We start from the raw sequence: 56,065 nt of genomic DNA on the forward strand, positions 1-56,065 counted from the left end.
AACTCAGCAGTGAAACGATGCATCGCCGATGGTAGTGTGGGGTTTCCCCATGTGAGAGTAGGTCATCGTCAAGATTCATTTCGCAAAACCCCTATCTGCGCATGCAGGTAGGGGTTTTGTCTTTCTGGCCAATAAGCCCCAGACCTGTGCAACGCTCCCACAGAGGCCCGCGTAGCTCCGAAAGCAATCATGAAATGTGCGTCATTTATGCCTGACGAATCACAGGTCAATGCTACGCTCGCGGAAATACTCAGCACGGATACCCATCATGGAAATGAACTGGCACCAGGCCTTGCAAGAGAGCCTGAGCTGGCTGGCAATCGCCTCGTTCATCACCCTTGTCTGCTTCACAGCAGCCGCCACACTGGCCGTACGTTGTACGCGCTGGGGCAGCCAGTTCTGGCAGCTTGCCGGGCCCTATTTCAGTTTCAGGCGCAGTTGGCGGCCGTTACTGGTATTCGCCCTGCTGCTGGTTCTGACGCTATTCTCGGTGCGTCTGAACGTGCTGTTCTCATTCTGGTACAACGGCTTCTACAGCGCCTTGCAGGGCCTTGACCAAGCCGCTTTCTGGTACCTGCTCGGTGTCTTTGCAGTATTGGCCACCATCCATGTGCTGCGTTCGCTGTTCACCTTCTATGTAAGCCAGGCGTTCAGCATCCAGTGGCGAGTCTGGCTGACCGAGCGCCTGACCCACGACTGGATGCATGGCGATGCCTACTACCGTGGCCAGTTCCTCGCCGAGCCCGTGGACAACCCTGACCAACGTATCGAACTGGACGTCAACGCCTTTGTCAGCAACTCGGTGACCCTCGCCCTGGGCGCAGTCAGTGCGCTGGTTTCGCTGGTGGCGTTCACCGGCATCCTCTGGGGGCTGTCGGCGCCGCTGGCCGTTGCCGGTGTGGAGATTCCCCGGGCTATGGTGTTTGCCGTGTACCTTTACGTCATCGTCGCCACCTGGATCGCCTTCCGTCTCGGGCGACCGCTGATCCGCCTGAACTTCCTCAACGAAAAGCTCACCGCCAACTTCCGTTACGCGCTGATGCGTCTGCGCGAAAATGCCGAGAACATCGCTTTCTACCAGGGCGCGCAGGTCGAGCGGGGCACGTTGCTGGGTCGCTTTGGTGCCTTGATCGTGAATGCCTGGGCGCTGGTGTTCCGGAACCTGAAATTCAGCGGTTTCAACCTGGGCGTGAGCCAGGTCGCAGTGGTGTTCCCCTTCATTCTGCAGGCACCGCGCTTCTTCAGCGGGGCGATCAAGCTGGGCGACGTCATGCAGACCTCCCAGGCCTTTGGCCAGGTGCAGGATTCGTTGTCGTTCTTCCGCGAGTCGTATGATGCGTTTGCCCAGTACCGGGCCACCCTCGACCGTCTGACCGGCTTCCTCGATGCCAACGAGCAGGCGAGCGCTTTGCCGCGCGTCATCACCGAGGACCAGGAGCATGCCTTGGCGATCAGCCGCCTGCAGGTGCTGCGCCCGGACGGGCATGCCCTTATCACCGACCTGGACCTTGACCTGCATGCCGGCCAGGCGCTGTTGATCAAGGGGCCGTCGGGCAGCGGTAAAACCACGCTGCTGCGTGCGCTGGCGGGACTCTGGCCGTACGCCGAGGGTGAGGTCAGGCGGCCGCTGGGCCACCAGGCGCTGTTCCTGTCGCAGCGGCCGTACCTGCCGCTGGGCGATCTGCGCACTGTCATCGCCTACCCGGCGGCCAGCAAGCCTGAGGATGAATCGCGGATGCAGCAGGCCTTGCGCCAGGTCAACCTGGCCCACTTGGCCGAGCGACTGGAAGTCAGCTGTGACTGGTCACACATTCTCTCGGTTGGTGAGCAGCAGCGCCTCGCATTTGCCCGGGTGCTGTTCAACCGGCCGCAAGTGGTGTTCCTTGACGAGTCCACTTCGGCCATGGACGAAGGGCTCGAGCATGCCCTGTATTCACTGTTGCGTACGGAAATGCCGGGGGCATTGCTGGTCAGTGTCGGGCACCGCAGTACACTGGCAGGTTTCCATACCCACCGGCTGGAGGTGGATGGACATGGCGGCTGGTCGCTGCTGGAGCAGCAGCCAGCACTGGCCTAGTTCGGATTGCCGGTGATCGGGCCCGACCTGAGCAATACGACCCCGATCAGTGTGCCGCCAGCACACGCTGCGCCAAGCAGGAATGTCGCCTTGAAGCCGACTCCGTCCCACAACAGTCCGGCCACCACGCTCGCCACGAGCAGCGCCACGCCGGTCAGCAGGTTGAACAGGCCGAAGGCTGTACCGCGCAACTCGGAGGGGGCGCTGTCGGCGATCATGGCGGCAAAGATGCCTTGGCTGAAGCCCAGGTGCAGGCCCCAGGCAGCCACCCCCATGGCCAGCCCGGTCCAGCCCGGCAGCAGGGCCAGCAGCAGGTCTGCGGCGACCAGCAGCCCCAGCCCGATCATCAGCACGCCGCGGCGGCCTACGCGGTCCGACAGCATTCCCGCTGGGTAGGCCGACAGCGAGTACACCATGGCCATGAGCACCAGCACTGCCGGCGCCCACAGCGGCGCCAGGCCCATGTCCTGCGCGCGCAGCAGTAGAAACGCCTCGCTGAAGCGGGCGAGGGTGAACAGTGTGGCCAGGCCGATCAGCCGCCAGTAGGACGGGCCCAGGCGTGCCAATTCGAGCAGGGCCAGCGGTGAGCGCACCGGCCGGGTGGTGGCCGGCGTTTCAGGTTCGCGCACGAAGGCGATGAGGATGTACACCGCCACGAACGCCGGAAGCACCGCCACCCAGAATACCGTCTGGAAATGGCTCGCCGTCAACCACATCAGCACGATCGCCAGCAACGGCCCAAGGAAGGCGCCCACGGTATCCAGCGCCTGGCGCAGGCCGAAGGCTGCACCACGCAGTTCGGCGGGCGTGACATCGGCCACCAGTGCATCGCGCGGCGCCCCACGAATGCCTTTGCCGACCCGGTCGACGAAGCGTGCTGCGGTCAACCACTCCAGCCCGGAGGCCATGGGGAACACCGGCTTGGTCAACGCTCCCAGGCCATAGCCCAGCACCGTAAGCAGCTTGCGCTTGCCCAGCCGGTCGCTGAGGGCGCCGGAAAACACCTTGGTGATCGAGGCGGTCGCTTCGGCAATACCTTCGATAAAGCCCACCGCCACTACCGAGGTGCCAAGCACGGTGACCATGTACAGCGGCAGCAGGGCGTGAATCATTTCCGAGGAAATGTCCATGAACATCGATACGAAGCCCAGCGCCCAGACACTGCGAGGGATCTTCGACAGGGACCTGGTGGCGTTCATGGCGTGGCATTCTTCGTGGCTGCGCATCAGGAGGCTCGGCAGAGGGGGCTACGTTCGAAACTGTAGGAGCCGTCACGCAAGATGCAAATCGGACAGGTATATGCAAGCAACAACGCGAATTGTCGGGCTGCGCGGGCAGCGCTGTCGTGCCAGCAAAGTTCCGTTACAAACATGTAAACTTCGTAAATAAGATTTAAACTCAATTGCGAATCTCTATATTTACCATCCCTGTTGGCCACCAAACTGTGTTTGCGAGGCCGGTGGGCGAGGGCTCCCGGTCTCCGACAGGGATGTGCCGTTTCGCTCATGAATCGCAGGAGATGTTCCCATGCAGTGCAAGACTTCACCCAACAGCCTGGCCCTGGCGTTTGTCGCGCTGGCGTCACCGGCCATGGTGGCCACCGTGGCCCAGGCCGAAGAACAGCGTACGGGTGAGGTGCTGGAGATGCCGGTCGCCGACAACGCGCTGGTGATCCAGGACACCCTGGTCACCGCCGAGCGCGAGGCACGCCAGGCCTTGGGTACGTCGATCATCACCGCCGAAGACATCAAGCGCCACCCGCCGGCCAATGACCTGTCCGACATCATCCGCCGCGAGCCCGGGGTCAACCTGACCGGCAACAGCGCCAGCGGCGCGCGTGGCAACAACCGGCAGATCGACCTGCGCGGCATGGGCCCGGAAAACACCCTGATCCTCATCGACGGCAAGCCATCCAGCGCACGCAATGCCGTGCGCTATGGCTGGAACGGCGACCGTGATACCCGCGGTGAAACCAACTGGGTTCCGGCAGAAGCAGTCGAGCGCATCGAGATCCTGCGTGGCCCGGCGGCCGCACGTTATGGTTCCGGCGCCATGGGCGGGGTGGTCAATATCATCACCAAACGGCCCACCGACGAACTCAAGGGCAGCGTCAGCCTGTACACCCAGCTGCCGGAAGACAGCGCCGAGGGCACCAGCCGCCGGGCCAACTTCAACCTGGGCGGCGGCCTGACCGACAACCTCGGCTTCCGCCTGTACGGCGGTCTGGCCAAGACCGATGCCGACGACCTGGACATCAACGCCGGGCATGCAACCAGTGCGCTGGTGGCGGGCCGCGAAGGCGTGCGCAACAAGGACATCAATGGCCTGCTGAGCTGGAAGCTGAACGACGAGCACCGCCTCGAGGCCAGTGCCGGCTATAGCCGCCAGGGCAATATCTTTGCCGGTGACACCATGAACAGCAACGGCGGTGGTGACGTCGAGTTCGTGTCCAGCCTGTATGGCCATGAAACCAATGTGATGCAGCGCAGTACCTACGACCTGACCCACCTGGGCGATTTCATCTGGGGTACCAGCAAAACCGTGCTGGCCTACGAGTACGTGCGCAACTGGCGTCTAAACGAGGGCCTGGCAGGCCGTACCGAAGGTGCTCCCAATGCTGAAGGCGCCGCCATGTCGCGCCTGCGCAACACGCGCCTGAGCAGCGAAGTGAACCTGCCATTCGCCATGGGCAGCTCCGAGCATGTGCTGACCCTGGGCGGCGAGTACCTGTACGAAACGCTCAATGATCAGGGCTCGCTGCGCCCACAAAGCTCGGACCCCACGGGTAATGACGGGCTCGTCGGTTTCGACCGCAGCAGTTCGAAGACGACTGCCCGCAGCTATGCGCTGTTCGTCGAGGACAACATCATTGTCGGCGATACCACCATTACCCCGGGCCTGCGTTTCGACCACCACGAAACCTTCGGCGACAACTTCAGCCCCAGCCTGAACCTGTCGCACAAGCTGACCGAAGCACTGTCGGTCAAAGGCGGTATCGCGCGCGCCTACAAGACCCCGAACCTGTACCAGTCCAACCCCAACTACTTGCTGTACAGCCGCGGCAACGGTTGCAGCGTGCAGCAGACCAACAATGGTGGTTGCTACCTGCAGGGCAACGCCGACCTCAAGCCAGAGATCAGCGTCAACAAGGAAATCGGCCTGATGTACGACCGGGGTACCTGGCGCACCAGTGCCACATACTTTCGCAACGACTACAAGAACAAGATCGTCGGCGATACCGATGTGTTGTACACCATCGGCACCGGCAGCCGCGTGACCCAGTGGGACAACGCCGGCAAGGCGCGGGTGGAGGGTATCGAAGGCAACCTGTTCATCGAACTGACCCCGGCCCTGGACTGGAACACCAACCTGACCTGGATGCTCGACAACGACAACCGCGAGACCGGCGAGCCGCTGTCGGTGATTCCGGAATACACCGTCAACACCACCCTCGACTGGCGCGCCACCGAGAAGCTGTCGTTCCAGGTGGCGGGTACCTACTTCGGCAAGCAGAAGTCGCCGACCTTCAACGACCGAACCCAGCAAAGCTACGACAAGGCCGCGCAACAGGATGTGGAAGCCTACGGGCTGGTGGACGTGAGCGCCGGGTACAAGTTCAACGCCAACTACGACGTGCGGGTGGGGGTGAACAACGTGTTCGACAAGCAGATCCTGCGTGGTGGCAACGCAAGTACTTCGGGCGCCAATACCTATAACCAGCCAGGCAGGGCGGTGTTCGCTGCGCTGAATATCACCTTCTGACATCGGGGTGCTGTACGGCCCATTCACCGACAAACCGGGGAACACTGGCGCAGGCGGTGCCATATTTGTTGCGGCAAAAAGTGCCGCAGCATGCTAAACCTTGCGCCTCGAGCCGCCATGAGAAAAACCCGGTGAAAGCCGTCCGCCTGACGCTGATCTGCCATGCCCTGACCCAAGCCCAGAAGTCCGGGCGACTGCACCATGCCGAAGACGGCATTCTTCCACTGGGCCAACAGCCTTTCGCCGACCTTTCCGGTGTGCCGGTGCTGACTGCACCAGAGCGGCGAGCCTTCGAGACAGCGGCGTGGTTTTCGGGGCCGGTGCAGGTCGAGCCGGCATTGGCCGATTGCGACCTGGGGCGTTGGCAAGGGCTGACACTGAAGCAACTGCAGACCGAGCAATCGCAGGCGTTGACCGAATGGCTTCAGGACCCGGCCAGTGATGTTCACGGCGGCGAGTCGTTCGCCGTGCTTTGCCAGCGCATCGCCGCCTGGCTGGCGGCCTTCGACAGACCTGGTGAATGGCTGGCAGTTACCCACCCGATGGTGATGCGCGCCGTGCTTGTACAAGTACTTGGCTGCCCGATGAGCGCCAGCCAGCGGGTCGACGTCTTGCCCCTGTCGCGCCTGGAGCTGAGCTTTACCGGGCAATGGCGCCTGCGCCTGGGCTGAAGGTCAGAACGCCAGCTTGTAGCCGATCAGCAACAGCATCGCCGCCAGGCACGGGCGCAGCACGCGGTCGGAAATCCGCCCGGTGAGGTGGCTGCCCAGGTAGATGCCTGGCAGCGAGCCCAGCAGCAAGTAACCCAGCAGCGACCAGTCCATATTGCCCATCCCCGCATGGCCCAGCCCTGCCACCAGGGTCAGCGGCACGGCGTGGGCGATTTCAGTACCGACCAGACGGCGGGTGACCAGGAACGGGTACAGCAGGAACAGCGCCACGGTACCCAGTGCGCCAGCGCCGATGGAAGTAAGGGTGACCATCACCCCCAGCACCACGCCGGTGAGCACGGTAAGGGTGTTCAGGCTGCGGTCGCTGAGGTGATAGTGGTCACCGGCATGGCGGCTGGCGAAGGCCTGCAGACGCGATTTGAACAGGATGGCCAGCGCGGTCAGGATCAGCACCACCGCCAGACCTTGCTTGATGACGGCGTTGAGCGCCGATGTGTCGGTGTGCAGGGTGCTGAGGAACCACAGGGTCAGCGCCGCGGCGGGCACGCTACCCAGGCTGAGCAGGCCGGTGATCTTCCAGTCGACGTTCTTGTTGCGCGCATGCACCCAGACGCCACTGGCCTTGGTGATGGCGGCATAGAGCAGGTCGGTACCGACGGCCGTTGCCGGGCTGATGCCGAACCACAACAGGATCGGGGTCATCAGCGATCCGCCACCGACGCCGGTCATGCCGACGATGAAACCCACGACCAGGCCTGCAATGGTGAAACCGAAAGAACCTACATCCATACGCTACTCGACTGCCCAACTTTGCCCGTTATCGGATGCAGCCAGCATATAGATTTTTTTATAGCCAAATAGACTTGTTCGTTATTAGGTTATAACCAGGTGCTGCCTGCCAGGGCCCTATCAAGCCGGCTCCCACACCGACCGCATCAACCTCAAGGCCTGTGCCGTACCTGTGGGAACTGGCTTGTCGGCGATAGGCCCTGGCAGGCAGCACCGGGTCAGCGATCAGTCATCACCACCATCACATGCGCATCTGCGCCATCGTCACTTTCCGACAGGTAGATATGTCCCACCTGGCTGTCGAAATACGCCGTCTCCTGCGGCCCGATGCTCACCGCTTCCCCGGTTTCGAACTCGATACGAACGCGCCCGCTCAGTACCAGCGCGAATTCTTGGCCCGGGTGGCGGATAAAATCGTCGAACTGGCCACGTTCACGGGCAATGATGCGGGCATAGGCGGGTGTCATGCGCCGTTCAGGGAAGTCGCCGGCAATCGGGTGATAGTCATAGGTGCCGGTCGAGTAGCCAGCCGCCGCTGGCAGTGAATCGACCACCACCGTCACCGGCACTGGTGCGGTTACCGTGCCGCTGGCGCGCAACAGCTGGGCAATGTCGACGTTCAGCGCCCGGGCGGCGGCGGCGAGTTTTTCGTAGCTGACCGAGACCTGCGCCAGCTCCATCTTTGACAAGGTGGACAGCGGGACGCCACTGGCTTCGGACAATTGCTTGAGTGTCATCTGACGCGCCTTGCGCACCTGGCGCAGGCGCTGGCCGACTACGGCACGGTCCAGCAAGGGTAGGGCAGCGGGCATTCGGGGGTCTCGGCATGCGGCGTTGGTCGGGCATCTTACCTTGGACCCTTGCGTATTCGTAAATTCTCATATATTAGAATTCTCATATATGAAAATTCCTTGGCAGGAGCGTGCATGATCCCGATCTACGACACCCTCATCATCGGCGCGGGCATCGCTGGTGCATCCCTCGGTTATCGCTTGGCCGGCCGGCAGAAGGTGCTGCTGCTCGAGCGCGAGGCGCAGCCTGGCTACCATTCCACCGGGCGTTCGGCAGCCATGTTCATGGAGGCCTACGGCACTCCGCAGATACAGGCGCTGACCCGTGCCAGCCGGGCCTTCTACGAAGCACCACCGCAAGGGTTCTGCGAGCACCCGCTGCTGGAACCGCGCGGCTGCCTGTACGTCGCCAGCCTGGAACAGCGCACGCTGCTCGAGCAGACCCACGCACAGAACCTGGCCAACGGCACCAAAGTCAGCCTGCTCGACCGCGACGCAGCCCTGGCCCTGGTACCGAGCCTGTGTGCCGAGAACCTGGCCGGCGCGGTGCTTGAAGCGGGCGCAATGGACCTGGACGTACATGCCCTGCACCAGGGCTTCTTGCGCGGCTATCGCGCCGCTGGCGGTGAACTGCTCTGTAACGCCGAGCTGATCCAGGCCTGGTACCTGGATGACCTGTGGCAGGTGCAGCTGGGCGATGGCAGCCACGTACAGGCGCGCCAGCTGGTAAATGCCGCTGGCGCCTGGGCCGACCGAGTAGCCGAGCAGTGCGGGGTGGCGCGCATCGGCCTGCAACCCTGCCGGCGCAGTGCCTTTACCTTCCCCGGCCCGGCAGACCAGGACTTCGCCCGCTGGCCGGCGGTGATCGGCGTAGACGAAAGCTTCTACTTCAAGCCCGACGCCGGCCAGCTGTTGGGGTCGCCGGCCAATGCCGACCCGGTCGAACCCCAGGACGCCGTGCCCGAGGAGCTCGACGTGGCTTTGGGCATCTACAACATCGAAGCCATGACCACCCTGGAGATCCGCCGGCCGAGCCACACCTGGGCCGGGCTGCGCTCGTTCGTCGCCGACGGCGACCTGGTGATCGGTTTCGATGTGCGCGCGCCAGCGTTCTTCTGGCTGGCGGCACAAGGTGGCTATGGCATCCAGTCGGCTGCGGGCGCCTCGCGCCTGGCTGCCGACCTGCTGCTGGGCCTGCCCCTGTGTCCCGGCCTTGTCAGCCAAGGGGTGGTGCCCGAGCGCTTGTCCCCGGCCCGTTTCCAGCAACCCTGAAAGGAGCATCCCATGAGCAATGATATCCAGCGTTTCCCCAGCAGCCTGCCGTTCCCGTTCTCCCGAGCGGTGAAAGCCGGCGGCTTCCTGTTCCTCTCCGGCCAGGTGCCGATGAGTGCTGGCGGTGAAGTGGTGCGCGGCGACATCCAGACCCAGACCCGCGCCGCCTGCGAGCGTATCTCCGAAAGCCTGGCTGCCTGCGGCGCGCGTTTCGACCAGGTAGTCAAGGCCACGGTCTGGCTCTCGGACATGAGCCACTTCGCCGGCTTCAACGAGGTGTACAAGGAATTCTTCGGCGCAGCGCTACCGGTGCGCTCGACCGTGGCCTCGGCATTGGCGCTGGGGGTGGATGTGGAGATCGAAGTGCAGGCGTTCGTCGGCGACGCCTGAGCGCTTCTGTAGGAGCAGCCTTGCGCTGGGAAGAGGCCAGTAAAACCCATGCATTTGCAACAGTCATACCGGCCTCTTCGCAGCGCAAGGCTGCTCCTACAAAAAGTATGCGGTGGCAGTGAGACAACAACAATAAATCCAGAGGTTCACATGCAAGAGCAGCTGAAGATTGCCGGCGCGTTTGTCGGCGTGATCGTGGGGGCGGGGTTCGCTTCGGGGCGGGAACTGTTGTTGTTCTTTGTCGATTTCGGTGTGTGGGGGCTGGTCGGTGCGCTGGTCAGCGCAGCCTTGTTCACCTTCCTCGGCATGGCCCTGGCGGGGCTGGGCAATCGCCAGCAGGCCACTTCGCACAAGGATGTGATCCAGGCCATCTGCGGCCGTCACCTGGGCCTGTTCGTCGACTGGCTGATCACCTTTTTCATGTTTGCCGTCACCGTGGTCATGCTGGCCGGTGGTGGTGCCTTGCTGGAGCAGCAGTTCGGTATCCCGGCGCTGGCCGGCAGCGTGCTGGTGACGCTGGTTGTGGTGGGCATCGTGTGCCTGGATGTGCGCAGGGTGATCCTCGCCATTGGTGCCATCACGCCGTTGCTGATCCTGGTGGCCTCGGCGATTGCGTTGTACGCCGTGTTCAGCCGGGAACAGAGCTTCGCCCAACTCGACCAGCTGGCCAGCCAGCAACAGGCGGGCGCCCGTCACTGGCTGCTGGGGGCGTTCCTGTACGTGTCTTACAACATCGTTGCCGGCGCGCCGATCCTGGCCATCCTGGGTGGGTCGGCCAAGGGCGAGCGAACCGCTGTATGGGGTGGGCTGCTTGGTGGCGCCGCACTGGGTGGGCTGATGCTGGTGATGAGTGCCGGGCTGTTGTCGCGCCTGGACAGCGTGGCTGACCTGCCGATGCCGATGCTGTCGATTGCCAACGAAGTATCGCCACTGCTGGGGCTGGTGATGTGCCTGATTATTTTCGGCATGATCGTCAACACCGCGGTGGGTACGTTGTTCTCCTTCCTCTCGCGGCTGATGCCGGCGGGTACGGTGAGGTTTCGCTGGGGATCGGTGGTGACTGGCGTGGCGGCGTTCGGATGCAGCCTGGTGGGGTTCATCAGCCTGGTGGGTCAGGTGTACCCGCTGTTCGGCTACCTGGGTTTCGTGCTGATGGCGGCGGTGCTGCTGGCCTGGGTCCGGCGGAGCAGAGTGGTTAAAGCGGCGGTGGCGTAGGGGGCTGCGCAGCAGCCCCCCCCTGGGCCATCAGATTCTGAAGCTGCCTACCAGCTGCTTCAGGCGCCCGGCCTGCTGGGCCAGTTGGTCACAATGGCGCAGGGTCTCGTTGAGGTTCTCCACCCCTTGCTGGTTCAGGGCGTTGATCTGGGTGATGTCCAGGTTGAGGCTCTCGACCACGGCGGTCTGTTCTTCGGTAGCGGTAGCCACCGACTGGTTCATGCCATCGATCTCGCCAATACGCTGGGTCACGCTGGCCAGGCGCTCGCCGGCCTGGTTGGCTACCTGCACGGTCTGCTCGCTGGAAACCTGGCTGGTGTTCATGGTGTGCACCGCTTCGCGCGAGCCTACCTGCAGGCTGGTGATCATGCGGTGGATTTCTTCCGCCGATTCCTGGGTGCGGTGCGCCAGGTTGCGTACCTCGTCGGCCACCACGGCAAAGCCACGGCCGGCCTCACCGGCACGGGCCGCTTCGATGGCGGCGTTCAGCGCCAGCAGGTTGGTCTGCTGCGAGATGCCCTTGATCACGTCGAGAATCTTGCCGATTTCGTCGGTGCTGGCGTTGAGCGTTTCGATTTGCGCGCAGGACTCGCTGATGCGCTGCGACAGGGCGGTCATGGCGCTGATCGCTTCTTCGACCACTTCACGGCCACCGTGGGCCTGCTCGCTGGCACCGCTGGCATGCTGCGAGGCATCGGCGGCGTTGCGGGCGATCTCCTGGGTGGCAGCACCCAGCTCGTTGATCGCTGCGGCCACGCTGTTGGTGCGCATGCTTTGCTCTTCGGAGCCGATGATCGACGCATTGGAGGCATTGACCACTTTCTCCGACAGGTCGTGCACCAGGCGGGTTGCCGAGGACACTTCGCTGATCGAGGCATGAATGCGCTCGACGAAGCGGTTGAACGAAGTGGCCAGTTCGCCGAACTCGTCCTTGTTCTGCACGGTCAGGCGGCGGGTAAGGTCACCTTCGCCCTCGGCGATGTCGCGCATGGCGCGGCCCATGGTGGTCAGCGGGCTCATCAGTATCGGGATCAGCAGGCCGAGCAGGCCGGCGATGGCAGCCACCGCAATCAGCATCGCGATGATCGCCGAGGTGCGAAACTGGCTGAGCGCAGCGTAGGCCTTGTCCTTGTCGATCGACAGGCCGATGTACCACTGTGCCGAAGGCAGGCCGGCCACCGGGGCGAAGGAAATGATGCGGTCCTGGCCATTGAGGGTGACATCCTGCATGCCGGCGGCGACTCGCAGGTTGCTGCCGGGGTAGATGTCCTTGAGGTTCTTCATCACCTGGTCTTTGTCGGGGCTGACGATCACCTGGCCATTGCTGTCGGCCAGGAAGGCGTGGCCGATGCCGCCGAAATCGACCGAGTTGATGATCTCGACCAGGGTGTCGAGGGTGACGTCACCGCCGACCACGCCGATCAGCTCGCCATTGCCCTTGCTTTTCACCGGCGTGGCGATGGTGACCATCAGGCCACCAACAGCACCTTGGTATGGGGCAGTCAGCACGGTCTGCCCGGCGCTGGCCGCGGCGCCGTACCACGGGCGCTGACGTGGGTCGTAACCGGCGGGCATCTGCGCATTGGGGCGTTGGGTGAACGCACCGGTGGCCTGGCCCAGGTAAGTGAACAGGAAATTACGCGTATAGGATGGCTGCTCGATCAGTCCTTCCAGGGTATCGCCAGCGCCTTGCTGGGCGATGTCCTGGGCCAGGTTTTCCAGCACCAGGATGCGCCCGCTCATCCAGTTCTGCACACTACTGGCGGTCAGTGCGCCCGACTGCTGCACCGAAGCTTCGATGTTCTGGCGGATGGTATTGCGTTGCAGGTAGTCGTTGTAGAGCGTGAACAGGGCAAATGCCAGGACCACGACACCGCAGGCGCTGAGCAGGATCTTGTGGCGAAATTTCAGGTTCATGTTTCGAGACCTTGGGCCAATGAGGGGAGGGCGCAGCGCGCTCATGACGCATTGCGGAACCTATCGTTCGGGATATCGGCTCAAGGGGTAAAAGATTGAAGTGCTTACAGAAATTTCTTACGGTCATTTCGACGGACGGTATTCACTGGCTACACAACTGCTCGATCAACAGGCGTGCAGCCTGCTGCAACGGTTGTTGCTTGCGCCAGAAGATGTGTACCGGCAACTGCAGCTCGTTGCGGGTGTTGCGAAAATCCAGGCGCACCAGGCGCCCGCTGGCCAGCAGTGGCGCGACCCTCGACAGCGGCAAGTCGCCCCAGCCCAGGCCGGCCTCGACCATCTGCAGGGCGAGGTCGAAGCTGTCGGTTGACCAGTGCGTGGCGCCTATCAACGGGCGTGGGTCTGTCACCGGAAGGTCATGGCTACGCACCAGGATCTGGCGCACTCGGGTCAGGTCTTCGAGGTAGTGGATACGCCCCTCGCGCAAGGCCGGGTGAGCGGGGGACAGTGTGGCCACCAGCGATTCCATGCCGATGTGCTGGAAGCCGCGACGGGCATCGACCTGCAGCCCGGCAAAAGCCACGCAGAGGTCGGCGCGGCCACTGTCCAGCAGGTGTACGGCCTCTTCCTGCGGGGCGCTGAGCAGGGCGATGTCCAGCAGCGGGTGCCGCTCACCCAGGTGAGCGATGGCCGCCAGCAGCGGGCGGTGGTCGATGTCCGGCACCACGGCCAGGGTCAGGCTGCTCTCCAGCCCCTGGGACAGTTCCAGGGCATGCACCTGCAGCAGCCCCAGTTGTTCGGCGATCAACCGGGCATGAGGTTCCAGCGCCTTGGCCTCGGCGGTGGGGCGGACTTCCCGTGGGCCGCGCTCGAACAGGGTGTAGCCCAGTTCGGCCTCGAGGTTGCCGATGGCCATGCTCACGGCCGAAGGCACCCGCTGCAGAGCCCGCGCAGCGGCGGAAAACGAACCGCGGTCGAGCACGGCGAGAAACAGCTGGATATTGTCGCTGGAAAAGTTCATGGCAGCCTCCTGTCAGATGATCTGACAGCTGCTGACTTTTGCTGTCAAGAGCGATGAAGCATGATCGCGCCCCATCGCTTTGTCATTGGAGGTAATCCCGGGTGCAGGGACTCAAACGCAAACTCGTCTACGTGACTTTCTATGAACTGATCGGGCTGTGCATGTCGACCCTCGGGCTGGCCTACCTGTCGGACACCCAGGCATCGCATACCGGGCCTCTGGCGGTGATGATCACTACCATCGCCATGCTCTGGAACCTGATCTACAACACCCTGTTCGAGTGGTGGGAAAGCCGCCAGGCCAAGCGCGGACGCAGCGTGGCACGGCGGGTGGCGCATGCCATCGGCTTCCAGCTGACCCTGGTGGTGTACCTGATCCCGCTGATTGCCTGGTGGCTGGACATGACATTGCTGGAGGCGCTGCTGGTGGACATGGCGTTCATCGTGCTGGTGCCGTGTTACACCTTTGCCTACAACTGGGCGTTCGACCGGATCTTTGGCTTGCCCAGCTCAGCCTCGGCAGCAGCCTGATTCAACCTGTTCCGGCCTCTTCGCAGCACAAGGCTGCTCCTACAGCGACCGCACAACCTTCAGGCGGGAGCTGCGAAAAGGCCGACACAGTCAACCACTAAGGCGGCAGGCGAATGATCAAAGGCTCCTGCTGCTGCTTCACCTGCTGCTCAACCGGTTGTTCCTCCGTCCTCGGTGCACTGGCCAGCAAGCTGTCCTCGACCTGCCCCGAAAGGTAGTACACCCCCGACATGGCCCCGCTCTGGCGGTTCTCCATCAGCTCCTGCCATTCCTGGTTCAGCGCCACGTTGAGGATCACCCGCAACTGCTCGACCATCTGCGGGTGTTCGCGGTCATGGGTCATGACCCCGTAACCGGCCGCCGCAATCGAAATCATCGCCCCCGCCACTTTGCCCACCGCCGACGCCACGGCACTGGCGATGCCGCGCGGAGCCAGGGTGGCGCCGAGCTTTTCGCTGGCCTGGTTGGCCACCGAGTTCAGCCCGACATCGGTCTTGCCCGGGCCTTTGCTGGCCTGCTGGTGCAGATGCTGGCGCATGGCTTGCCAGGCAGGTTGCTGGGCCAGCGACTTGGCCCGCAGAAGCTGGTACAGGCTGGCATTGCGCGCATCCGGTGGCCCCAGGGCGATGGCGGGAATGCGGTTGAGGCGTTGGCTGAACTGCTCGGGGGGAGCGTTGTAGCGGCTGATGATAGCCGGCAGCTGCTGGCCGAGCAGTTGCAGGTACAGCTCGCTGGCGCGGTCGCGAATGCCTTCGGGGTTGATCTGCTCGGCCACCGGTTCGATCACCCGCTTGTGGTACTGCTCCTGCAGGTACAGCGCCAGGCGCTTTTCCGCCGGCTCCCGGCCTTCACCGCTGTCGATCTTGTACCAGGCTACCTTGAGGGTCAGCCACTGCTGGGTCCAGTAGCCGGTAAACCAAGGGATGAATTCGCTTTCGGTACGCTGCTGTACCTGTTCCTTCCACACCCGCATGGAACGGCGTGCATAGTCGTTGGCCGAGCTGCCGGCGCCGACCGAGGCTTCGATCAGCTCCTGGTCGATGCGTTGCCAGGTGGCGGGGGTGAGCACCACCGGTGGCGGCGGGACAGGTGGGGGCTTGCCTGCGCAGCCGGCCAAGGCCAGCAGCAGGCACAGCAGCAGGAGGGCTCGAGTGCTCACGCAACCGCCTCCCTGGTAGAGGCTGGGGTGGTTCTCGGAGTATAGGGTGGGTAGTGAAGGGCTGCCGTGCAGCCTATCGCCCATCGTCCAGCCAACGCGATCCATGTAGGAGCGGCCTTGTGCCGCGAAAGGGCCGCAAAGCTGCCCCGGCAATTTCTGCTGCACAGCTGAAATCCTGGGGCCGCTTCGCGCCCCATCGCGACACAAGGCCGCTCCTAGAAGGGGGGCGTCAGCTTGAATCGGTCATTCCAGGTCGAGCTTTTCTTCCAGGCGGTCGAGGTGCTTGTGCATCAGGCCCAGCGCCGCCTCGGCATCGCCATGCTCCACGGCATCGATGATCGCCGCATGTTCCTCCCACGCGCAGTGGTCGCAGCAAGGCGACTCGTAACGGGCGATGATCAGCGAGGTCATCGGCACCAGGCCATTGAGAAACCGCGCCAGTGGCGCATTGGCAGCCACCTGCGCCAGTTTCAGGTGAAACTCGCCGCCCAGGCGGATCGCCGCACAACGCTCGCCGTTTTCATGGTGCTGGCGCTCGCGCTCCACCAGTTGCCGCAGCTGGCGAATCTGTACCGGCCGGGCGCGCTGCGCGGCCAGGGTGATCAGCGTGGTTTCGGCCAGGCGCCGGGCGCTGAGCACCTGGCGTGCCTGCTCCGGGTCGGGCACGGCCAGATGCGCAGTGTGGCTGGGGCGCTGCACCACCACCTGCTGGTCGGACAGGCGCCCGAGCACACGGCGGATCACTGTACGGCTGACACCAAAGGCATGGCCCAGCGCCTGTTCGGGCAACAGGCTGCCAGGTGGCAGGCGCTGTTCGAGGATGGCATCGAACAGCCGCGGGTAGATCTGCTCGGCCGACAGGCGGGTTTCGCCGGCCGCGAGCAGGGCCGGCAAGTGAGGGGCGGCGTTCATGGTCGCTCTCCTGGGGTCATGGATGCGGGTGTTCGTCCGGGATGTTCAACGGGATGCCCATGCGCAACCCTTCGGCCAGGATGTGCTGGCGCATCTGGGCACTGGCCTGGGCGCTGCTGCGCTCACGTATGGCGCGCACCACCGCTTCGTTTTCCTTAAGCCGCGCGGCCAGGTGCTCTGGCGAATTGCGCAGCATGTCGGCGCTCTGCTTGAGGGCATTGCCGGTCTGTTGCACCACGCTCTGGAAGATCGGGTTGGTGGTCAGGGCGAACAGCGCTTCATGGAAGGCGATGTAGGCCCTGACTCCGGCTTCGCTGTCATCGGCCTCCAGCGCTTCACGCATGTCCATCAGGGTAAGGCGCAGTTGGCCGATGTCCTGACTGTTGGCCGACTGCGCCACCAGGCCGACGATGAAAGGCTCAAGGGTGTAGCGCAGCTCCAGCACGTCGGCCAGGCTGGCTGCGGCGCTGGTGTCCAGGCCCGGTTCCTGGGTGGCGGCATCGACATCCAGTACCAGCACGCCCTTGCCTGGCAGCGAACGCACCAGGCCCAGGGTTTCCAGCACGGTCACCGCTTCGCGCAGGCTGGGGCGGCTGATGCCCAGTTGTTCGGCCAGTTCGCGCTGGCCTGGCAGCATGTCGCCGGTACGCCATTGGCCTCGGGCCAGGGCCTGGCGCAGTTTTTCCACCACTGAGTTGACGACGGTAGATGAGCTGATCACGGTTCGCTCCTGGAAGGGCCGGCGTCAGTGCCGGCCACGTTCGCTCAGAATTCCTGTTGATGGGGGTTGGGCTGCTTGCGTGGCGTGGGGGCGAAACCGGGCTTGCCGTCGAGCACGTTGTGCGCACGTTCCAGGTCGATGTCCTTCTCCCAGCGTGCGATGGCCACGGTGGCCACGCAGTTGCCGATCAGGTTGGTCAGCGCTCGGCCGATGCCCATGAACCAGTCCACCGCCAGTACCAGTACCAGGCCGACCACCGGTATCGCCGGCACGGCGGTCAGGGTAGCGGCGAGGATGACCAGCGCCGAGCCTGGGATGCCGTGAGCGCCCTTGGAAGTCACCAGCGATACCAGCAGGATGGTCAGCAGGTCGGTCATTGCCAGTGGCGTGCCGGTGGCGTTGGCAATGAACACGATGGCCAGGGTCAGGTAGATGGAGAAACCATCGAGGTTGAACGAATAACCGGTGGGGATCACCAGGCCGACAGTGGAGCTGCCGATGCCCAGGTGCTCGAGCTTGCGCATGATCTGTGGCAGTACGGCGTCGGACGAGGCGGTGCCCAGCACGATGGTCAGTTCTTCACGCAGGTACTTGATCAGCGGCAGCAGCTTCAGCCCCGACAGGCGCATGACCGTGCCCAGCACGATCAGTACAAAGCCGGCACAGGTCAGGTAGAACAGCGCCACCAGCCCGCCCAGGTGCTGCAGCGATTCCAGGCCGTACTTGCTGGTGGTGAAGGCGATGGCGCCGAACACGCCGATCGGTGCCAGGCGCACGATCATGCCCATGATGCGGAAGATCACGTGGCTCAGTTCGTTGATCAGCCGCGAGATGCCGGCTGCCGAGTCACCCACCAGGTTCAGCGCGCTGCCGAACAGTACCGAGAACAGCAGTACCTGGAGGATGTTGTTGTCGGCAAAGGCGCCGATCACCGAGGTGGGGATCAGGTCCATGAAGAACGCCGTGGCACCGTGGATGTGCTGGCCGCGCTCGGCCAGGCTGCTGGCGTCGGCGCTGGACAGTTGGTCCAGGTGGATGTTGGCGCCGCTGCCGATGCCGCTGGTGAAGGCGAACACCAGGCCGATCACCAGCGCCAGGGTGGTCAGTACCTCGAAGTAGATCACCGACTTCAGGCCGATGCGCCCGACCTTTTTCAGGTCACCGGCGCCCGAGATACCGCTGACCACCACGCAGAACACGATCAGGCCGATGAGCATCTTGATCAGCTTGATGAAGCCGTCGCCAAGGGGTTTGAGTTGCAGGGAAAGGTCGGGGAAGCTGAGACCGCAGGCGATGCCGAGGGCAAGGCCGAGCACGACTTGAAGGAAGATCGAACGCGAGCACCATTTGAGCATGGGAGGGATCTCTGATCGGTGTCCTTGCTTCGGTAGCCGCACGGGGCGAAAGAGCGCAGGACTTAATTATTGTGGTCTTACCGGTTTGTTCAGCGCGAAGCCATGAAAGCGCGAAAAATCCGACATTGCAAGGATTTTTGGCCTTACCGGTCTGACCAGTTGTGGGGCAATCCAGCGTCTCTGGCTCTAATTCGGTGCATCTGGTTGGGTCGAGCCGCAGTGCGGCCGTTCACAGGTGAATCGCAGCGGCGAACCGCGTGCGCACATGAATCAGATCAGGCTTCGGCCAGTGCCTAGGGCACCTTTGCAATCAGCTTGCCAATCGCCATGCCGACTTCGATATTTTCGATAACGCCATGATTCGTAAGGTTTATTTGCATTCCTTGGCTGACCTCGTAGAATCCGCGCCCGACCGGGAAGTCACCAAAGGGTCGATTGCAGGGGATTCATCCTGATAATCGCCTCGCAAGCAGGCTCCCGGCGTTTGAATGAATGGAGTCTCATAGTGCGTCTCAACCTTCCGGTTACCCCGGTCGAGCAACGTTTTCCCCCCGATCAGCGATTGATTTCCGCTACCGACACCACCAGCCTGATCACCTACTGCAACCCCGAATTCGCCGCCATCAGCGGTTACAGCGAGGCGGAGCTGATCGGCAGCCCGCACAACCTGGTTCGCCACCCGGACATGCCGCCGGCGGTGTACCAGTTGATGTGGAGTTACCTGAAGGCCGGCAAGAGCTGGATGGGCATCGTCAAGAACCGCTGCCGCAACGGCGATTACTATTGGGTCAACGCCTACGTCACGCCTATTCTCGAAGCCGGGCGGGTGGTGGGCTATGAATCGGTACGGGTGTGCCCGACGCGTGAGCAGGTGGCCCGTGCCGAGGCCTTGTATGCACGCATGCGCAACGGTCAGGCTGTGTTGCCCTGGTCACGGCGCGCGACCATGCTGGCGCGTGACCTGGCCGTACCGCTCGTGGGCGGGGGGCTGGCTTTGGGGGCCAACAATCTGTGGCCCGGCCTGGTCGCGCAGGGGCTGACCCTGGGGCTGTTCCTGGCCTATGGCCTGTTGGCACGCAATGCCGTTGGGCGGCAGATGGAGCGCGTAGTGCAGGGCGCAGGCGGCACCTTTGCCGACCCGATCGCCGCCTTGACCTACAGCGACCTGCCCGGTGCTGGCGGACAACTGCAATTGATGCTGATCAGCGAGGAGGCGCGGCTGAAAACCGCGCTGACCCGGTTGAGTGACCTGGCGGCCCAGATGGCCGTGGCTGCACATGATGCCGGTGCGTTGTCGCGCAGCACCGAGGCGGCATTGCTGGAGCAGCGTGCGGAAACCGACCTGAGCGCCACTGCCATGAACCAGATGGCCGCTTCCATCGGTGAGGTTGCCAACCATGTGCAACTGACTGCTGCCGAAGCCCACACTGCGCACCTGCTGGCCGAGCAGGGCAGCCAGGTGGCCGACGCCAGCGGAGCTGCAATCCGCACCTTGGCTGGTACCGTGGCCCAGATCAACCAGGCGGTCAGCCACCTGGCTGGTCAGACCGGTGCTATTGCCGAAGCTACCGGGATGATCCGCGGTATTGCCGAGCAGACCAACCTGCTGGCGCTAAATGCCGCCATCGAGGCGGCCCGTGCCGGCGAGCAAGGCCGTGGCTTTGCCGTGGTCGCCGATGAAGTGCGGGCACTGGCCGACAAGACCCGGCAGTCGACCCTGCACATCCAGGCTATCATCGATGCTCTGCGCAGTGGCGCAGAAGAGGCCGTGGTGATTGCCAGCCAGGGCATCGACGGTGCCGAGCAGGGCGTTGCCCAGGTACAGGAAGCGCGGCAGGCGTTGCATGGCATTCGTGATGCGGTGCAGCGCATCAGTGACATGAGCCAGCAGATGGCTACGGCTTCGCAGCAGCAGTCAGCCGTCGCCGAAGACGTCTCGAGGCAGATCAATGGTGTGGCCGGCATAGCCCAGCACAGCGCACACAGCGCCAACGCCGCAGCCTCTCGCGGCGCCGAACTGGAAGAGGTGTGCGCCGGATTGCGTGCCCTTGTGGAGCGCTTCAACCGTTAAGGCAAGGATGCTTTATGGATGACAACTATCGTGCAGCCGTTGACGCGGCTGCGATCTTTTCCGAAACCGACCTGCGTGGAACCATCACTTACGTCAACCAGCAGTTCTGCAGCATCTCGGGCTACAGCCGCGAGGAGCTGCTGGGCGCCAACCACCGCATCCTCAACTCCGGCCTGCACGAGCCGGAGTTCTTCGTTGGCATGTGGCGGGCACTGGCCGCCGGCCGGGTATGGAAGGGCGAGATCTGCAACCGCGCCAGGGACGGCTCGCTGTACTGGGTCGACAGCACCATGGTGCCACTGGTCGACCCGCTCACCGGAGAGGTGCGCAAGTACGTGTCGATCCGTTTCGACGTCACCGAGAAGCGCCAGCTGCTGCATACCTTGCAATGGCGTGTGGGCCATGACGTGCTAACCGGCCTGCCCAACCGCGCTTACCTGTCCGACCTGCTGAACCAGGCCCTGGCCTACTCGCGCCGTGAAGACATTCCGCTGGCTGTGTGCATGCTCGACCTGGATGGCTTCAAGGCAGTCAACGACGGCTACGGGCATGCCATGGGCGACCTGCTGTTGGTCGAGGTGGCGCAGCGGCTGAAGCACATCCTGCGCGATGGCGACGCAGTGGCCCGGTTGTCGGGGGACGAATTCGTGCTGATCCTGCGCAACGTCGAAGACCGCCAGTTGCATGCTGCGCTGCGCCGGGTGCTGCGGGCACTGGCGGCGCCTTATGTGGTACGCGAGCAGCGCCTGTCGCTCAGCGCCAGTATCGGCGTGACCCTGTACCCGCAGGACGACGAAGACGCCGACACCTTGGTGCGCCATGCCGACCAGGCCATGTATGTGGCCAAGCAGCGTGGGCGCAACCGCTATCACCTGTTCGACGTGACACAGGAACAGGAACTCAAGGCTACCCACCAGACCGTGGCGCGGGTGCGCCGGGCCCTGCACAACGGCGAGCTGTGCCTGTATTACCAGCCCAAGGTCAACCTGCGCAGCGGCCAGGTGCTGGGCTTCGAGGGCTTGCTGCGCTGGCAGCGGCCAGGCCGCGGGCTGGTGCCGCCTGGTGATTTCCTGCCGGCGGTGGAGCAGACCGACCTGATCGTGGAAATCGGCGAATGGGTGCTCGACCAGGCGCTGAACCAGTTGCAGGCATGGCAACGTCAGGGGCAGCCCTGGTCACTGAGCGTGAACATCGCCGCGCGGCATTTGCAGCGTGGTGACTTTGTCGAGCGCCTGCAGCAGTTGCTGGCGGCGCACCCGGAGGTGGACCCGGCGCGGCTGGACCTGGAAATCGTCGAGTCGGTGGCCATCGATAACCTGCAGCATGTCAGCTGCTGTCTCGATGCCTGCCGCGCACTGGGTGTGCGCTTCTCCCTGGACGACTTTGGCACTGGCTATTCGTCGCTGAGCTACCTGAAGCGCCTGCCGACACAGACGATCAAGATCGATCAGTCATTCGTGCGCGACATCCTGCATGACCAGGACGACCTGGCGCTGACCGAAGCGGTGATCGGCCTGGCCCGGGCGTTTGGCCGCGAGGTGATTGCCGAAGGGCTGGAGAGCGTCGAGCACGGCCGCGTGCTGATGGGCCTGGGCTGCGAACTGGCACAGGGTTACTGCATCGCCCGGCCGATGCCGGCCAGTGCGGTGCAAGCCTGGGCGCAGGCCTACCGGCAGCCGGTGCAATGGCGTGACCCTTGATCATCAGCGGGCCATTGGCTTGACCTCGGCCAGCACCGGGTGCGCCACCAGCTTGTCGATGTGCAGGGCGTCGTCGTTCATCCAGCTTTCGCTGAGCAGCCGGTAGTGTTCCATGTCGCGGCAGCGCAGGCGCAGGCTGTAGTCGAAGTGGCCGCTGATCAGCTGGCACTCGTGCACTTCCGGGCAGTTGCGCAGGGTGGCTTCGAAGGCCTTCTGCGCGGCCCGCCCGCTCTGGTTGGACAGGGCGACCAGCACCAGCAGCGACACCCCGGGCGCGACCTTCTGCAGGTCGATGATCGCCCCGTAGCCGCGGATCACGCCACGGCGCTCCAGCTTGCGTACACGCTCCAGGCAGGGGCGCGGGGTGAGGTGGACGAGGCTGGAGAGTTTTTCGAAAGTGATGCGGCCGTCATGGCGCAGGATGTCGATGATCGCTTCGTCGATGCGGTCGAGGGGGTGGGCGTTGGCGTCCTTGGTGTCCATGCGCTTGGGCTTCTTTCAGAAGAGGGCATGGGACAGGGTAGGCGGTAAAGGGGGCCGCTGCGCGGCCCATCGCGACACAAGGCCGCTCCTACAAGGGATACGCGGTCCTTGTGTAGGAGCGGCCTTGTGTCGCGATGGGCTGCGCAGCAGCCCCAGGATCCATCAGGCGCAGACAGAACCAGCCTTGGGCACCGCCCGCAACTCCACCACCCGCGGCTGCAACAACCCATACAAATCCTTCGGATCCTCCAGCACCGGCACCAGCCCGATGTCCGTGCCGATACCCAGTGCTTGCGCCGTGTCCAGCACATAGCGCAATGCCGAGTAATCCTCCAGGGCAAACCCCACCGAGTCGAACAGCGTCACCTGTTCGCCGTGCTCACGCCCCTTGGCTTCCCCGGCGACCACACGCCAGAACTCGGTCACTGGCGAGTCTGCAGGCATCTGCTGGATCTCGCCTTCCACCCGGCTTTGCGGTTCGTACTCGACGATCACCCGGGCCCGCTCCACAATCGCCCGATGCAGCTCGGTCTTGCCCGGGCAGTCACCACCCACGGCATTCAGGTGCATGCCCGGCTCGATCATCTCCGGGGTGAGGATGGTGGCGCAGGCTTTGTCGGCGGTTACCGTGGTGACGATATCGGCCCCGCGCACCGCTTCGGCCACGGAGCTGGCGATGCTCAGCTTGAGGCCGGGGCGGTTGGCCAGGTTGGCGACCAGCTTGGCCGAGGCAGCCGGGTCGATGTCATACAGGCGGATTTCATCGATGCCCAGCAGGGCATTGAAGGCGATGGCCTGGAACTCGCTCTGCGAGCCATTGCCGATCAATGCCATGCTGCGGCTGTCTTCGCGCGCCAGGTAGCGGGCGGCCAGGGCCGAGGTGGCGGCGGTGCGAATGGCGGTCGTCAGGGTCATTTCGCTGAGCAGCAACGGTGCACCGGTATCGACGCTGGCCAGGGCGCCAAAGGCCATCACCGTGAGCAGGCCATGGCGAGTGTTCTTCGGATGGCCGTTGACGTACTTGAAGGCGTAGCGGCTGGCGTCCGAGATTGGCATCAGCTCGATCACGCCGTCCGCTGAATGGTTGGCCACCCGGGCGCATTTTTCGAAGGCGGGCCAGCGCAGGTAGTCCTGGCGGATGTACTCGGCCATTTCCAGCAGGCACGTGGGCAGGCCTTTGCGGTTGACCAGGCGGGCCAGGTCTTGCACATCGATATAGCGGGTCATGAGGGGTCTCCCTGCGGTCGACGCTTCCAGAGTGGGCTCTGGTTTCATTGTGCGGCGGGTGGGGAGGCAAAGCTGGCTGTAATGGGCTGTGGCGGCAGCGGCTTTGGCTGATTTCGCTGCGCTGGCAGCCGAATCGGCTGTGGCTGGGCCGGCCCTATCGCCGGCAAGCCGGCTCCCACAGGGATATCACAGGCCTTGAGAGCGGCGCTGTACCTGTGGGAGCTGGCTTGCCGGCGATGAGGCCAGTACAGGCCAGGGCAATCATCGCTCACGCAGCCGCTTGTACAGCGTGGTGCGGCTGATCCCGAGCCCACGCGCCACCGCCGAGAGGTTGCCGTTGGCTTGTGCCACCAGCTCGCGCAGGTCCGCCTCTTCGGTCGCAATCGGCACAGGCACCTGCGCCTCGGCGAGAAAACCCGCAGGCAGGTGATCCAGGCCGACAGGCCCATTGCCCGCCAAGGCTAGCGCCACCTGCAGCACACTCACCAGTTCACGCATGTTCCCTGGCCAGGGGTGCCGGTCAAGCAGCTCGATAATGGCCGCAGGCAGCCGCGCAGGCTGCCCGGGATCACGGTAGCGCGCATGCACCTGCTCGATCAGCTGCCGGCGGTCATTGCGCTCGCGCAGCGGCGGCAAAACCACTGCCAGCCCGGCGATGCGGTAATACAGGTCCTGGCGAAAGCGCCCGGCGCGCACTTCTTCGGCCAGGTCGCGGTTGCTCGCCGACACCACGCGGATATCCACCGCCACCGGTTCGCCGCTGCCCAATGGCTGGATGCTGCGCGTCTGCAGCACGCGCAGCAGGCGGGCCTGGGTGGGCAACGGCATGTCGCCGATTTCGTCGAGGAACAGGATGCCGTGGTGGGCCTTGCGGATCAGCCCCGGGTTGCCCTTCTGGTGGGCGCCGGTGAACGCGCCCTTGTCGTAGCCGAACAGCTCCGACTCCACCAGCTCTGCGGGGATCGCCGCGCAGTTGACGGCTATGAGCGGCTGGCTGGCGCGGCTGCTGGCCCGGTGCAGGGTATCGACGAATACCTCCTTGCCTACGCCGGTTTCGCCCTGCACCAGGACCGGGATGTCCTTTTCCAGCAGCAGGCCGGCCTGCGCCAGGGCTTTCTCCAGGCGTGGCTCGGCGCTGCTGGCGGCGGGGCGGCCGGGAGCCTCGCGCGGCGGCTGCCACTGGCAATGAAAGCGGTTGCGCCCGGTGGCTTGCAGGGCGAAGGGCTGTTGCCGGGGATGGCTGAGCAGCTGTTGCAGGGGCAACTGGAACAGTTGCGCGATGTTCTGCTGCAGCGGGCTGCCCCCGAGCAGGGTGTCGGCCCGGTGATTGGCGGCCAGCACCTGCCCCTGCTCATCGAACACCAGCAGGCCGGCCCAGGGGCTGTCGAGGTTGTCGGAGGCGCTGTTGAAGATCAATTGCGCATGCTGGTCGGCATGCTTGGCGAGGATCAGGCGGTTCTCCAGGCTCTGGCCCATCATGCGTACCAGGCCCAGGGTCTGGCTGGCCGGCAGGTAGCCGTCGCTGGCCACATCGAGCACCCCGACCAGCTGCCGTTCGGCGTCGAACAGCGGCGCGGCGGCGCTGGACATATAGCGGTTCTGGCGCAGGAAGTGCTCTTCCTGGCCCACGTGGATCGCCTCGGCGCAGACCAGCGCGGTGCCCAGCGCATTGGTGCCGACACCGCGCTCGTGCCAGTGGGCACCGGCGCTGAAACCATGCTGCTGGCGCGGCTCGATGAACCGCCGCGAGCCCCAGCTGTCGAGCAGGCAGCCGCTGGCATCGGCCAGCATCACCAGGTAGCTGGCATTGCCCAGCAGGTGGGCATATTGCGGCAGCACCGCTTCGCGGGTCAGGCGCAGCAGGGCCTGGCGCCGCTCCAGCAGGGCGCTCAGCTCGGCGCGGGTCAGGCAGTCGAAGTCCGGGGCGTGTTGGGGGTGCAGGCCGTGGTCGCGGCAGCGGGCCCAGGAGGCCTGGATCAGTTGGGCATGGGGCGAAGCGGATGCGGCCATGGGCCTGTCCTGTGTGATTGTTGTCATGGGGCCGACCGCTGTTCAGTGTCGTGCACGGTTGTTCAATGTCAAACCGGCAAGTGTTCAGTTGTTCAGTGCTTGTGTTCAGTTGTGAACCTGCGATTGACCGGCATTGCCGGCCAGGCCCCGGGCCAGACGGTTGCGGCGCATCTGGCACGAAACTGGCTGTGTCCGGCAGACAAAAACCACAAGAAGGCCACGCCATGTCCCTGGTGCTGGAACAGGTCAGTCGCAGCGTCGACAACCAGGCCTGGATCGTCGATGCCTCACTGCGTTTCGAACCCGGCTCGTTCAACGTGCTGCTGGGCCGCACCCTGGCCGGCAAGACCAGCCTGATGCGCCTGATGGCCGGGCTCGATCGCCCGGACCGGGGGCGGGTGCTGATGGATGGCCAGGACGTGACTGGCGTGCCGGTGCGCCAACGCAATGTGTCGATGGTGTATCAGCAGTTCATCAATTACCCGACCCTCAGCGTTTACGAGAACATTGCGTCACCGCTGCGCCAGGCACGCATGGACGAGCCCCAGATTCGCCGACGGGTGCAGGAAACCGCCGAGATGCTGCGCATCGAAGCCTACCTGCAGCGCCTGCCGCTGGAGCTGTCCGGTGGCCAGCAGCAACGCACGGCAATGGCCCGGGCGCTGGTCAAGGATGCCTCGCTGATCCTGTTCGACGAGCCACTGGTCAACCTCGACTACAAGCTGCGCGAGGGCCTGCGCCAGGAGCTGCGCGAACTGTTCGCGGCGCGCCACTGCATTGCCGTGTATGCCACCACCGAGCCCAACGAGGCGCTGGCTCTGGGCGGCACCACCACCCTGGTGCATGAGGGCCGTATCGTCCAGAGCGGGCCTACCGCCGAGGTCTACCAGCGCCCGGGCAGCGTGCTGGCTGCCGAGCTGTTTTCCGAGCCGCCGATCAACCTGGTACCTGGCCGTATCAGCGGCAACGACGTGAGCCTGGCCCAGGCCGTGCACTTTGCTCGCAATGCCGACTTGCAGCCGCTTGCCGAGGGTGACTACCGCTTTGGCGTGCGGCCCAGCCACATCAGCCTGGTGCCGGCGCACGACGACGACCTGGAATTGTCGGTGCTGGTGGAACTCGCCGAGATCAGTGGTTCAGAGACCTTCCTGCATGTACGCAACGAACACTGGCGCATGATCCTGCACCTGCCAGGGGTACACGAATACCAGGTGGACACGCCGATCCGCGTGTTCATCCCCACCCACAAGCTGTTCGTGTTCGACAGTACCGGGGCGCTGGTGCAGGCCCCGGGGCTGCGCCAGGTAAGGAGAGGTTGATGGCCGAGATCCGCCTGCGCCAACTGGCGCACAGCTACAGCCGCCAGCCCGCCAGCGAGGCGGACTATGCCCTGCACGCGCTGGAGCATGTGTGGGAGCAGGGCGGTGCCTACGCCTTGCTCGGGCCGTCGGGCTGCGGCAAGTCGACCTTGCTCAACATCATCTCCGGGCTGCTGACCCCTTCCCACGGCGAGGTGCTGTTCGACGGCAAGCCGGTCAACCAGCTGTCACCGCAGGCGCGCAACATTGCCCAGGTGTTCCAGTTCCCGGTGGTTTACGACACCATGACGGTGTTCGACAACCTGGCGTTTCCCTTGCGCAACCAAGGGTTGGACGAAGCCCGGGTGCAGGCCCGGGTGGAAGAGATTGCCGAGGTGCTCGACCTGTCGGCCGTGCTGCGCAAGAAGGCGCGCAACCTCAGTGCCGACGAAAAGCAGAAGGTCTCCATGGGACGGGGCCTGGTGCGCGATGACGTGTCGGCGATCCTGTTCGACGAGCCGCTGACGGTGATCGACCCGCACCTGAAGTGGAAGCTGCGGCGCAAGCTCAAGCAGATCCACGAGCAGTTCAACATCACGATGATCTACGTCACCCATGACCAGCTGGAGGCCTCGACGTTCGCCGACAAGATCGCGGTGATGCACGGCGGGCGCATCGTCCAGTTCGGTACCCCGCGCGAACTGTTCGAGCGGCCGCGGCATACCTTCGTCGGTTACTTCATCGGCAGCCCGGGGATGAACCTGATCGAGGTGCGCGCCGAAGTGGACGGGGTGGCGTTCGGCGATATTCACCTGATGCTGCCCGGGCATTTGCGGGAACATCTGCAAGAGCGCCTGGCGGCCACAGGTGGTGGTGGTCGCCTGCAGCTGGGCATCCGCCCGGAATTCGTGCAGCTGTGGGACAGCCCGTTCGATGATGCCTACCCGGCACGGGTGCTGGACGTCGAGGACCTGGGCACCTACCGCATCGTCACCCTCGAGCTGGGAGGTGTCGCGCTCAAGGCACGCCTGGGCGAGGACCGCCCGGTGCCGGTGGCCCAGGCCTGGGTCAGCCTGCCGGCGCAGTGGCTGATGCTGTACCTCGACGATGTGCTGCTGGAGGCCGGGCCATGAACAAGGTGCCGAACAACAAGGCCTGGTGGCTGGTGCTGCCGGTGTTCCTGCTGGTGGCATTCAGTGCGGTGGTGCCGATGATGACGGTGGTCAACTACTCGGTGCAGGACATCTTCGACCAGTCCAACCGCTACTTCGTCGGCGCCGACTGGTACCGTCAGGTGCTGCGCGACCCGGCGCTGCACGATGCGCTGCTGCGTCAGTTCATCTATTCCGCCTGCGTGCTGCTGATCGAAATCCCGCTGGGTATCGCCATTGCCCTGACCATGCCGACCAAGGGGCGCATGGCGTCGGTGTGCCTGATCGTCATGGCCATCCCGTTGCTGATCCCGTGGAACGTGGTCGGCACCATCTGGCAGATTTTCGGCCGGGCCGACATCGGCCTGCTCGGCGCTACCCTGGCCAAGCTCGGGGTCAGCTACAACTACGCCGGCGACCCGTTCGACGCCTGGCTGACCGTGCTGGTGATGGACGTGTGGCACTGGACATCGCTGGTGGCGTTGCTCTGTTACTCGGGGCTGCGCGCCATCCCCGACGTGTACTACCAGGCTGCGCGCATCGACCGCGCCTCGGGCTGGGCGGTGTTCCGCCATATCCAGTTGCCCAAGCTGAAGAACGTGCTGCTGATCGCGGTGATGCTGCGCTTCATGGACAGCTTCATGATCTACACCGAGCCCTTCGTGCTGACCGGTGGCGGGCCCGGCAACGCCACCACCTTCCTCAGCCAGACCCTCACGCGCATGGCCGTGGGGCAGTTCGACCTGGGCCCGGCGGCGGCGTTCTCGCTGGTGTACTTCCTGATCATCCTGCTGGTTTCTTGGCTGTTCTACACAGCCATGACCCATGCCGACAAGGACTAGGCCATGAGCACGCGCAAATCGCTGGCCCTGCTGCTGTACTTCTTCTTCCTGCTGGTGCCGATCTACTGGCTGCTGAACATGTCGTTCAAGAGCAACACCGAGATCCTCGGCGGCCTGACCCTGTGGCCACAGGCGTTCACCCTCGACAACTACCGGGTGATCTTCACCGATGCCAGCTGGTACAGCGGCTACATCAATTCGCTGTACTACGTGTGCCTGAACACGCTGATTTCGCTGCTGGTGGCGCTGCCAGCGGCATATGCCTTCTCGCGTTACCGCTTCCTCGGTGACCGGCACCTGTTCTTCTGGCTGCTGACCAACCGGATGGCGCCACCAGCGGTGTTCCTGCTGCCGTTCTTCCAGCTGTATTCGTCGATCGGCCTGTTCGATACCCATATCGCCGTGGCCCTGGCCCACTGCCTGTTCAACGTGCCGCTGGCAGTGTGGATCCTCGAGGGGTTCATGTCTGGTGTGCCGAAGGAGATCGACGAAACGGCCTATATCGACGGCTACAGCTTCCCACGCTTCTTCGTGAAGATCTTCATTCCGCTGATTGGCTCCGGCATCGGCGTGACGGCATTTTTCTGTTTCATGTTCTCCTGGGTGGAGCTGCTGCTGGCGCGCACCCTCACCTCGGTGAATGCCAAGCCGATCGCCGCGGTGATGACCCGTACCGTGTCTGCCTCGGGCATAGATTGGGGGGTACTGGCGGCGGCGGGGGTACTGACCATCTTGCCGGGCATGCTGGTGATCTGGTTCGTGCGCAACCATGTGGCCAAGGGCTTCGCCCTGGGCCGAGTGTGAGGAGGGCAAGGCATGGAGTGGATGGCCTGGACCTTGCCGACGACGCTGTTCTTCGCCGCCGTTGGTGTGCTGCTGCTGGGCATGACCCTGCTCGAACTGCGCCGCCCCTGCGTGGAGCGACGCGGCTTCCTGCCGCTGGTCACCAGCCGTGGCGACCGTTTGTTCATCGGCCTGCTGGCCAGCGCCTACCTGCATTTGCTGGTGGTTGGCGTCAGCGAGTGGCCATTGTGGGTGGCCTCGCTGCTGTCGCTGGCGTGGCTGGTGGTGGTGCTGCGCTGGGGCTGAGCGAGCGGCCCTGTGGGATAACTGAAACGGGAGATCACAATGTTCGACAACAAGTACAACAGGCGACATTTGACCCTGGCCGCGTTGCTGGTACTGGCCAGCGTGCAGGGCACAGCCTGGGCCGACCAGTACGAGGATGCGGCAAGGAAGTGGCTCGGCAGTGAGTTCAAGCCTTCGACCCTTACCCCTGAACAGCAGTTGGCCGAGTTGAAGTGGTTCATCAAGGCTGCCGAACCGTTCCGTGGCATGAAGATCAACGTGGTGTCGGAAACCATCACCACCCATGAATACGAGTCCAAGGTGCTGGCCAAGGCCTTCAGCGAGATCACCGGTATACAGCTGACCCACGACCTGCTGCAGGAAGGCGACGTGGTGGAAAAGCTGCAGACACAGATGCAGTCGGACAAGAACATCTATGACGGCTGGGTCAACGACTCCGACCTGATCGGTACGCACTTTCGCTACGGCAAGGTGGAATCGATCACCGACCTGATGGCCAACGAAGGCAAGGACTACACCTCGCCGACCCTGGACCTGAAGGACTTCATCGGCATTTCCTTCACCACTGCGCCGGATGGCAAGGTCTACCAACTGCCGGACCAGCAGTTCGCCAACCTCTACTGGTTCCGTGCCGACTGGTTCGAGCGGCCCGAACTGAAAGCCAGGTTCAAGGAAAAATACGGCTACGAACTTGGTGTGCCGGTGAACTGGTCAGCCTACGAGGACATTGCCAGGTTCTTTACCGAAGACGTCAAGGAAATCGACGGTAAACGCGTCTATGGCCATATGGACTACGGCAAGAAAGACCCGTCACTGGGCTGGCGCTTCACCGATGCCTGGTTCTCCATGGCGGGTGGCGGCGACAAAGGTTTGCCCAATGGTCTGCCGGTGGACGAATGGGGCATTCGCGTGGAGGACTGCCACCCGGTGGGGTCCAGCGTGACCCGTGGCGGCGACACCAACGGCCCGGCTGCCGTGTATGCCACGCAGAAATACGTGGACTGGATGCGTGCCTATGCGCCCAAGGAAGCCCAGGGCATGACCTTCTCCGAAGCCGGCCCGGTGCCGGCCCAGGGCAACATCGCCCAGCAGATCTTCTGGTACACCGCGTTTACCGCCGACATGACCAAGCCCGGTCTGCCGGTGGTGAATGCCGACGGCACGCCGAAGTGGCGCATGGCGCCTTCGCCGAAGGGGCCGTACTGGGAGGAGGGGATGAAGCTGGGCTACCAGGACACCGGTTCGTGGACCTTCTTCAAGTCCACCCCCGAGAAGCAACGCCTGGCTGCGTGGCTGTACGCCCAGTTCGTCACCTCCAAGACCGTGTCGCTGAAAAAGACCATCGTCGGCCTCACGCCGATTCGCGAATCGGACATCAACTCCCAGGCCATGACCGAGCTGGCGCCCAAGTTGGGCGGGCTGGTGGAGTTCTACCGCAGCCCGGCGCGGGTACAGTGGACACCGACCGGCACCAACGTGCCGGACTATCCGCGGTTGGCGCAGTTGTGGTGGAGCCACATCGCCGAAGTGGCCAGTGGCGAGAAGACCCCGCAGGAAGCGCTGGACGGCCTGGCCCGCGATCAGGACCGGATGATGGAGCGCTTGCAGCGGTCCAACGCCCAGGCCACCTGCGCACCGAAGCTGAACCCGGAGAAGGATGCCCAATACTGGTTCGACCAGCCTGGGGCGCCGAAACCGAAACTGGCCAACGAAAAGCCCAAGGGCGAGACAGTCAGCTACAACGAACTGCTGAAGTCGTGGGAGGCGGCCAGGAAGTGATCGGCTGAGCACCGCGCTGGCTTCTTCCCGCAGGTACCCCGCGCATCTTGAGAGCGGCGCAGTACTTGTGGGAGCGGGCAAGCCCGCGAAGAAGCCGGCGCGGTGCATAGTTTACGGGCAAAAAAAAACGGCACCTGCCAGAGGTGCCGTTTTCATATCACGCGGTCTTACTTGTGCAACTCTTCAGCCGCATACAGCGTGTTCTCCAGCAGGCATGCGCGGGTCATCGGCCCGACGCCGCCCGGCACCGGCGTGATCCAGCCGGCGCGCGGCAGGGCGGTCTCGTAGACCACGTCGCCGACCAGCTTGCCGTCTTCCTGGCGGTTGATGCCCACGTCGATAACGATGGCACCTTCCTTGATCCATTCACCCTTGACCAGGCCAGGCTTGCCTGCGGCCACTACCACCAGGTCGGCGCGGCCGACATGGCCGGGGAGGTCCTTGGTGAAGCGGTGGCAGACGGTCACGGTGCAGCCGGCCAGCAGCAGCTCCATGGCCATCGGGCGACCAACGATGTTGGACGCGCCGACGATGACCGCGTTCATGCCGTACAGGTCCTGGCCGGTGCTTTCCAGCAGGGTCATGATGCCCTTCGGTGTGCACGGGCGCAGCAGCGGGATGCGCTGGGCCAGACGACCGATGTTGTACGGGTGGAAGCCATCCACGTCCTTGTCCGGGCGGATGCGCTCGAGCAGCAGCGAGGCGTCCAGGTGCGCCGGCAGCGGCAACTGCAGCAGGATACCGTCGACGGCCGGATCGTCATTGAGGCGGTCGATCAGCTCGGTCAGGGCCTGCTGCGTGGTTTCGCTGGGCAGGTCGAACGCCTGCGAAATGAAGCCGACCTCTTCGCAGTCCTTGCGCTTGTGCGAGACATAGACTTGGGAGGCGGGGTCGGTGCCGACCAGGATCACCGCCAGGCCCGGCGTACGCAGGCCTTGCTGGCGACGCTCCACGACACGTTGAGCGATCTGCTGGCGCAGGCTGGCGGCGATCGCCTTGCCATCGATTAGGTGTGCAGTCATAGACGCGTGATTAACCATCGAGAAGGAAACAATTAAAGAGGGCGCATTCTCGCACGACATGGGCCAAGGGCAAAGGCGGGTGGTCGGGCAAATCCCCTAAGCCCTTAAATAATTTAAATTTTTTTGAGAAAGGTGTTGACGACTTTCAGGCTCGCCTATAAGATTCGCCGCACTTGTCGGGCACAGCCTAGCACTGGTTGGCGAAGTCGGGCAGAATGAGTGGTTTAGCAGTTACCTGTTAAAGGTCTCGTTCGGTTAGGCTTCAAGCTTAAGCGCCCGTAGCTCAGCTGGATAGAGCATCCGCCTTCTAAGCGGATGGTCGCAGGTTCGAGTCCTGCCGGGTGCGCCATTTAGGCAGCTTTGGCAAGCAAGTAGGCTGTAATGCAATATGGTGGGCGTAGCTCAGTTGGTAGAGCGCTGGATTGTGATTCCAGTTGTCGTGGGTTCGATTCCCATCGTCCACCCCATATTCTTCAAAGGCGCCTCGATAGCATCTGGCGCCTTTGTTTTAAGCGTTACGCGGACGTGGTGAAATTGGTAGACACACTGGATTTAGGTTCCAGCGGCGCAAGCTGTAAGAGTTCGAGTCTCTTCGTCCGCACCATGCTTCTGTAAGGTTGTACTGCAACATCGCAAGACCGCAATATGGTGGGCGTAGCTCAGTTGGTAGAGCGCTGGATTGTGATTCCAGTTGTCGTGGGTTCGATTCCCATCGTCCACCCCATATTCTTCGAAGGCGCCTTGATCGTGAGATCGGGCGCCTTTTTGTTTTGCGCCCTGATCTGGCGGCGCTGCGCTCAGGCGAGGGCAGGGCTGTTTTCCGGTATCAGGCGCACCTCTACGCGATGCCCGAGGGCGCGCGCTGCGCTGGCCAGGGTTGCCAGTGTCATGCCTGAGTCGTTCTGGTCGAGCGCCCGGTCAACCGCGGTGCGACTGGTGTGCATGCGCTCGGCCAATGCCTTCTTGCTGATCTTCTGCGCTTTCATGGCCTCGGCGATCTGCCAGGCGATCACGCGCTTCAGGGCGGCTGCGGATACCTCCTCTGCAAGGTCCTCGCTTGCCAGGAAGTCGTCGAAGTCGGAGCCGATATGTATGGTCATTGCTTGTGCCTCTTTATGGCGGCTTGGCGCTGCCTGGCGGCGGCCAGGTCCGGCCGCTGGTGTTTTCTGGCTCTTCTTGATGAAGCCGTGAAGCAGGATCATGGTGTTTCCATCCACGGTAAAAAGTACCCGGGCGATCGTGTTCTCAAGGTTGACCCTGGCCTCCCATAGGCCTTTCCCGAGCTTCCTGACAATGGGCATGCCTAGCGGCCATCCGATTTGTATTGTCTTGATCTCGGTTCCAATCAGGTATTTGTGGGTGCGGGGGAGTGAGGTCAACCATTCGCGTACAGGCTCATTGCCGGCTTCGGTGCGAAAGAAGCGGACATCTAGTGTTGTCGTGTTCCTGCCCATGGAAGTGTACCAAAAAAGGTGCTCCATTCAAGCGCAGGGCAATCGCTTGTGCCATAGCGTGTTTCCCGCAGTGCTGTAGGAGTGTTCGCCGGGTTGCAAATCAATCGATCCCGGCCCTTGCAATCCTCTGGTGACACCCCAATAAAAGCTGTTAGATTTCAGCCGGTTGAAACACTGGCCCATTTGGCCGGCAGAGGAACAACCCGATGATCGCAAAAGAAGGCCGTCAGGCCCTGGCGCTACAGCGCTTTGCCGAGGCCAACCCGCAGCTGCTCGAAGAGATCCGTGAGCTGGATGCGCGCGAGCAGGCCCAGCAGATCGAGTGGGCGTTCGAGGATGCGGCCGAGGAGCTGGGTATCCAGCCTTGGGAGCTGGCCCTGCAACTGATCGCCGAAACCCCCGAGCAGCTGCAGGCCATGCGCCTGGAGACGCACCGCGAGGTAGCCGAGGCGCTGGGGATGGAGTGGGAGGAGTACTGCCAGTTCAACGAAATCGAACCTGAATAAAGGAAGCGAATTCGTTGGTGGCAGTTGTTTGACAAGGTATTTCGGCTGCAGGTCGCCTGGTGGCGTCGTGCGGCCCCATTGAAGCAGGCTCGGCGTTATGTCGTACGGGCCTTGAAAGTTAATCGACCGGCGTGGTTTCTCGTCGTCCCGAGTGGGGTGACTTCTGCTGCGCGACTCACTAGAATGCTTGCCCTTGATTCTGGAGTCGGGCTAACGCCGGCTAACGTCTGTGCAACGAGGAATATCCATGCAAGTTTCTGTTGAAAACACTTCCGCTCTCGAGCGCCGCATGACCATCGCCGTTCCGGCCGAGCGCGTCGAGAACGAAGTCAACAAGCGTCTGCAACAGACTGCCAAGCGCGCCAAGGTTGCCGGCTTCCGCCCAGGCAAAGTGCCGATGAGCGTGATTCGTCAGCGTTTCGAAGCCGATGCCCGTCAAGAGGCGTTCGGTGACCTCGTCCAGGCTTCCTTCTACGAAGCCATCGTCGAGCAGAAGCTGAACCCGGCTGGCGCCCCTGCGGTAGAGCCGAAGTCCTTCGAGAAGGGCAAGGACCTGGAGTTCGTCGCCATCTTCGAAGTGTTCCCGGAGTTCACCGTTGGCGGCCTCGAGTCGATCAGCGTCGAGCGCCTGAGCGCCGAAGTGGCTGATGCCGACCTGGACAACATGCTGGAAGTGCTGCGCAAGCAGAACACCCGCTTCGAGGCCGTCGAGCGCGCCGCGCAGAACGACGACCAGGTCAACATCGACTTCGTCGGCAAGGTCGACGGTGAAGTGTTCGCCGGTGGTTCGGCCAAGGGCACCCAGCTGGTACTGGGCTCCGGCCGCATGATCCCAGGCTTCGAAGACGGCCTGGTTGGCGCCAAGGCTGGCGAAGAGCGCGTTGTTAACGTGACCTTCCCAGAGGACTACCAGAACCTGGACCTGGCTGGCAAAGCCGCCGAGTTCACCATCACCGTCAACAGCGTTGCCGCTCCTGTGCTGCCAGAGCTGAACGAAGAGTTCTTCGCCCAGTTCGGCATCAAGGAATCGACCCTGGAAGGCTTCCGCACCGAAGTTCGCAAGAACATGGAGCGTGAACTGCGCCAGGCCATCAAGGCCAAGGTGAAGAATCAGGTCATGGACGGTCTGCTGGCTGCCAACCCGATCGAAGTACCGAAAGCCCTGCTGGAAAACGAAGTCAACCGTCTGCGCGTGCAGGCTGTTCAGCAGTTCGGTGGCAACATCAAGCCTGAGCAGCTGCCGGCCGAACTGTTCGAAGAACAAGCCAAGCGCCGTGTGGTCCTGGGCCTGATCGTGGCCGAAGTGGTCAAGCAGTTCGAACTGAAGCCGGACGAAGGCAAGGTTCGCGAAATGATCGAAGAAATGGCTTCGGCTTACCAAGAGCCTGAGCAGGTCATCGCCTGGTACTACAAGAACGACCAGCAACTGAACGAAGTCCGTTCGGTTGTGCTGGAAGAACAAGTTGTAGATACTGTTCTGCAGAAAGCGACTGTGACCGACAAGTCGGTCTCGTACGAAGATGCCGTTAAACCAGCACAGGCTCCAGCCGCCGCTGAGTAACAGGCTTCTCTCGTAGGAAACCCCCACAAGCCAGCCTTCGAGCTGGCTTGTGCGTATTCAAGCCATGACTATTTGGGAGTGAGCGCAGGACATGTCCCGCAATTCTTATATTCAGCAGAGCTCTGACATCCAGGCCGCAGGCGGTCTGGTCCCGATGGTTATCGAGCAGTCCGCCCGTGGCGAACGCGCTTACGACATCTACTCGCGCCTGTTGAAGGAGCGTGTGATCTTCCTGGTTGGCCCGGTAGAGGACTACATGGCCAACCTCGTCGTTGCGCAACTGCTGTTCCTTGAAGCGGAAAACCCGGACAAGGATATCCATCTGTACATCAACTCGCCGGGCGGTTCCGTCACCGCCGGCATGTCGATCTACGACACCATGCAGTTCATCAAGCCGGACGTCTCGACCATCTGCATCGGCCAGGCCTGCAGCATGGGCGCCTTCCTGCTGGCTGCTGGTGCCAAGGGCAAGCGTCACTGCCTGCCCAACTCGCGCGTGATGATCCACCAGCCGCTGGGCGGCTTCCAGGGTCAGGCCACCGATATCGAGATCCACGCCCAGGAAATCCTCAATATCAAGGCCCGCCTGAACGAGCTGCTGGCCTACCACACCGGCCAGGATCTCGAGACCATCAAGCGCGACACTGAACGTGACAACTTCATGAGCGCCTCGCGCGCGGCCGAGTACGGCCTGATCGACTCGGTCTACGACAAGCGGCAACTGGCCTCCTGAACCGGGGTGCCAGAGCAGGTAGGCGCGGAAAGCGCCTACCTGCGGACTTGAAAAAGCCCGCAATTGCCTTCATCTTGTGTTGCAAGCCTACCGGATTGGATCGATCGAATGACTGACACCCGTAACGGCGAGGACAGCGGCAAATTGCTTTATTGCTCCTTCTGCGGCAAAAGCCAGCACGAAGTGCGCAAACTGATTGCCGGGCCCTCGGTATTTATCTGCGACGAGTGCGTCGACCTGTGCAACGACATCATCCGTGAGGAGGTGCAGGAAGCCCAGGCCGAGAGCAGCGCGCACAAATTGCCTTCGCCGAAAGAAATCAGCGGTATCCTGGACCAGTACGTCATTGGTCAGGAACGCGCGAAGAAGGTGCTTGCCGTAGCGGTGTACAACCACTACAAGCGCCTGAACCAGCGTGACAAGAAGGGTGACGAAGTCGAACTCGGCAAGAGCAACATCCTGCTCATCGGGCCAACCGGCTCGGGCAAGACCCTGCTCGCCGAAACCCTTGCACGCCTGTTGAACGTACCGTTCACCATTGCTGACGCCACCACCCTGACCGAAGCCGGTTACGTGGGTGAGGACGTCGAGAACATCATCCAGAAGCTGTTGCAGAAGTGCGACTACGACGTGGAAAAGGCCCAGATGGGCATCGTCTACATCGACGAGATCGACAAGATTTCGCGCAAGTCGGACAACCCGTCCATCACCCGTGACGTATCGGGCGAGGGCGTGCAGCAGGCACTGCTGAAGCTGATCGAAGGCACCGTGGCCTCGGTTCCGCCGCAAGGCGGCCGCAAACACCCGCAACAGGAATTCCTGCAGGTCGATACCCGCAACATCCTGTTCATCTGCGGTGGTGCCTTCTCGGGCCTGGAAAAGGTCATCCAGAACCGCTCCACCAAGGGTGGCATCGGTTTTGGCGCCGAAGTACGCAGCAAGGAAGAGGGCAAGAAGGTTGGCGAGTCCCTGCGTGAGGTCGAGCCGGACGATCTGGTCAAGTTTGGCCTGATCCCGGAATTCGTCGGCCGCCTGCCGGTGCTGGCAACCCTCGACGAGCTGGACGAGGCCGCGCTGATGCAGATCCTCACCGAGCCGAAGAACGCCCTGACCAAGCAGTATGCCAAGCTGTTCGAGATGGAAAACGTCGACCTCGAGTTCCGCAGCGATGCGCTCAAGGCCGTGGCGCGCAAGGCCCTGGAGCGCAAGACCGGCGCCCGTGGCCTGCGTTCGATCCTCGAAGGCGTGTTGCTCGACACCATGTACGAGATTCCTTCGAAGAAGGATGTCAGCAAGGTGGTGATCGACGAGAGCGTCATCGATGGCACTTCGCAGCCGCTGATGATCTACGAAAACAGCGAGCCGCAAGCCAAGGCCGCGCCGGACGCCTGATCCAGGCAATGGCTGGTTGACGGTTGCAAGCAAGAAGGGGCCTACGGGCCCCTTTCTGCTTTTCCTGCGCTAGCGCTTGTAATTTCCCAAGCCTGCCCCCACATTAGGTCCAAGCATCATTTCCACCGGTTTCCGGCCATAAGGCCGCTGTAGAGGCGAAATCATGAAGACCACCCTCGACTTGCCTCTTTTGCCATTGCGCGATGTCGTTGTTTACCCGCACATGGTCATCCCGCTGTTCGTGGGGCGCGAAAAGTCCATCGAAGCCCTTGAGGCGGCGATGACGGGCGAAAAGCAGATTCTTCTGCTGGCCCAGAAAAACCCGGCCGACGATGATCCGGGCGAAGACGCCCTGTACCGCGTCGGTACCGTTGCCACCGTGCTGCAATTGCTGAAACTGCCCGATGGTACCGTCAAGGTGCTGGTCGAGGGCGAGCAACGCGGCGCCGTGGAGCGTTTCAGCGAAGTAGAAGGGCACATCCGTGCCGAAGTTTCCCTGATCGACGAAGTCGACGCCGCCGAGCGCGAGTCGGAAGTGTTCGTGCGCACGCTGCTGTCGCAGTTCGAGCAATACGTGCAACTGGGCAAGAAAGTCCCAGCCGAAGTGCTGTCGTCGCTGAACAGCATCGAAGAGCCAGGGCGCCTGGTCGACACCATGGCCGCACACATGGCCCTGAAGATCGAGCAGAAACAGGAAATTCTCGAAATCGTCGACCTGCCGACCCGTGTCGAGCACGTACTGGCGCTGCTGGATGCCGAAATCGACCTGCTGCAGGTCGAAAAGCGCATTCGCGGTCGGGTCAAGAAGCAGATGGAGCGCAGCCAGCGCGAGTACTACCTGAACGAGCAGATGAAGGCCATTCAGAAGGAACTCGGTGATGGCGACGAAGGCCACAACGAAGTCGAAGAGCTGAAAAAGCGCATCGAAGCCGCTGGCCTGCCCAAGGACGCACTGGCCAAGGCCCAGGCCGAGCTGAACAAGCTCAAGCAGATGTCGCCGATGTCGGCCGAGGCCACTGTGGTCCGTTCCTATCTCGACTGGCTGGTGCAGGTGCCGTGGAAGGCCCAGAGCAAGGTGCGTCTGGACCTGGCCAAGGCCGAGGAAATCCTCGATGCCGACCACTACGGCCTGGAAGAGGTCAAGGAACGCATCCTCGAGTATCTTGCCGTGCAAAAGCGCGTCAAGAAGATCCGCGGCCCGGTACTGTGCCTGGTTGGCCCACCCGGCGTCGGCAAGACCTCGCTGGCCGAGTCGATCGCCGCTGCCACCAATCGCAAGTTCGTGCGCATGGCCCTGGGTGGTGTGCGTGACGAGGCTGAGATCCGTGGTCACCGCCGTACCTACATCGGTTCCATGCCTGGCCGCCTGATCCAGAAGATGACCAAGGTGGGGGTGCGCAACCCGCTGTTCCTGCTGGACGAAATCGACAAGATGGGCAGCGACATGCGTGGCGACCCGGCCTCGGCACTGCTCGAAGTGCTCGACCCGGAGCAGAACCACAACTTCAACGACCACTACCTGGAGGTCGACTACGACCTCTCGGACGTGATGTTCCTGTGCACCTCGAACTCGATGAACATCCCGCCGGCGCTGCTCGACCGGATGGAAGTCATCCGCCTGCCGGGCTACACCGAGGACGAGAAGATCAACATCGCGGTCAAGTACCTGGTGCCCAAGCAGGTCAAGGCCAACGGCTTGAAGAAGGACGAGCTGGAAGTCGATGTCTCTGCGATCCGCGACATCATCCGCTTCTACACCCGCGAAGCCGGTGTGCGCGGCCTGGAGCGGCAAATCGCCAAAGTCTGCCGCAAGGTGGTCAAGGAACATACCGGGCAGAAGCAGGTCAAGGTCAAGGTAGCCAGCGAGCAGTTGGAGCACCTGCTCGGCGTGCGCAAGTTCCGCTACGGCCTGGCCGAGCAGCAGGACCAGATCGGCCAGGTTACCGGCCTGGCCTGGACCCAGGTGGGCGGCGAACTGCTGACCATCGAAGCCGTGGTCATCCCCGGCAAGGGCCAGCTGATCAAGACCGGCTCGCTGGGCGACGTCATGGTCGAGTCGATCACCGCCGCGCAGACTGTGGTGCGCAGCCGTGCCCGCAGCCTGGGTATCGCCGCCGACTTCCACGAGAAGCACGACGTGCATATCCACATGCCTGAAGGCGCCACGCCGAAGGATGGCCCAAGTGCCGGTATCGGCATGTGCACCGCGCTGGTGTCGGCGCTGACGCAGATTCCGGTACGTGCCGATGTGGCCATGACCGGCGAAATCACCCTGCGTGGCCAGGTGCTGGCCATTGGCGGGTTGAAGGAAAAACTGCTGGCGGCACACCGTGGCGGGATCAAGACGGTGATCATTCCCGAGGAGAATGTTCGCGATCTGAAGGAGATTCCGGAAAATATCAAACAGGATCTGCAGATCAAACCAGTCAAATGGATTGACGAAGTCCTGCAAATTGCGCTGCAATACGCCCCGGAGCCCTTGCCAGATGTGGCTCCGGAGATTGTCGCGAAAGATGAAAAGCGCGACGGCGATGCTAAGGAAAGAATTAGCACGCACTAGTAGTTTTTGGCTGGGGGGCTTTCCTTGACAGTTTTTTCGGGGCCTTGCTATAAAGCGGCACGCTATTGTCATCAGGCCACCCAGCGCACGTTTCATAAGCTTTTCATTACATACTTAGAAACAAACTCAATAGAGAAATAAGGGGACTTAGAGTGAACAAGTCGGAACTGATTGACGCTATCGCCGCATCTGCTGACATCCCGAAAGCTGTAGCCGGCCGTGCGCTGGACGCAGTCATCGAATCCGTCACCGGCGCCCTGAAGCAAGGTGACGATGTGGTACTGGTTGGCTTCGGTACCTTCTCGGTCAAGGAGCGTGCAGAGCGCACCGGCCGCAACCCGCAAACCGGTAACGCGATCAAGATCGCTGCCGCCAAGGTTCCAGGCTTCAAGGCTGGCAAAGGCCTGAAAGACGCCGTCAACTAAGTCGTCTCTTTCAGCCGGACCCGGCCTGGCCAGGTCCGAGCACGCTGATGGCGGGGCGCAAACGTTCCCGCCTGACACGTTTGCTAAGAAAAGGCGCATCCTCGGATGCGCCTTTCTTTTATCAGGTTTCTACCCACGCTCCGCGGTTGTCGACGCAGTGGTACAGCCGTTTCTGGGGGACGCATGCTGCAAAATATCAGGGACAATTCACAAGGTTGGATTGCCAAGACCATCATCGGCCTTATCGTCGTGTTGATGGCGTTGACCGGTTTCGAAGCCATTTTCCAGGCCGCCACCCATAGCCAGGACGCCGCCAAGGTGAACGGCCAGACCATCAGCCAGAACGAGCTGAGCCAGGCGGCCGACATGCAGCGCCGTCAGCTGATGCAACAGTTGGGCAAGGATTTCGACCCAGCGCTGCTGGATGACAAATTGCTGCGCGAAGAGGCACTGAAGGGGCTGATCAGCCGCAAGCTGCTGCTGCAAGGCGCCGAAGATGCCAAATTCGCCTTCTCCGAGGCCGCACTGGACCAGGTGATCCTGCAGACGCCGGAGTTTCAGGTGGACGGCAAGTTCAGTGCCGACCGTTTTGACCAGGTCATTCGCCAGATGGGCTATGGCCGCATGCAGTTCCGCGACATGCTTGCCGAGGAAATGCTCATCGGCCAGCTGCGCACCGGCCTGGCCGGCAGCAGCTTCGTGACCGACCAGCAGGTCGATGCCTTTGCCCGCCTCGAGAAGCAGACCCGTGACTTCGCTTCCCTGACCTTCAAGGCCGACCCGGCCGCGGTCAAGGTCAGCGATGAAGAGATCAAGGCGCACTACGACCAGCACGCCAAGGAGTTCATGTCGCCAGACCAGGTGGTGATCGACTACATCGAGCTGAAGAAGTCGGCGTTCTTCGATCAGGTCAAGGTGACCGACGAAGAGCTCAAGGCCCAGTACGAGAAGGAAATCGCCAACCTCGCCGAGCAGCGCCATGCCGCGCACATCCTCATCGAGGTCAACGACAAGGTCACCGACGCCCAGGCCAAGGCCCGCGCTGAAGAGATCGAGCAGCGCCTGGCCAAGGGCGAAGACTTTGCCGCGCTGGCCAAGGAGTTCTCCCAGGACCCTGGTTCGGCCAATAGCGGCGGTGACCTTGGCTTCGCCGGCCCGGGCGTTTACGACCCGGCGTTCGAGGATGCGCTGTACAAGCTGCAGGACGGTCAGGTCTCGGCGCCGGTTCGCACCGAGTTCGGCTACCACCTTATCAAGCTGCTGGGCGTGCAGGCGCCGGAAGTGCCGAGCTTCGCCAGCCTGAAGGACAAGCTGACCCGTGACCTGAAGATCCCGCTGGTCGAGCAGCGTTACGTAGATGCCAGTAAGCAGCTGCAGGATGCTGCCTACGAGGCTTCCGACCTGGCCCAGCCGGCCCAGGACCTGAACCTGAAGGTGCAAACCTCCGCAGCGTTCGGCCGCGAGGGTGGCGAAGGCATCACTGCCAACCGTTCGGTCGTGCAGGCCGCATTCTCCGAAGAAGTGCTGGAGGAGGGTGCCAACAGCACCGCCATCGAGCTCGACCCGGAAACCACCGTGGTGCTGCGCGTCAAGGAGCACCGCAAGCCTGAGCAGCTGCCGCTGGAAGCCGTGGCCAAGAACATCAGCGAGCACCTGGCCAAGGAGAAGGCAACTGCCGAGCTCAAGGCCAAGGCGGACAAGCTGATTGCCGGCCTGCGTGACGGTTCCATCGCAGCGGGCAGTGTGCACGAAGGGCAGGGCTGGAAGGCCTATGAAGCAGTTACCCGCGGCGAGGACGGTATCGACCCGGCCGAGCTGCAGGCGCTGTTCCGCCTGGGCAAGCCACAGGCCAAGGACAAGCCGGTTTATGGCAGCGTCGTGCTGCGTGACGGTAGCCTGGTGGTACTGCAGCTCAAGGGTGTCAACGAAGGCGCTGCTGCCACCGACGAAGAGAAGCAGCAGATCCGCCGCTACCTCGCATCGCGTGCTGGCCAGCAGGACTTCGCGGCATACCGCAAGCAGCTGGAAGCCAAGGCGGACATCACCCGCTACTAAGGTGATGGATGCATGAACGAACAGGCCGCCCAGTGCGGCCTGTTTCGTTTCTGTTGCTCATCGCCGCGCTTTAGGCCTGTTCGATACCCCTGTAGGAGCAGCCTTGTGCTGCGAAGAGGCCAGCAGGGCAATAGATTCTCTTCGCCCTGATGGCCTCTTTGCAGCGCAAGGCTGCTCCTACATGTGCTTCACATGTCTTGACGTCGATGCCGGCAATGAGGCCAGTACAGGCCATGTTAGCGTTTCACCCCTTCATGGATATCCAGCGTATCCCGCGCAATCTCCCGCCCCAGGGCAATCAGCTCCGGCGCCTTGTAGAACTCGAAAAACCGGCACACTCGTTTGGGCACGTTGATCAGCACATCCGGTGGATAGCCTGCGATCTTGTACTGTGCCAACGAGGTCTGCATGACCTCGAAGCTCTGGTTGATCAAGTCCAGCAGCGAAGCGGGCCCCACGTTGTCGATGATGAACGAGCCGGTCGCAGACTTTGGCGCACCCTCGCGCTCCGGTGCCGCCGCCGGTTGCTGGCCTTCCGGGTTGGCGGCATCGGCCAGCCACGGGTTAGGCGGCGCCAGCCCTTCGGCGACGATTTCCTGCTCGATACGTATCAGCTCCTCCGCCGGCTTGCGCCGGAACGGCAAGCGCGAACCCAGCGAACTGAGTAGCGCATCGAAGCGCATCTTGAACGCCGCTGGGCGTTCGATCACCGGTAGCTGGTACTGCTTCTGGTTGGTGGCATTGAGGTTGACCGCGATGATCAGGTCGCAGTGGCTGGACACCACCGGCACGATCGGCAGCGGGTTGAGGATGCCGCCGTCGACCAGCATGCGGTTGCCTTGCATCACCGGGGTGAACAGGCTGGGGATGGCTGCCGAGGCGCGCATGGCCTGGTGCAGGCAGCCCTCCTGGAACCAGATTTCCTGCTGGTTGGTGAGGTCGGCTGCAACCGCGGTGTAGGGGATGCGCAATTGCTCGATGTTGATCTCGCCGACGATCTTGCGGATTTGCCCGAACACCTTGTCGCCGCGAATTGCGCCGAGGCGAAAGCTGACATCGACCAGGCGCAACACATCCAGGTAGTCGAGGCTCTCGATCCAGTTGCGGTAGTCTTCCAGCTTGCCCGCGGCGTAGATGCCGCCGATCACCGCGCCCATGGAGCAGCCGGCGATACAGGCAATGTCGTAGCCGCGGCGCTCGATTTCCTCGATCACCCCGATGTGTGCATACCCCCGGGCTCCACCCGATCCCAGTACCAGTGCCACGCGTTTGCTCATGAACATTCCCCGGCCAGTGCAACCATGGTCCTACAATGCACCCATCGCCACCTGTGCTTCAATGTGCATCGTGCTGAGCTACTGTAATAAAACTGGCTGGGCCAAGCTGGCTGGGCAGGGCACTTTTCAGATGCCGGGGCGTCGAACAGCCAATGTTTTTTCCATTGAGGTATTACCGATGAAAGCCTGGATCTGCCTTCCACTGATTGCCTTGGCCCTTGCTGGCTGCGCGGGCAAGACGGCCTACCGCGAGAGTTGCGCAACCCAACTGGATGCCGCCTGGAAGGAGCTGGACCTGGCCAAGGCCGAAGGCTTTGCCGGTGCCGTGAGCTACTCCAAGGCCTTGTCGCTGCTGACCGGTGCCAAGACCCAACAGCAGTTCGAAGGTTATGAAAGCTGTACCAGAAAAGCCGAAAAGGCCCGTTTCTACATTCGTGAGTCTCGCGCCGGGCGCTGACCAAGGAGCGTCTTTCAATGTCTGCCATGCTCGATCACGTGGTTGCCCAGATAGTGGCCTTGCAGGTGCGCCTGCTGGCCTGCCGCGAGCGCCTGGCTGCCGATACCGACAGCGAGGCCTTGCATGACCTGCGCACCACCCTGCGGCGCCTGCGCAGCCTGCTGCGGCCGCTGCGTGGGCTGCCGGGGGTGGAGCAGCTGGAGGAGGCCGCCAGGTCGTTGGGTGCCCTCACCACGCCGTTGCGCGACCGTGAGGTGCTGGCGGCCGAACTGATTGGGCATGGTTTTGCCGAGGCCGGGCAGCGGCGCCTGGAAGGGCGTGCCAGGACATTCGCCAGTGTTGCCGCCAGCCCCGAGCTGACGCGGGTGCTGGCGATTGTCGACGCGTTTCCGCTGTTCATGCGTGCAGCCGGTCGCGAGGGCCTGGTCAAGGCGCTGGAAAAGCGCATCGACAAACGCCTGGTCAAGCAGTGGCGCAAGTTGTACCAGGCGCTGCAGGACCCGGCCCACGACCGCCACCGCTTGCGCTTGCTGATCAAGCGTGCGCGCTATGGCGATGAGGCCTATCCGCAGCTCGACCATGCGGGCAAGCAGTTGCGGCGCTTGCTGAAGCAGGCCCAGGGCGATTTGGGTGACTGGCATGATCGCCTGCAATGGCTGCTGCAGGCGCGCGAGCATGCCGATCTGGCGCCGTGCAAGGTCGCCTGGGAGCAGGAATTGCATGAGGCCGAGCGCCATTCGGATGCGACGCTGGATGCACTGCAGCAGGCGTTGGCGCGGCGAAAGCCCGAAAAATGACCGAAATGCGGGCTGATCGGTATGGGTTTGCTGGCTAGGATGGGCAGACCTTATTCGCAGCAGGCAGGAGCCGGCCAATGAATTTCAACCAACTGCTCGACGCCGTGCGGGCCAACCCCGAAGCTGTATGTGTCCCGCCAAGCTGGGCCCAGGGGCGCGCCGCCTTTGGCGGGCTGATGGCGGCCATGGTGTATGAAGCCATGCGCCAGAAAATCTCCGATGACCGCCCCGTGCGTTCGTTGGCCATCAGCTTTGTGGCGCCAGCCGCGGCCGATGTGCCAATCCGCTTCGATGTAGAGGTGCTGCGTGAAGGCAAGGCTGTCAGCACCTTGCTGGGCCGTGCCGTTCAAGACGGCCAGGTAGTGACGCTGGTGCAGGGCAATTTCGGTGCAGGGCGGCCGTCGGTGGTCGATGTGCCAGCCTTGCCGGCCGAGGAAATGAAAGCGCTCGACGATGCAGCTCCCGAGCTACCCCATATCAAAGGCGTTACTCCGGAGTTCATGCAGCATGTGGCCTTGCGCTGGGCGGTGGGTGGTTTGCCGTTCAGTGGCAATCAGTCGCGGCAAATGGGCGGTTGGGTACGTTTGCGCGGGGTGGCCGAAGAACCGGTCAACGAGGCGCACCTGCTGGCGCTGGTCGATGCCTGGCCGCCAAGCCTGATGCCGTTTCTCAAACAGCCGGCTGCCGGCAGTACGTTGACCTGGACCATAGAATTCATGCAGCCCACGGCGCAGCTATCGACCCTGGATTGGTGCCGTTATTGCGTGGAAACCGAGCATGCGCGGGATGGTTACGGGCACGCTGCCGCTGCGTTGAGGACGGCGCAGGGCGAGTTGCTGGCCTTGAGCCGGCAGACGGTTACCGTGTTTGCCTAGCAGATACCTGCAGGCCTGCACGCTTTCCTGTAGGAGCGGCCTTGTGTCGCGAAAGGGCCGCAAAGCGGCCCCGGCAATCTTCGCGGCGAAGCTGTAAATCCGGGGCTGCTGCGCAGCCCTTTCGCGACACAAGGCCGCTCCTACAAAAGATTGCGCGTGATTGGAGCATCATTGGCGATGCTTGTGTCGTTCCCGCCAGGCCTTCCACCAGGCCCCGCTCAGCAAGAAGCGCGGAAAGGTGATGAACTGCTCGGTCAGCAGGCGTTGCACGGCATCCTTGCGGTTGGCGAAGGGTTCGGGTTGCTCGGCTTCCAGTCGGTGGCCCTGGCGTTGCAGGCCCAGGCCGGCGATCAGCGCAATGATGCCAACGGCAATCTGGCCCAGGTCCAGGCCGAACAGGCCGGACAGAATCAGCAACGTGCCAAGGATGAACAAAGGCACGGCGATCAGGTGCAGCACCAGGTTGGCCGGGTGGCGGTGATTGTGGTGGTAGCCGCGCCATTGCCAGGCGGGCAGGTTGGGCAGGCGTTTGCTCATGGGCATTTCCTCTCGGTCATGCCCAAAGCTTAGTGCGCCCCCCAGGCGGGGGCCAATCGAGGCTGGCTATGGTGACTATAGCTTGAGCTGGCCAATGGCCTTGTTCAGTTCACCGGCCAAGGTTGCCAGTTCGCTGCTGGTGGTTGCCGAGCCCACGGTCTGTTGCACGGTCTGTTCGGTGACATCGCGGATACTCACCACGGCGCGGTTCATTTCCTCGGCCACCTGGCTTTGCTGCTCGGCTGCCACGGCAATCTGGGTGTTGCTTTCGCGCATCTGCGCCACGGCACCGGTAATCTCGGCCAGTGCTTCGCCGGCCTCCTGGGCCTGGCGGACGCAGTCGTCGGCCTTGTACGAGCTCTCCTGCATGAACTCCACTGCATCCCGGGTGCCCGACTGCAGTGCCGAAACCATGGTGGTGATCTCGTCGGTGGAGTTTTGCACGCGTTTGGCCAGGTTGCGCACTTCATCGGCCACCACGGCAAAGCCGCGGCCCAGGTCGCCGGCGCGCGCTGCTTCGATGGCGGCATTGAGCGCCAGCAGGTTGGTCTGCTCGGCGATGCTGTGGATCACACTGACCACGCCATTGATCTTCTGACTGTCTTCGGCCAGTTGACGAATCATCTCGGCAGTCTGCTGCACGCCGCTGGACAGCCCGGAGATCGAGTCCTGTACCCGGCTGACCACCTCCTGGCCGCTACCGGCCAGGGCGTCGGCTGTTTGTGACAGGTCACGGGTGGCGCCGGCATGCTGGGCGATGTGGTGCACCGTTGCCGACATTTCGTTGATGGCGGTAGCGGCCTGGTCGGTCTCGCTCTGCTGGCCGAGCATGCCGTGGCGCACGTCGCTCATGCTCGCGGCCAGGCGCGCGGCACCGGAGTCCAGTTGCGCAGCGGTGTGGGCGACAGTACTGACCACGCGGTGGTAGGTCGCCTGCATGGCATTGAAGGCCCCGGCCATCTGGCCGACCTCGTCACCACAGGCCAACGGCACGCGGGCCGACAGGTCGCCGGTCTTTTCCACGTGCAGCATCACATCCTTGAGGGTGTTGAGCTGGCTGAGCAGGAAGCGGATCAGCAACTGCGAGGCGCCGAGCATGGCCAGCATCAGGATCAGTACGCATACCGCGTAGTTGCTGAATCGGTCGAAGAACACCTGGCGCAGGCTTGGCGACTGGGCCAGCACGGCCATTTGCTGATCACCGTTGCGCAGTACCTGCGCGCCCTGTAGCGGGTTGTTGCCCAAGAGCCGGGCGGCAGGCAGTTCGACCCAGCCTTGGGCATTGCGCAGGGCCTCCAGGGGTTCGCCCGCGAAGGTGGGCGTTTGCCCGGGCGACCAGCTGATGACATTGGCCGGGCGGGGTAGCGGCTGGCCGGCCGGCCAGGCAGCAAGCAGTTGCGCCTGCGCGGCCGCCTGGGCCTGCGCGGCCTCGGCGCGGGCGCGCTGCTCCAGGTGCACGGCATAGAGCACCAGCAGCAAGGTCGTGACAAAGGCCACCGCGTTGACGGCCCAGAACTTGTACTTCAGGGAAACATTGCTAAGCCAGGCACCCATGGGCAGGTCTTCTCTGAGTTGAGCGGGAACAATATTGGCAAGGTGCCATCATTGTGCCTGCGCAAGCCAGGGCCTTTCTTGATGTGTATCAAGAAAATTCCGCCGCAAGTTCTGCCGCGCTTTTGTAGCAGCGGCCTTGTGTCGCGATAGGGGTGCGAAGCGCCCCCAGGTTTTCAGCTTCAGCGGATAGATTGCCGGGGCCGCGTTGCGGCCCTTTCGCGACACAAGGCCGCTCCTACAGGAGAACGCGTCGGGTTCAGGGGAGTTGGAAAAACGCCCGCGCCGTTGCCGTGGTATGTGCCGCCGTGTGTTCGGTCGACTCACCCCGGTGCAAGGCCACTTCACGCAACACCTCTGGCAGGAACGCTGGTTCGTTGCGCCCGTTCTTCGGCTTGGGCCGCAGGCTGCGCGGCAGCAGGTAAGGCGCATCGCTCTCCAGCATCAGCCGCCCCTCGGCAATGTTGCCCACCAGCGGATGCAGATGGGTGCCACGGCGTTCGTCGCAGATCCAGCCGGTAATACCGATGTGCAGGTCCATGTCCAGGTAGGCGAACAGCGCGTCGCGCTCGCCGGTAAAGCAGTGCACCACTGCGCCGGTCAGGTGGTCGCGGTAATCCTTGAGGATCGCCAGCAGGCGTTCGCTGGCGTCGCGTTCGTGCAGGAACACCGGCAGACGCAGCTCGGCAGCCAGTGCCAGTTGTGCCTCCAGGGCTTTTTCCTGCAGCGGGCGAGGGGAGAAGTCGCGGTTGAAGTCCAGGCCGCATTCACCCACGGCGCGTACACGTGGTTCACTCAACAGCTGGCGCAACTGGCGCTCGCTGCCGGCATCCCAGGTTTTGGCATCATGAGGGTGTACGCCTGCCGTGGCGAACAGGTGCGCGCCGCTCGCATCCAGTTGCTGGCACAGCTCCAGCGCCTGTTCGCTGACCGCCAGGCTGGTGCCCGTCAGCACCATCTGCGTGACCCCGGCCTCAAGGGCGCGCTCGACGATTGCCGCCTGCTGGTCGTGGAAACTGCTGTTGGTCAGGTTGACGCCGATATCGATCAGTTGCATGGTGCTATCTCGTGCCGCGGGGCGGCCAGCATAGCAAAAACCGTGTTTTTCTGAAAAAACCAAGAACTTCATGCTGTTGCCGTGGTCTTTTGCCGTCATTTCTCTCTTGGCGGTGCAACCCCATGGATGCCGCTCACCGACCACGGACACGTTTTCGCATGCAGCGATGCTGGCTCATTTTCCTGCTGATGCTTGGGCTGACCTTGACCGGGCCTGCCCACGCGCGCGTGCCGGGACCGCAGCAGAACATCGCGCCGGCCAAGGTCCGTGACCTGCAACAGATTCGCACCAGCCAGGTGCTGCGGGTGCTGGTCAACCAGAGCCGCAACAGCTCCGGTGAGGTCAAGGGCGAGCCGGTCGGCATCGAATACTATCGCTTGCGTGCCCTGGAGCATTACCTCAATGCCCGCGCCGCCGACGGCCAGGAGATCCAGCTCAAGCTGATCCCGCGGGCCAAGGAGCAGTTGCTGGGCGCCCTGGCCCGTGGCGAGGGCGACCTGGCCGCGCCGGGCGAGCTGCTCGACCCCGCCGTGGTGCGCGGGGTCAGCAGCAGCGCACCAGTGCTCGACCAGGTGCCGCTGCTGCTGGTGGGGCGCAAGGGCGAGCGCAGTTTCAGCCATGTCGAGCAGTTGTCCGGGCGTACCGTGGCCCTGACCAGCGCCAGCGCGGCCGGCCCTTTGATCCAGCAGGTCAACCAGCAGCTGGCGCTGCGCAAGCGCGCGCCGATCAAGGTGGAGTGGGTCGACTCGACCTTGGCGGTGGAGGATGTGCTGGAAATGGTCCAGGCCGGCATCTATCACCTGACCGTGGTCGAGCAGCCGATCGCCCGGCGCTGGGCCCGGGTGATGCCGCGCCTGCGCCTGGACAGCCGCGTAAAACTGGGGGCGCCGCAAGCCATGCGTTGGTATGTGAGGCCCGATGCGCCGCAGTTGCAGGCCACGGTCGATCGCTTTCTGCAGGGCTACCGCGCACCGGACAACCAGGACGCCGCGTTCGAGCGCATCTACCGCCGCCAGTACCGGGTGCACGACCCCTTGGCCAGCAAGAATCGCCAGCGCCTGACCGCACTGCGGGCGGTGCTGCAGAAACACGGTGAGGCGCAGCAGATCGACTGGCTCAACCTGGCCGCGCTGGCCTTCAAGGAGTCGACGCTCAACCCGGCAGCGCGCGGCACCGGAGGGGCCCATGGCCTGATGCAGATCACCCCTTCGGCGGCGCAGCGCGTGGGGGTGAGCAACACCGCCACGGTGGATGGCAATGTCCAGGCCAGCGCCCGTTACCTGGCGCTGATCCGGCGCAAGTTCTTTGCCAGCGCCAAAATCAACGAGCGCGAGCGCATGGCCTTCGTCCTGGCGGCTTACAACCTGGGGCCCGAGCGGGTCCAGGCCATGCGTGCGGAGGCGCGGCGTCGCGGGCTGAATGGCGACCAGTGGTTTTTCCAGACCGAACGTATCGCCATGGAGCAGGTGGGCATGGGGCCCGTCAACTTCGTCAATAGCGTGAACAAGTACTTTGTAGCGTTCAACCGGGAGCGTGCCGCGCTGGAGCGTGTGGCTAAACGTTGATAAATCGATTTTGTCGATTGCTATGTTGGGTTTTTTGCGATTTTCATATCTATCGAATCGATTATGATGGCACCCATCCCAACACAACTTTCCCGCTTCAAGGAGTCTTCGACATGAACACGCTACCCTCAACGCTCTGTTCTCCACCCGCGCCGGCGCTGGCCTGAGCGTCATCCGTATCCTGGTCGGCATCATCTTCATTGCGCATGGCGCGCAAAAACTGTTCGGCATGTTCGGTGGCTATGGCCTGGAAGGCACTGGCCAGTGGATGGAGAGCATCGGCCTGGCCCCGGGTTACCTGATGGCCCTGCTGTCCGGTAGTGCCGAGTTCTTCGGCGGCCTGGCCCTGGTGATCGGCCTGCTGGCCCGCCCGGCGGCCCTGGTGCTGGCGGTGACCCTGGTGGTGGCGATCCTCTCGGTGCACATCGGCAACGGCCTGTTCATGTCCAACAACGGCTATGAGTTCGGCCTGGCCCTGCTGGCTGGCACCGTCGCGGTGCTGATCGAAGGCGCTGGCCGCTTCTCGCTGGACCGCCTGATCGCCCGGTAACGACAGCTGCACGCTACAAGCAACAAGCCGCAAGCAAGAGCAGACCGAGTATTGGCCTGCCACAGCTTGCGGCTTGTTGCTTGCAACTTCCAGCTCATGGCTCTAGCATACCGTCTGCGCCGATTTAAACAGCTACTTGCGGGGCGCAGGAAAGCCCCTCTCCGGGTCATCCGAAATACCGCTAAAGCGCTGGTTCGGTGACGCCTCCCACCGCTGCCCAGCGGGATTCGCGAGGCGGAGAGAAGCTCCATGAGTTGCCCACGTACCAGTGTCTGTTTGAGCCCCTTGCCTGCCAGCCAGGCGTCCCGCACACCGCGCATCCTGCTCGGCGGCCAGCATCAACCCACTCTTTTGCGTCACCTTGAAGGCCTGTCCAGGCGCAAGGGCCAGGCGCGGGCCTTTCTGATCCAGTTTGCCGATAGCGGCTGCCACCTCGCGCAGTATGGCAATGACCGTTTCGACCTGGCCGTGATCCAGGCCCCGGCGCCGGACGAGGCCGCAGATATCATCGGCCACCTCACCCGTATCGCGCGTCAAGGCTTGATTACCCGCCGCTGAGGAGCGCGCTGTTGAGTACCAATATCATCACCACGGAAGGCCATGAGGCGCTGAAGAAAGAACTGGACCACCTGTGGCGGGTGTACCGCCCGGAGATTACCCAGAAGGTTACCTGGGCGGCCTCGCTGGGCGACCGCAGCGAGAATGCCGACTACCAGTACAACAAGAAGCTGTTGCGCGAGATCGACCGCCGGGTGCGTTACCTGCGCAAGCGTCTTGAAGATGTGAAGGTGGTGGCCTACTCGCCGCAGCAGGAGGGCAAGGTGTTTTTCGGTGCCTGGGTGGAGATCGAGAACGACGACGGCGAGACCATGAAGTTTCGCATTGTCGGGTATGACGAGATCTATGGGCGCAATGACTACATCTCGATCGACTCGCCCATGGCTCGTGCCTTGCTGAAGAAGGAGGAGGGTGATGAGGTGGTGGTGCACACACCTACCGGTGAAGCGACCTGGTATGTGAACAGCATCAGCTACGGGCAGTGATCTGATGTTGCCTGTTATGGCCCTATCGCCGGCAAGCCAGCTCCCACGGGGATAGCGCATGCCTCGAGGCCGATGCGGTCGAGGTGGGAGCTGGCTTGCCGGCGATAGGGCCCTGACAGGTAAGTCTCACCCTTCCCGCAAGACCGCCAGCGGGCTGGCATTCAACGCCCGTCGCGTCCCCAGCACCCCCGCACCACCTACCAGCAGCGCCCCTGCCAGGGGCAACAGCAGCAACCACACATGCGGGCTCCATTGCAGGTCGAAGGCATAGCGGTACAGCACCAGGGTAATCAGCTCGCACCCGAACGCCGCCAGCAAGCCGCTGGCCGCACCCAGCAAGCCGAACTCGATCCGCCGCGCCTTGACCAGCAATGGCCGCGCTGCGCCCAGCGCACGCAGCAAGGCGCCCTGGCGGATACGCTCGTCCAGCGTCGCCTGCAAGCCAGCGAACAGCACCGCCAACCCGGCTGCCAGCACGAACAGCAACACATACTCGACCGCCAGGGTCACCTGGGCGAGGATGCTGCGCAGCTGATCGAGCAAGGCGTCCACCTGCAGGATGGTCACTGCCGGGAATGCCCGTGACAGCGCCACCACATCCAGGTCATGGCCCGGTGCCAGATAGAAGCTGGTCAGGTAGGTGGTCGGGAGCCCCTGCAGCGTGCCGGGTTGGAAGATCATGTAGAAGTTCGGCTGGAAGCTGTCCCAGTGCACGCTGCGCAGGCTGCTGACCCGTGCCTGGCGTTGCTGGCCGCCGATGTCGAAGGTCAGCAGGTCACCCAGTTGCAGCTTCAGGCTGTTGGCCAGTTCCGCCTCCACCGACACACCGGGGATTTCATCTTCGGCGGGCAACGCCTGCCACCAGTTGCCGCCTGTCAGTGCGTTGCCTTCGGGCAGTTCGGCCGCCCACGTCAGGCTGAGGTCGCGCTGAACGGCGCGCTCACCTGCCGAGTCCTTGCTGACCACCTGCTGCACCGGTTGCTCGTTGATTTTTACCAGGCGGCCGGGTGTCACCGGGTACAGCGGCGCCGAGGTGGCATTGACCTGCTGCAGGTGTTGGGCGAAGGGCTCACGATCATCCGGCAGGATGTTCAGGGCGAAATGGTTGGGTGCATCTTTGGGCAGCTGCGCTTGCCAGGTGTCGAGCAGTTCTGCGCGCAGCAGCGCGACCAGGGCCATGGCCAGCAGGATCAGGCCGAAGGCCAGGGCCTGGCCGGCAGCGGCCATGGGGTGGCGCAGCAGTTGGCCCAGCCCCAGTCGCCAGGTCAGTGGTGCCCCGGCCAGCAATTGGCGCAGGCTGCGCAAACCGAGCAGCAGCAGGCCGCCGAGCAGCAGCGTGGCGACCAGGCCGCCACCGAGCAGGGCGAAGGTGAGCAGCAGGTCGAGGCTCAGGCGCCACATGATCAGGCCCAGGGCGAACAGGGCCGCACCGTACACCAGCCAGCTGCTGGGCGGTATCGGCAGCAGGTCGCGGCGCAGCACGCGAAGCGGCGGTACCTGGCCCAGCGCGGCAATTGGCGGCAGGGCGAAACCGGCCAGGGCTACCAGCCCGGTAGCGATGCCGGCCAGGGCTGGGACGATGCCGCCTGCAGGCACCACGCTTGGCAACAGGCCATGCAGCAGGCGGAACAGGCCCAGTTGCGCCAGCCAGCCGAGCAGGGCGCCGGCCAGCGCGGCGACCAGGCCGAGCATGGCCAGCTGCAGGCAGTACAGGCCCAGTGCCTGGCGGCGCGAAAGGCCCAGGCAGCGCAGCAGGGCGCTGGCGTCCAGGCGGCGTGCGGCATAGCGGCTGGCCGACAGGGCCACGGCAACGCCTGCCAGCAGCACCGCCACCAGGCTGGCCATGTTCAGGTAGCGCTCGGCCTTGCCCAGCGCGCCGCCGACCTGCTGGTTGCCATCGCGGGTGTCGCGCAGGCGCTGGTTGGCGGCCAGGTCCTTTTTCAGTGCCCCGCGGTACTGGGCCAGCGCTTCGGCATCGCCGCGCCACAGGTCGCGGTAGGTGACCCGGCTGCCCGGCTGGACCACGCCGGTGGCTTGCAGGTCGGCCAGGTTCATCATTACCCGTGGGGTAAGGCTGTAGAAGTTGTTGGCGCGGTCCGGTTCGTAGGTCAGTACGCGGCTCATGCGCAGCGTCTTCATGCCCACGTCGATGCTGTCGCCAACCTTCAGCCCCAATGCCGCCAAAAGGCGTGGTTCGACCCATGCTTCGCCAGGTGCCGGGCCGCCGCCCGGGGTTTCTGTGGCATAGGGCTGCGCAGCACTGCGCACTTGCCCGCGCAATGGGTAGGCACCGTCGGCAGCCTTGACGCTGGACAGCTGGATGCCGTTGTCGCCGCCGACCACGCTGGTGAACTCGACGACCTGGGCGTGGCGCAGGCCCAGTGCCTTGCCGGCCTCGATCTGCTGGTCGCTGGCC

48 protein-coding genes, 4 tRNA genes and 3 pseudogenes (1 of these 55 cut by a window edge) are annotated in these 56,065 nt (G+C 63.3%); 34 read left to right on the top strand and 21 right to left on the bottom strand.

The features are described from left to right. The first annotated feature begins 268 nt into the window (after nt 1-268). Nucleotides 269-2,077 (top strand): ABC transporter ATP-binding protein/permease, encoded by a 1,809-nt coding sequence (locus CAG18_RS16835; protein ID WP_015269669.1) that lies wholly within the window; start codon nt 269-271, stop codon nt 2,075-2,077. Here the strand turns inward: CAG18_RS16835 and CAG18_RS16840 are convergent. Further along, nucleotides 2,074-3,303: an MFS transporter gene (locus CAG18_RS16840; protein ID WP_085721227.1), complete on the bottom strand. Its 1,230-nt coding sequence runs from the start codon at nt 3,301-3,303 to the stop codon at nt 2,074-2,076. The genes CAG18_RS16835 and CAG18_RS16840 overlap by 4 nt on opposite strands. A gap of 301 nt (nt 3,304-3,604) precedes the next feature. Between CAG18_RS16840 and CAG18_RS16845 the strand changes: the two genes are divergently transcribed. Beyond that, nucleotides 3,605-5,839, top strand: a complete 2,235-nt coding sequence (locus CAG18_RS16845; RefSeq protein ID WP_085721228.1) for a TonB-dependent siderophore receptor — start codon at nt 3,605-3,607, stop codon at nt 5,837-5,839. Nucleotides 5,840-5,970: 131 nt separating this feature from the next. Beyond that, nucleotides 5,971-6,510: a histidine phosphatase family protein gene (locus CAG18_RS16850; protein ID WP_085721229.1), complete on the top strand. Its 540-nt coding sequence runs from the start codon at nt 5,971-5,973 to the stop codon at nt 6,508-6,510. A 3-nt stretch (nt 6,511-6,513) separates the two neighbouring features. On the opposite strand, the gene CAG18_RS16855 is transcribed toward CAG18_RS16850, so the two are convergent. Further along, the gene (locus CAG18_RS16855) at nt 6,514-7,299 is read right to left on the bottom strand and encodes a sulfite exporter TauE/SafE family protein (protein ID WP_013971855.1); all 786 of its coding nucleotides are present in this window, start codon (nt 7,297-7,299) and stop codon (nt 6,514-6,516) included. Nucleotides 7,300-7,517: 218 nt separating this feature from the next. Then, the gene (locus tag CAG18_RS16860; protein WP_015269673.1) at nt 7,518-8,111 is read right to left on the bottom strand and encodes a helix-turn-helix domain-containing protein; all 594 of its coding nucleotides are present in this window, start codon (nt 8,109-8,111) and stop codon (nt 7,518-7,520) included. 114 nt (nt 8,112-8,225) lie between these two features. Between CAG18_RS16860 and CAG18_RS16865 the strand changes: the two genes are divergently transcribed. From CAG18_RS16865 to CAG18_RS16875, 3 genes are all read left to right on the top strand, one after another. Continuing rightward, nucleotides 8,226-9,362, top strand: coding sequence for an FAD-binding oxidoreductase (locus tag CAG18_RS16865; RefSeq protein WP_085721230.1), 1,137 nt, complete (start codon nt 8,226-8,228; stop codon nt 9,360-9,362). A gap of 12 nt (nt 9,363-9,374) precedes the next feature. Next, nucleotides 9,375-9,752 (top strand): RidA family protein, encoded by a 378-nt coding sequence (locus tag CAG18_RS16870; protein ID WP_015269675.1) that lies wholly within the window; start codon nt 9,375-9,377, stop codon nt 9,750-9,752. A gap of 150 nt (nt 9,753-9,902) precedes the next feature. Further along, the gene (locus tag CAG18_RS16875; RefSeq protein WP_085721231.1) at nt 9,903-10,967 is read left to right on the top strand and encodes a hypothetical protein; all 1,065 of its coding nucleotides are present in this window, start codon (nt 9,903-9,905) and stop codon (nt 10,965-10,967) included. A gap of 30 nt (nt 10,968-10,997) precedes the next feature. Here the strand turns inward: CAG18_RS16875 and CAG18_RS27525 are convergent, their stop codons facing one another. The 3 genes and pseudogenes from CAG18_RS27525 to CAG18_RS16885 form a co-directional block, all read right to left on the bottom strand. Beyond that, the gene (locus CAG18_RS27525; protein ID WP_370290711.1) at nt 10,998-11,738 is read right to left on the bottom strand and encodes a methyl-accepting chemotaxis protein; all 741 of its coding nucleotides are present in this window, start codon (nt 11,736-11,738) and stop codon (nt 10,998-11,000) included. Nucleotides 11,739-11,852: 114 nt separating this feature from the next. After that, a pseudogene (gene mcpA / locus CAG18_RS27530) lies at nt 11,853-12,929 on the bottom strand (methyl-accepting chemotaxis protein McpA); the annotation flags it as partial. A gap of 97 nt (nt 12,930-13,026) precedes the next feature. Further along, complete coding sequence (locus CAG18_RS16885; protein ID WP_023661323.1) at nt 13,027-13,905, bottom strand: LysR family transcriptional regulator; 879 nt, start codon at nt 13,903-13,905, stop codon at nt 13,027-13,029. 101 nt (nt 13,906-14,006) lie between these two features. Between CAG18_RS16885 and CAG18_RS16890 the strand changes: the two genes are divergently transcribed. Next, nucleotides 14,007-14,435 (top strand): PACE efflux transporter, encoded by a 429-nt coding sequence (locus CAG18_RS16890; RefSeq protein ID WP_085721232.1) that lies wholly within the window; start codon nt 14,007-14,009, stop codon nt 14,433-14,435. 97 nt (nt 14,436-14,532) lie between these two features. On the opposite strand, the gene CAG18_RS16895 is transcribed toward CAG18_RS16890, so the two are convergent. The 4 genes from CAG18_RS16895 to CAG18_RS16910 all read right to left on the bottom strand — a co-directional run bounded on the left by CAG18_RS16895 (nt 14,533) and on the right by CAG18_RS16910 (nt 18,582). After that, entirely contained in the window at nt 14,533-15,594 is a 1,062-nt protein-coding gene (locus CAG18_RS16895; protein WP_085721233.1) for a hypothetical protein, read from the bottom strand. 243 nt (nt 15,595-15,837) lie between these two features. Beyond that, nucleotides 15,838-16,506, bottom strand: coding sequence for a GntR family transcriptional regulator (locus CAG18_RS16900; protein ID WP_003260724.1), 669 nt, complete (start codon nt 16,504-16,506; stop codon nt 15,838-15,840). A gap of 16 nt (nt 16,507-16,522) precedes the next feature. Further along, nucleotides 16,523-17,227: a FadR/GntR family transcriptional regulator gene (locus CAG18_RS16905; protein ID WP_015269682.1), complete on the bottom strand. Its 705-nt coding sequence runs from the start codon at nt 17,225-17,227 to the stop codon at nt 16,523-16,525. A 44-nt stretch (nt 17,228-17,271) separates the two neighbouring features. Further along, entirely contained in the window at nt 17,272-18,582 is a 1,311-nt protein-coding gene (locus tag CAG18_RS16910) for a C4-dicarboxylate transporter DctA (RefSeq protein WP_003260726.1), read from the bottom strand. A 505-nt stretch (nt 18,583-19,087) separates the two neighbouring features. On the opposite strand from CAG18_RS16910, the pseudogene CAG18_RS27535 reads away from it, so the two are divergent. The 3 genes and pseudogenes from CAG18_RS27535 to CAG18_RS16920 form a co-directional block, all read left to right on the top strand. Beyond that, nucleotides 19,088-19,369: pseudogene (locus CAG18_RS27535) on the top strand (PAS domain-containing protein); the annotation flags it as partial. Nucleotides 19,370-19,528: 159 nt separating this feature from the next. Next, nucleotides 19,529-20,653: a methyl-accepting chemotaxis protein gene (locus CAG18_RS16915; protein ID WP_371807314.1), complete on the top strand. Its 1,125-nt coding sequence runs from the start codon at nt 19,529-19,531 to the stop codon at nt 20,651-20,653. 14 nt (nt 20,654-20,667) lie between these two features. Continuing rightward, on the top strand, nt 20,668-22,353 hold the full coding sequence (locus CAG18_RS16920; protein WP_085721235.1) for a bifunctional diguanylate cyclase/phosphodiesterase: 1,686 nt from the start codon (nt 20,668-20,670) through the stop codon (nt 22,351-22,353). A 3-nt stretch (nt 22,354-22,356) separates the two neighbouring features. Here the strand turns inward: CAG18_RS16920 and CAG18_RS16925 are convergent, their stop codons facing one another. The 3 genes from CAG18_RS16925 to CAG18_RS16935 form a co-directional block, all read right to left on the bottom strand. Further along, on the bottom strand, nt 22,357-22,836 hold the full coding sequence (locus CAG18_RS16925; protein WP_015269686.1) for an Lrp/AsnC family transcriptional regulator: 480 nt from the start codon (nt 22,834-22,836) through the stop codon (nt 22,357-22,359). A gap of 162 nt (nt 22,837-22,998) precedes the next feature. Further along, on the bottom strand, nt 22,999-24,063 hold the full coding sequence (locus tag CAG18_RS16930; protein ID WP_015269687.1) for an ornithine cyclodeaminase: 1,065 nt from the start codon (nt 24,061-24,063) through the stop codon (nt 22,999-23,001). A gap of 261 nt (nt 24,064-24,324) precedes the next feature. Then, nucleotides 24,325-26,073 (bottom strand): sigma-54-dependent Fis family transcriptional regulator, encoded by a 1,749-nt coding sequence (locus CAG18_RS16935; protein ID WP_085721236.1) that lies wholly within the window; start codon nt 26,071-26,073, stop codon nt 24,325-24,327. A 224-nt stretch (nt 26,074-26,297) separates the two neighbouring features. On the opposite strand from CAG18_RS16935, the gene CAG18_RS16940 reads away from it, so the two are divergent. Genes CAG18_RS16940 through CAG18_RS16965 form a run of 6 tightly spaced genes read left to right on the top strand, consistent with a single transcriptional unit; the run spans nt 26,298 to nt 32,232 of the window. Beyond that, nucleotides 26,298-27,392 carry an ABC transporter ATP-binding protein gene (locus CAG18_RS16940; RefSeq protein ID WP_085721237.1) on the top strand — a complete coding sequence of 365 codons (1,095 nt, stop codon included), beginning with the start codon at nt 26,298-26,300 and terminating at the stop codon, nt 27,390-27,392. After that, the gene (locus tag CAG18_RS16945) at nt 27,392-28,504 is read left to right on the top strand and encodes an ABC transporter ATP-binding protein (RefSeq protein WP_085721238.1); all 1,113 of its coding nucleotides are present in this window, start codon (nt 27,392-27,394) and stop codon (nt 28,502-28,504) included. The genes CAG18_RS16940 and CAG18_RS16945 overlap by 1 nt, the downstream gene beginning before the upstream one ends. Then, complete coding sequence (locus tag CAG18_RS16950) at nt 28,501-29,364, top strand: carbohydrate ABC transporter permease (RefSeq protein WP_013971875.1); 864 nt, start codon at nt 28,501-28,503, stop codon at nt 29,362-29,364. The genes CAG18_RS16945 and CAG18_RS16950 overlap by 4 nt, the downstream gene beginning before the upstream one ends. Nucleotides 29,365-29,367: 3 nt before the next feature. Then, nucleotides 29,368-30,168 (top strand): carbohydrate ABC transporter permease, encoded by an 801-nt coding sequence (locus tag CAG18_RS16955; protein ID WP_013971876.1) that lies wholly within the window; start codon nt 29,368-29,370, stop codon nt 30,166-30,168. Between the two features lie 12 nt (nt 30,169-30,180). Then, on the top strand, nt 30,181-30,453 hold the full coding sequence (locus tag CAG18_RS16960) for a DUF2160 domain-containing protein (protein ID WP_085721239.1): 273 nt from the start codon (nt 30,181-30,183) through the stop codon (nt 30,451-30,453). Nucleotides 30,454-30,492: 39 nt separating this feature from the next. Next, entirely contained in the window at nt 30,493-32,232 is a 1,740-nt protein-coding gene (locus CAG18_RS16965; protein ID WP_013971878.1) for an ABC transporter substrate-binding protein, read from the top strand. Nucleotides 32,233-32,399: 167 nt separating this feature from the next. Here CAG18_RS16965 and folD read toward each other — a convergent pair whose 3' ends face one another. Beyond that, nucleotides 32,400-33,254, bottom strand: a complete 855-nt coding sequence (gene folD / locus CAG18_RS16970; RefSeq protein WP_025338415.1) for a bifunctional methylenetetrahydrofolate dehydrogenase/methenyltetrahydrofolate cyclohydrolase FolD — start codon at nt 33,252-33,254, stop codon at nt 32,400-32,402. 272 nt (nt 33,255-33,526) lie between these two features. On the opposite strand from folD, the gene CAG18_RS16975 reads away from it, so the two are divergent. From CAG18_RS16975 to CAG18_RS16990, 4 genes are all read left to right on the top strand, one after another. After that, nucleotides 33,527-33,603: transfer RNA gene (locus CAG18_RS16975), tRNA-Arg, on the top strand. Nucleotides 33,604-33,645: 42 nt separating this feature from the next. Next, nucleotides 33,646-33,721: transfer RNA gene (locus CAG18_RS16980), tRNA-His, on the top strand. Between the two features lie 52 nt (nt 33,722-33,773). Further along, nucleotides 33,774-33,858, top strand: a tRNA-Leu gene (locus tag CAG18_RS16985). 44 nt (nt 33,859-33,902) lie between these two features. Beyond that, nucleotides 33,903-33,978 (top strand) — tRNA-His (locus tag CAG18_RS16990). A 73-nt stretch (nt 33,979-34,051) separates the two neighbouring features. Here the strand turns inward: CAG18_RS16990 and CAG18_RS16995 are convergent. Both CAG18_RS16995 and CAG18_RS17000 read right to left on the bottom strand, forming a co-directional pair. Then, entirely contained in the window at nt 34,052-34,354 is a 303-nt protein-coding gene (locus tag CAG18_RS16995) for an XRE family transcriptional regulator (RefSeq protein ID WP_015269693.1), read from the bottom strand. Next, nucleotides 34,351-34,708 (bottom strand): annotated as a pseudogene (locus CAG18_RS17000) (type II toxin-antitoxin system RelE/ParE family toxin). The gene CAG18_RS16995 and the pseudogene CAG18_RS17000 overlap by 4 nt, the downstream one beginning before the upstream one ends. 206 nt (nt 34,709-34,914) lie before the next feature. On the opposite strand from CAG18_RS17000, the gene CAG18_RS17005 reads away from it, so the two are divergent. The 7 genes from CAG18_RS17005 (at nt 34,915) to CAG18_RS17035 (ending at nt 43,940) form a co-directional block, all read left to right on the top strand. Then, entirely contained in the window at nt 34,915-35,214 is a 300-nt protein-coding gene (locus CAG18_RS17005) for a DUF6388 family protein (RefSeq protein WP_015269695.1), read from the top strand. 247 nt (nt 35,215-35,461) lie between these two features. Next, a complete protein-coding gene (gene tig / locus CAG18_RS17010; RefSeq protein ID WP_015269696.1) occupies nt 35,462-36,775 on the top strand; it encodes a trigger factor in 1,314 nt (437 codons plus the stop codon). Between the two features lie 91 nt (nt 36,776-36,866). Then, nucleotides 36,867-37,508 carry an ATP-dependent Clp endopeptidase proteolytic subunit ClpP gene (gene clpP, locus CAG18_RS17015; protein ID WP_003259400.1) on the top strand — a complete coding sequence of 214 codons (642 nt, stop codon included), beginning with the start codon at nt 36,867-36,869 and terminating at the stop codon, nt 37,506-37,508. Between the two features lie 108 nt (nt 37,509-37,616). Continuing rightward, nucleotides 37,617-38,900: an ATP-dependent Clp protease ATP-binding subunit ClpX gene (clpX, locus tag CAG18_RS17020; protein WP_013971882.1), complete on the top strand. Its 1,284-nt coding sequence runs from the start codon at nt 37,617-37,619 to the stop codon at nt 38,898-38,900. A 163-nt stretch (nt 38,901-39,063) separates the two neighbouring features. After that, nucleotides 39,064-41,460 carry an endopeptidase La gene (gene lon / locus CAG18_RS17025; protein ID WP_015269697.1) on the top strand — a complete coding sequence of 799 codons (2,397 nt, stop codon included), beginning with the start codon at nt 39,064-39,066 and terminating at the stop codon, nt 41,458-41,460. 152 nt (nt 41,461-41,612) lie between these two features. Continuing rightward, nucleotides 41,613-41,885, top strand: a complete 273-nt coding sequence (locus CAG18_RS17030; protein ID WP_003259401.1) for an HU family DNA-binding protein — start codon at nt 41,613-41,615, stop codon at nt 41,883-41,885. Nucleotides 41,886-42,068: 183 nt separating this feature from the next. Further along, nucleotides 42,069-43,940 carry a SurA N-terminal domain-containing protein gene (locus CAG18_RS17035; protein ID WP_015269698.1) on the top strand — a complete coding sequence of 624 codons (1,872 nt, stop codon included), beginning with the start codon at nt 42,069-42,071 and terminating at the stop codon, nt 43,938-43,940. A 236-nt stretch (nt 43,941-44,176) separates the two neighbouring features. Here CAG18_RS17035 and CAG18_RS17040 read toward each other — a convergent pair whose 3' ends face one another. Beyond that, complete coding sequence (locus CAG18_RS17040) at nt 44,177-45,217, bottom strand: patatin-like phospholipase family protein (protein ID WP_024086621.1); 1,041 nt, start codon at nt 45,215-45,217, stop codon at nt 44,177-44,179. A gap of 178 nt (nt 45,218-45,395) precedes the next feature. Here CAG18_RS17040 and CAG18_RS17045 point away from each other — a divergent pair, with 178 nt between their 5' ends. The 3 genes from CAG18_RS17045 to CAG18_RS17055 all read left to right on the top strand — a co-directional run bounded on the left by CAG18_RS17045 (nt 45,396) and on the right by CAG18_RS17055 (nt 47,346). Continuing rightward, complete coding sequence (locus CAG18_RS17045) at nt 45,396-45,674, top strand: hypothetical protein (protein ID WP_003259403.1); 279 nt, start codon at nt 45,396-45,398, stop codon at nt 45,672-45,674. Between the two features lie 17 nt (nt 45,675-45,691). Then, on the top strand, nt 45,692-46,471 hold the full coding sequence (locus CAG18_RS17050) for a CHAD domain-containing protein (protein ID WP_054572838.1): 780 nt from the start codon (nt 45,692-45,694) through the stop codon (nt 46,469-46,471). Nucleotides 46,472-46,548: 77 nt separating this feature from the next. Further along, complete coding sequence (locus CAG18_RS17055) at nt 46,549-47,346, top strand: acyl-CoA thioesterase II (protein ID WP_015269701.1); 798 nt, start codon at nt 46,549-46,551, stop codon at nt 47,344-47,346. A 168-nt stretch (nt 47,347-47,514) separates the two neighbouring features. Here CAG18_RS17055 and CAG18_RS17065 read toward each other — a convergent pair whose 3' ends face one another. The 3 genes from CAG18_RS17065 to CAG18_RS17075 all read right to left on the bottom strand — a co-directional run bounded on the left by CAG18_RS17065 (nt 47,515) and on the right by CAG18_RS17075 (nt 50,491). After that, the gene (locus CAG18_RS17065) at nt 47,515-47,883 is read right to left on the bottom strand and encodes an Mpo1-like protein (protein ID WP_085721241.1); all 369 of its coding nucleotides are present in this window, start codon (nt 47,881-47,883) and stop codon (nt 47,515-47,517) included. Nucleotides 47,884-47,958: 75 nt separating this feature from the next. Then, nucleotides 47,959-49,437 carry a methyl-accepting chemotaxis protein gene (locus CAG18_RS17070; protein WP_013971890.1) on the bottom strand — a complete coding sequence of 493 codons (1,479 nt, stop codon included), beginning with the start codon at nt 49,435-49,437 and terminating at the stop codon, nt 47,959-47,961. Between the two features lie 256 nt (nt 49,438-49,693). Then, the gene (locus tag CAG18_RS17075) at nt 49,694-50,491 is read right to left on the bottom strand and encodes a TatD family hydrolase (protein WP_015269703.1); all 798 of its coding nucleotides are present in this window, start codon (nt 50,489-50,491) and stop codon (nt 49,694-49,696) included. Nucleotides 50,492-50,649: 158 nt separating this feature from the next. On the opposite strand from CAG18_RS17075, the gene CAG18_RS17080 reads away from it, so the two are divergent. From CAG18_RS17080 to greB, 4 genes are all read left to right on the top strand, one after another. Further along, nucleotides 50,650-52,056: a transglycosylase SLT domain-containing protein gene (locus CAG18_RS17080; protein WP_015269704.1), complete on the top strand. Its 1,407-nt coding sequence runs from the start codon at nt 50,650-50,652 to the stop codon at nt 52,054-52,056. A gap of 136 nt (nt 52,057-52,192) precedes the next feature. Beyond that, a complete protein-coding gene (locus CAG18_RS17085; protein ID WP_031324761.1) occupies nt 52,193-52,606 on the top strand; it encodes a DoxX family protein in 414 nt (137 codons plus the stop codon). A 249-nt stretch (nt 52,607-52,855) separates the two neighbouring features. Continuing rightward, nucleotides 52,856-53,164 (top strand): hypothetical protein, encoded by a 309-nt coding sequence (locus tag CAG18_RS17090; protein WP_054572841.1) that lies wholly within the window; start codon nt 52,856-52,858, stop codon nt 53,162-53,164. An 11-nt stretch (nt 53,165-53,175) separates the two neighbouring features. Continuing rightward, a complete protein-coding gene (gene greB / locus CAG18_RS17095; RefSeq protein WP_061551414.1) occupies nt 53,176-53,649 on the top strand; it encodes a transcription elongation factor GreB in 474 nt (157 codons plus the stop codon). Between the two features lie 126 nt (nt 53,650-53,775). Here greB and CAG18_RS17100 read toward each other — a convergent pair whose 3' ends face one another. Beyond that, nucleotides 53,776-56,065 carry the 3' portion of an ABC transporter permease gene (locus CAG18_RS17100; protein WP_085721242.1) on the bottom strand. Its footprint extends 218 nt past the window's final position, so only the last 2,290 of its 2,508 coding nucleotides appear in the window; the start codon falls outside the window, past its right edge — the gene reads right to left on this strand; its stop codon occupies nt 53,776-53,778.

This window comes from Pseudomonas sp. B22(2017), assembly GCF_002113105.1.
GTDB classification, from domain to species: domain Bacteria; phylum Pseudomonadota; class Gammaproteobacteria; order Pseudomonadales; family Pseudomonadaceae; genus Aquipseudomonas; species Aquipseudomonas asiatica.

Excerpts from the sequence above, each read along its gene's own strand:
- CAG18_RS16950 (WP_013971875.1), top strand. The coding sequence starts at position 28,501 with ATGAACAAGGTGCCGAACAACAAGGCCTGGTGGCTGGTGCTGCCGGTG.
- CAG18_RS16910 (WP_003260726.1), bottom strand. The coding sequence starts at position 18,582 with ATGCTCAAATGGTGCTCGCGTTCGATCTTCCTTCAAGTCGTGCTCGGC.
- CAG18_RS16875 (WP_085721231.1), top strand. The coding sequence starts at position 9,903 with ATGCAAGAGCAGCTGAAGATTGCCGGCGCGTTTGTCGGCGTGATCGTG.
- lon (WP_015269697.1), top strand. The coding sequence starts at position 39,064 with ATGAAGACCACCCTCGACTTGCCTCTTTTGCCATTGCGCGATGTCGTT.
- CAG18_RS16865 (WP_085721230.1), top strand. The coding sequence starts at position 8,226 with ATGATCCCGATCTACGACACCCTCATCATCGGCGCGGGCATCGCTGGT.
- folD (WP_025338415.1), bottom strand. The coding sequence starts at position 33,254 with ATGACTGCACACCTAATCGATGGCAAGGCGATCGCCGCCAGCCTGCGC.
- CAG18_RS16860 (WP_015269673.1), bottom strand. The coding sequence starts at position 8,111 with ATGCCCGCTGCCCTACCCTTGCTGGACCGTGCCGTAGTCGGCCAGCGC.
- CAG18_RS27525 (WP_370290711.1), bottom strand. The coding sequence starts at position 11,738 with ATGCGCACCAACAGCGTGGCCGCAGCGATCAACGAGCTGGGTGCTGCC.
- clpX (WP_013971882.1), top strand. The coding sequence starts at position 37,617 with ATGACTGACACCCGTAACGGCGAGGACAGCGGCAAATTGCTTTATTGC.
- CAG18_RS17035 (WP_015269698.1), top strand. The coding sequence starts at position 42,069 with ATGCTGCAAAATATCAGGGACAATTCACAAGGTTGGATTGCCAAGACC.
- CAG18_RS16915 (WP_371807314.1), top strand. The coding sequence starts at position 19,529 with ATGCTGGCGCGTGACCTGGCCGTACCGCTCGTGGGCGGGGGGCTGGCT.
- CAG18_RS16930 (WP_015269687.1), bottom strand. The coding sequence starts at position 24,063 with ATGACCCGCTATATCGATGTGCAAGACCTGGCCCGCCTGGTCAACCGC.
- CAG18_RS16965 (WP_013971878.1), top strand. The coding sequence starts at position 30,493 with ATGTTCGACAACAAGTACAACAGGCGACATTTGACCCTGGCCGCGTTG.
- CAG18_RS16920 (WP_085721235.1), top strand. The coding sequence starts at position 20,668 with ATGGATGACAACTATCGTGCAGCCGTTGACGCGGCTGCGATCTTTTCC.
- CAG18_RS16945 (WP_085721238.1), top strand. The coding sequence starts at position 27,392 with ATGGCCGAGATCCGCCTGCGCCAACTGGCGCACAGCTACAGCCGCCAG.
- tig (WP_015269696.1), top strand. The coding sequence starts at position 35,462 with ATGCAAGTTTCTGTTGAAAACACTTCCGCTCTCGAGCGCCGCATGACC.
- CAG18_RS16935 (WP_085721236.1), bottom strand. The coding sequence starts at position 26,073 with ATGGCCGCATCCGCTTCGCCCCATGCCCAACTGATCCAGGCCTCCTGG.
- CAG18_RS16855 (WP_013971855.1), bottom strand. The coding sequence starts at position 7,299 with ATGGATGTAGGTTCTTTCGGTTTCACCATTGCAGGCCTGGTCGTGGGT.
- CAG18_RS17075 (WP_015269703.1), bottom strand. The coding sequence starts at position 50,491 with ATGCAACTGATCGATATCGGCGTCAACCTGACCAACAGCAGTTTCCAC.
- CAG18_RS16900 (WP_003260724.1), bottom strand. The coding sequence starts at position 16,506 with ATGAACGCCGCCCCTCACTTGCCGGCCCTGCTCGCGGCCGGCGAAACC.
- CAG18_RS16870 (WP_015269675.1), top strand. The coding sequence starts at position 9,375 with ATGAGCAATGATATCCAGCGTTTCCCCAGCAGCCTGCCGTTCCCGTTC.
- CAG18_RS16835 (WP_015269669.1), top strand. The coding sequence starts at position 269 with ATGGAAATGAACTGGCACCAGGCCTTGCAAGAGAGCCTGAGCTGGCTG.
- clpP (WP_003259400.1), top strand. The coding sequence starts at position 36,867 with ATGTCCCGCAATTCTTATATTCAGCAGAGCTCTGACATCCAGGCCGCA.
- CAG18_RS16845 (WP_085721228.1), top strand. The coding sequence starts at position 3,605 with ATGCAGTGCAAGACTTCACCCAACAGCCTGGCCCTGGCGTTTGTCGCG.
- CAG18_RS17005 (WP_015269695.1), top strand. The coding sequence starts at position 34,915 with ATGATCGCAAAAGAAGGCCGTCAGGCCCTGGCGCTACAGCGCTTTGCC.
- CAG18_RS17055 (WP_015269701.1), top strand. The coding sequence starts at position 46,549 with ATGAATTTCAACCAACTGCTCGACGCCGTGCGGGCCAACCCCGAAGCT.
- CAG18_RS17050 (WP_054572838.1), top strand. The coding sequence starts at position 45,692 with ATGTCTGCCATGCTCGATCACGTGGTTGCCCAGATAGTGGCCTTGCAG.
- CAG18_RS17080 (WP_015269704.1), top strand. The coding sequence starts at position 50,650 with ATGCAGCGATGCTGGCTCATTTTCCTGCTGATGCTTGGGCTGACCTTG.
- CAG18_RS17070 (WP_013971890.1), bottom strand. The coding sequence starts at position 49,437 with ATGGGTGCCTGGCTTAGCAATGTTTCCCTGAAGTACAAGTTCTGGGCC.
- CAG18_RS16885 (WP_023661323.1), bottom strand. The coding sequence starts at position 13,905 with ATGAACTTTTCCAGCGACAATATCCAGCTGTTTCTCGCCGTGCTCGAC.
- CAG18_RS17065 (WP_085721241.1), bottom strand. The coding sequence starts at position 47,883 with ATGAGCAAACGCCTGCCCAACCTGCCCGCCTGGCAATGGCGCGGCTAC.
- CAG18_RS16940 (WP_085721237.1), top strand. The coding sequence starts at position 26,298 with ATGTCCCTGGTGCTGGAACAGGTCAGTCGCAGCGTCGACAACCAGGCC.
- CAG18_RS16925 (WP_015269686.1), bottom strand. The coding sequence starts at position 22,836 with ATGGACACCAAGGACGCCAACGCCCACCCCCTCGACCGCATCGACGAA.
- CAG18_RS16960 (WP_085721239.1), top strand. The coding sequence starts at position 30,181 with ATGGAGTGGATGGCCTGGACCTTGCCGACGACGCTGTTCTTCGCCGCC.
- CAG18_RS16955 (WP_013971876.1), top strand. The coding sequence starts at position 29,368 with ATGAGCACGCGCAAATCGCTGGCCCTGCTGCTGTACTTCTTCTTCCTG.
- CAG18_RS17090 (WP_054572841.1), top strand. The coding sequence starts at position 52,856 with ATGAGTTGCCCACGTACCAGTGTCTGTTTGAGCCCCTTGCCTGCCAGC.
- CAG18_RS16840 (WP_085721227.1), bottom strand. The coding sequence starts at position 3,303 with ATGCGCAGCCACGAAGAATGCCACGCCATGAACGCCACCAGGTCCCTG.
- CAG18_RS17045 (WP_003259403.1), top strand. The coding sequence starts at position 45,396 with ATGAAAGCCTGGATCTGCCTTCCACTGATTGCCTTGGCCCTTGCTGGC.
- CAG18_RS17040 (WP_024086621.1), bottom strand. The coding sequence starts at position 45,217 with ATGAGCAAACGCGTGGCACTGGTACTGGGATCGGGTGGAGCCCGGGGG.
- CAG18_RS16995 (WP_015269693.1), bottom strand. The coding sequence starts at position 34,354 with ATGACCATACATATCGGCTCCGACTTCGACGACTTCCTGGCAAGCGAG.